Below are 57,671 nucleotides of genomic sequence, written 5' to 3' on the forward strand. Positions count from 1 at the left end.
ACTAGATAAGACTCCATTACATGAACTTCCAGAGGCAACTTATAAAAAGATTGAAGTAATCAATTTTACAGAACATTATGAGTTACTTGCACGCAATTTAAATGCTTTAATAGGTAAATATAGATAAATAACTTTATGTGTTAACTTACTGAAATCACATAGGGTTTTATTCTACAGATAAGAATGCATTTAATTTTTATAAATTTTTAGGTATAGCTATCTTTAGAAATTCTTCCATTGCTCTTGTGAGATATTTACCTTTTTTAGTATAAAAGTATACATTGCGAGAAGTATTATCTTCCTCCAGCTTATAATAGACAACATCAGAATCTGATTTAGTATGTTTTATAAGAGTGTCACTTAAAAAGCTAATCCCCATTCCATAGCAGGTAAGGTTATAGGAAGTAACTAATTGATCTAATTTTAAGATTATATTAGGAGAAAAATTGTGATGCTGACATATTTTTTCAGCACGCTTGCGTGTATCATTTCCTGACCTCAAAAATAAAAAAGGCTCATCCTTAAATAATTCTAATGGAACACTAGGGGTAATTGGGTCAAGGTGTTTCCCTTGTATAATATCCTTAGAGGTTAATTGATATTCCTTAGCTGATTTGTTAACTTCAAATTTTTGAGGAACAGCTAATATTAAGTGTTCGTTGCAATACTTATGTTTAGAATATATGCTTTCATTAAATTCATAATTATCAATGACTAAATCTAAAGTACCAGAGAATAACTGCTGTTCTAAAAGAGCAGTATTAGCTTCTACCATATGTATTGAAATCTGCGGAAAGCTTTCTCTAAAGTCAGTGATAATAGGAGGAAGAATATAAGATGCAAAAAGATTGCTCCCGCCTATAGCAATATTTCCTGTGCATAGCTCATCCATATTATTTAAGAAATTTTCAAAGCCATTTCGTATATCAATTATTTTTTCTATACACTTAACATATTCTTGTCCATAAGGAGTTAGTTGAATTGGTGTTGTGCTGCGGTCAAATAGTGGGAAACCTATGCGCTCTTCAATCTTTTTAATAGTTGCACTAAGTGAGGGCTGAGAAATATATAAGTTTTGGGCAGCTTTTGAAAAGCTTTTTTCTTTGTATACCTCGTAAACATACTCCATACCTTTAAACATAAAAAACCTCCAAGTATAAATAAATGATTATAATATTTATACGATTATATGTATTTGATTATATTGTATTAGAGACCTATAATTAAGTCAACAGATAGCTTTTGGAATAATTTTGTAAGGAAATAACAGCCAAAAAGGCATTGGAGAGTACTAATGGAGGCGAGAATTATGATCAAAGAAATAAGGGTAAGTGATAAAGAGATTCATTTCCGTAAGGAGAATGATTCAATTGGAAGTAAGGAAATTCCTGAAGATGTGTATTATGGAGTACAATCATTGCGTGCAGCTGAAAACTTTAGGATTACAGGATTATCCATGCATCCAGAGATTATTAATAGCTTAGCCCAAGTCAAAAAAGCAGCAGCTATTACTAATTGTGAAGTAGGTATTTTAGATAAGAAAATTGCAGATGCAATTGTAAAAGCCTGCGATGAGATATTAAAGGGAGATTTACATGAATACTTCATTGTAGATCCAATCCAGGGGGGAGCAGGAACCTCACTTAATATGAATGCCAATGAAGTAATAGCTAATCGTGCAATTGAGATACTTGGCGGTAAAAAAGGAGATTACTCTATAGTACATCCAAATGATCATGTAAACTTTGGACAGTCTACTAATGATGTTATTCCAACTGCGGGAAAGATAACTGCCTTGAAGCTGCTAGAGAAGGCTCAAAAGGAATTATATAGGTTATATGATGCATTTTCACAAAAGGCAATAGAATTTGATCATATAATTAAGATGGGAAGAACTCAGATGCAGGATGCAGTTCCAATTCGTCTAGGGCAGGAGTTTAAAGCTTACTCAGTGGCAATAATGAGAGATGTCCATCGTATGGAAAAGGTAATGGATGAAATGCGTGTATTAAACATGGGTGGTACTGCAATAGGTACTGGTATCAACGCAGATATCAAATACTTAAAGCTTATTGTACCTAATTTAGCAGAGATTACAGGAATGAATCTTTTACAAGCTTTTGATTTAATTGATTCAACTCAAAATTTAGATCCATTTGTAGCAGTATCAGGAGCAGTTAAGGCATGTGCAGTGACTTTATCGAAGATTGCTAATGACTTAAGACTAATGTCATCTGGACCTAGAACAGGCTTTGGAGAACTTAATCTTCCAGCTAAACAAAATGGTTCTTCTATTATGCCGGGAAAGGTTAATCCAGTTATTCCAGAAGTAGTGAACCAAGTGGCCTTTAACATCATAGGTAATGATCTTACAATTACTATGGCAGTAGAAGGTGGACAGTTAGAACTTAATGCCTTTGAGCCGATTATATTTTATTGCTTATTCCAATCAATAGACACTTTAACTTATGCAGTGCAGACTTTTATAGATAATTGTGTTAAAGGAATTACAGCTAATGAAGAAAGATGTTACGATTTAGTGGAAAATAGTGTGGGAATTATCACAGCACTTTGTCCTCATGTTGGTTATGGAGTTGCTGCAAAACTGGCTAAAGAAGCCATAAAGACAGGGGCCTCAATTAGAAGCTTAATATTAGAGGCAGGGCTTCTAAAGGAAGATGAATTGAATGAGATTTTAGATCCATTTAATATGACAGAGCCAGGAATATCTGGGAAAAAATCAAAAGTATTAATATAATTCATGACTATTAGAAGCATTAAAGTGTTAATTTATCGAGCGTAGATTTATAATATTGATGAACTAACTTTTTTAGAGACTATATAGAATAAAGAGCACCATTCATGTGTACCAATTTAATTTTATTAACATAAAATGATTATGACTGGGACTATTCACAGAATATAATCATGCGGGGGAACATGTGATATGAAAGAGTTTATTAATGTAAACACCGAGTATTTTAGAGGTTATATGGCAGGATATACAGCAGCCACAGCAAATTTAGAAGATGATAGTAAAAGTGGCGATGGTTTTGGTAGTGATAGTGTTTTTGAAAAAGTATTGGAAGAAATTGCTGGTATTCTGAGAGATAAATATAACTTGAGTTTCTGTAAAGCTGCCAGTGTCATAAACGATATTAAGGCAGCGAAAAAGGGATATTCTGCTAGCTATAATTTTCAATATCTAACTTTTTATGAACATTGCATTGTGGAGTGTAATGGAAAGCAATTTACTGGTGATTGTTCAGAAGTTTCATTAGGTGGAATTACCGGCGTAGCTACACTTTACACAAATGATTTTAATAAGTTGTGTAGTGATACATTATCGTTTTTGATTGTGTCTAATCCATCATCGTATTTAGAGATGTGTTTCTTTGATAATGATATAAATTATTTAGGGGATTTACGATATGGATTACCTAGAACTGCTGGAGTTTCTGGCTGCTCTGGTAGTTGGAATTAAGAGATTAAAGTCAGAACATTATTTAAAAGCATAAAAGAGTACCATTCATAGGGGTAATTATGAATGGTACTCTTTTCTATATTTAAGGGGTAAATATTTATGAAAAAAAGATTTTATCAAATCTATGATTTTATTATAGCTAGCTATTGTGTCATTATGATGACAAAATTAACAATGCATTACTATTATTTTAGAAGAAACATGCATGAAATTTAAAGGGAAATAAAAATGATGATTTTTATACTATTTTTAAGTAATTGTAATACAGTATTTTTATAATGAGTAAATGAAAATATTAAATTGGTTATAAATACATATTTAATAAAATTATACAATGCAAGAAAATGTAATATATATCTATCCAAAAAACAATGTAAATGTTATAATTCTACAATAAAGACATGTTTCCTACAAGTTTTTAAAAAGATTAAGAGGTAAATAATTAATTCAGGGGGAAGGTAAATGAAACTAAGGAGTAAATTAACTATCAGCTTTATTATTTTTGCTATAATACCTTTAGCTATAGCTAGTATTATAGTGGGATTTATTGTGCAAAACTACAACAAAAATGATGCATATGAAAGGTTAGACCAGGAGATTTCATTAGCAGAGAGATCCATAAGCGGCAACATGGATATGTTGAAAAATGTTGCATTAGACAGCCAGAATGATGAACTCTTGCATAATTATTTAAAGGATAGTTCATCAGAGGAATTAAAGAGTAAATTAACAGAACGATATAAAAAATTGTCTGATCAATATAACGTGTTATCAAATGTAATCGTTTCTGATAGGGATAAACAAGCTCTAATAACATTACTGACTAAAAATACTGATACAAGCCAAACTACAGATAATAAGCCAAATGCGATTGATGTGGCAGAGAAAACAAAACAATTATCATATTCAGGTATTAAACAGAGTAAATTTAATGGAATGCCTGTATACAATATGTGTATGCCAATTTTAGATGAAGAAAAACAAATACTAGGTTATGTAATATATCAGATAGATTTACAAAAGTTATCGCAAGAGTATATTGCTGATACTAAAATTGGAAAATCTGGATATGTTTTTGCAATAGATAGTGAAGGTACAACAGTGCTGCATCCAAAGAGTGAAGAAATCTTTAAAAAGGGTATTTTAGATACTAGCATTGGTAAAGAGCTTTTAAGTAAAAAGACGGGAAATGGTGAGTATGAGTATAATGGTGTAAAAAAATTAATCTCATATAAAGAAAATACAGAATGGGGTTTAATATACGCAGCTAATATTCCTGCCTCCGAATTAACAGTAGTCACAAGCACGGTAATAAATTCAATGCTCATTATAGGCGTGATTGCTTTAATTGTTTCAGCAAGTATGGCTGCATTAATATCAAAAAGCTTATCAAATCCTATTAAGGATATTGTGAAGGCTATGAAAGTTATAGCACAAGGAGATTTGACAAATAAAGTTGTTATTAAGAGCAAAGATGAAATAGGGATGATGGGAAGCAGTATAAATGATACAATGGGCCAATTAAGAGATTCGATATCTGGGGTAAAAGATAATAGTTCAACTGTAGGAAATTTATCAAGTGCTCTTGCAAGTAATTCAAAAGAAATGGCAACTTCAGCTAACGAAGTAGCGTCAGCAATTGAAGAAATAGCAAGTGGAGCTGTAAATCAAACACGTGAATTATTAAACATAACTAATCAGCTAGAGTTGCTTAATGCTGAATTAGATGATATCGATGCCAAAATTTCTAATGTAAATACAAGCAGCAAAGATGCAGAAGATAAAGCGGCATCAGGAAAAGACTATATCGAATCTCTAACAATATCTATAGATGAGGTGAAGCAGTCTTTCTCACTGGTAAATAATAAGATTAATGAATTGGGCAATTCTGTAAGCAAGATAGGTAAGATAACTGATTCTATCAGCGAAATCTCTGAGCAGACCAATCTTTTAGCTCTAAATGCTGCAATTGAAGCTGCAAGAGCTGGTGAGCAAGGGAAAGGCTTTGCTGTAGTTGCTGAGGAAGTAAGGAAATTGGCAGAAGAATCCAGCAAGGCTTCAGGTGAGATAATGAACCTTATAACATTAGTAAGCAGCAGTACAAAAGAGGTAATTGATACTTCAAGGCAAATGGATGATCTAATTGGAGGACAGGCAGTTGTTGTAGGAAAGACCATTCAGTCATTTGACAGTATATTAGATTCAGTGCAGAAGATAGCTCCAATGGTAGATGAAACCTATAATGCAGTGGAAAATGCAATAAAAGCCAAAGATGTGGTTGTTAATAAAATTGAAGGAATAGCATCAGTTGCAGAAGAAGTATCTGCATCAACTGAAGAAATATCAGCTTCAGCAGAAGAAATGTTTGCAACGACAGAAGAAGTTTCAGGTATAGCTTCAAGATTAGATGATTCAGTAAATGATTTAATAAGCAAGGTTGAAAGCTTTAAAGTAGAATAATTAAAAGATGATGAAATAAAGAGTGTCATTTATGATGGTAAATGAATGGCGCTCTTTATATAAAAAAATAAGTTAACAGAAAATTTTGAATTTGGTCAAAAATAAGGTATAATTTAGGTATAAATAATTTAAATTATATGGGAGATGAGGAGGAATTTATAATGAAAGAACAAAATTTTTATGTTTGTAAGCGCTGTGGGAATATGGTTGAATCTTTAAAGGAATCTGGTGCAAAGATTATATGTTGTGGTGAACCAATGGTTAAATTAGAACCAGGTACAGTAGAGGCAAGTGTGGAAAAACACGTTCCAGCTGTAACATATGAAAATGATATTGTTAAGGTTGAAGTTGGCTCCGTATTACATCCTATGATAGATACACATTATATCGAATGGATTTTATTAAGAACAGAAAATGGTGAACAAAGAAAAGTATTAAAACCTGGAGATGAGCCAAAAGCAGAATTCTGCTTATGTGGAGACAAGCCTGTTGCAGTTTACGCATACTGTAATTTACATGGATTATGGAAAGCTGAGATTTAGGAAATTTAATTAATAGGAAAGAAAAGTAAGTAAAAAATATACTTACTTTTCTTTCTGTATATCGAAAGGAAGTCGCTAATTATGAATATGAATGCATTTTTCAGTATGTCATATGGAGTTTATGTAATCTCTACGTGGAATGATGGAAGAGCAACTGGCTGCATAGCTAATAGTGTAATGCAGGTTATGGCTGAACCAGCTACAATTGCAATAAGTATAAGTCATGATAATTACACAAATCAGTGCATTGAAAAGAGTGGAAGATTTGCAATTTCTATTTTAGGAGAAAATTCAGATCCATCAATAATTGGAGTTTTTGGATTTAAATCCGGAAAAGATGTTAATAAATTTGATTCTGTAGAATATGATATTAAAGGAAATATGCCGATTGTAGCTGAGAGTTGCTCTTATATTACCTGTGAGGTAATCAATAAAATGGAGACAGATACACACACTGTTTTTCTAGGAAAAGCAATAGAGGCAGATGTTCTATCAAATGATACAGCAATGACATATGATTATTATCATAAAGTTATAAAAGGAAAGAGTCCTAAAAATGCTCCAACTTACATTAAAGAGGAGAATCCAGTGGAAAATAAGGCTGAAAAATATGTGTGCAGTATATGTGGTTATGAATATTCAGGAGACATACCGTTTGAAGAATTACCGGATGATTATATATGCCCAATATGCGGACAGCCTAAGTCAGTATTTAAAAAGCAATAGTATATTAAAAAGAATTAACTAAATATAGAGTGCCACTCATATTAGTATAAATGGTACTCTTTTTATTATACGAGAAAAATCTATTACTCATTTCATTAAGGGCTGATGTATTTAATGTAAGGAATACTGAAGGTAATTCCTGTTTCATCAAACTTATAATCTGTATTCTCGAGAGGCGGATGGCCATAAGCTAAATTCATGCCAACAGCATAAAGCGCTTTAGCCCAATCAGACGGCTCTATTAAAACAGTTCCAGTCATAAAACCTTTTTTTATTAATTCTTTAGATTCTAGTGTTCCTCCAGTCCCCACAACAAGTGTGTATTTATTTTTATCCCCTGTGTTATATCCATATTTTTGCAAGGCTTTAACAGCACCTACAGCCATAGAATCATTATTAGAAAGTATGGCCTCAATTTTATTACCGTATTTAAAGATAAGAGATTCGGTAGCATTTTTAGCACATTCCTCATTCCAGTTACAAGTAATCAGGGCAAGTTTTTGTGTTTTTATCCCTGCATCTTCAATTGCGGAAATAGCATATTTAAGCCGATCATTTGCCATTAGATTATTAGTTTCTCCTTGAAATACAACATACTGGAGTACATTATCATTATTTTTATCTAAAATTTTCTTGTTTTTATTCCATTCATCTATAATAATTTGCCCTTGCAGAGTACCAGTTTGCTTTGGATCTGTTGTTATAAAAATAACCTTTTTATAAGATTTAATATTAGATAAATTCTCTGGTGGCGAAACATAAAATAAAATTATTGGAATATTACGCTGACTAGCTCTATCAACGACATTTTGTATTGTACTTTCCGTTGGATCTACTAAATTTACGAATATGAGATCATAACGGTTTTTCATTGCTTTATCTAAATTTGCATTTTGTACGGCTTTATTATCCTCTCCATCGAAAAACGAAAATACAATCTTATCTGGGTTTTTATTTTGAATATCTTCCAGAGCTTGCTTAATAAGAGCTATGTATGGATTGCTGTAATCATAAAGTAGTACAGCAGCATTAACAATGGATCTTGAATTAACATTTGGATTGGCATAGATATTATTATTTTGAGAGCTGTAAATTATTGTAAAAGAAAAAATAAATGCTAATATTTTTGCAAGCCGCTTCATTGTATGCCTCCAATTACATTAAATGTTTTATAATAGCGTTAGCTTTTTAAGTTGAATTTATTCTATATGTTGATTTTAATAAATAATAACTATTTTCATGGCTATTGAATTATTAAAGAAGCAGGATTATAATGTTTTAAATAGAACGTATGTACTTATATTTTTAAAGAAATTAGGTGTAATAAATGGAATTTATGCAGGGATCTCTTTTTGAAAATATGAATAAATCACCTTTGGCAGACAGAGTTAGGCCAAGAACCTTAGACGAGTATATTGGTCAGGATCATATCCTGGGAAAAGGAAAGGTATTAAGGCAGCTCATAGAAGCTGATAATATCACTTCTATGATTCTTTGGGGACCCCCAGGTGTTGGGAAAACTACCCTTGCTATGATCATAGCTAATAGGACTAATGCAGATTTTATTACCTTTAGTGCTGTAACCTCAGGAATAAAAGAAATTAAAGAAATAATGTCAAAAGCGGAACAGGGCAGAATGCTGGGTACTCGTACTGTAATATTTGTTGATGAAATTCACAGGTTTAATAAAGCTCAGCAGGATGCTTTTTTACCTCATGTGGAAAAAGGGAATATAATTCTCATTGGAGCCACTACAGAAAACCCATCTTTTGAAGTTAACTCAGCTTTACTTTCTAGAAGCAGAGTGTTTGTACTTAATTCTTTGCAAAAAGAAGATATTATAAAATTATTAAAAAATGTATTAAAAGATGAAAGAGGCTATGGGAATAGGAATATTGATATTTCAGAAGAGCTTCTTAGTCTAATAGCTCTATATTCTAATGGTGATGCGAGAACTGCACTTAATGTACTTGAAATGGCAGTAATGAGCGGTGAGTTAAAAGGCAGATCAACAGTAATAAGTAAGGAAATTGTTGAAGGGTGTATTCAAAAGAAAGCCTTATTATATGATAAAAATGGAGAAGAACACTACAATCTTATTTCTGCTCTGCATAAATCTATGCGTAATAGTGACCCAGATGCAGCAGTATATTGGCTGGCGAGGATGCTGGAGGCTGGTGAAGAGCCTTTATATATAGCAAGGAGACTTATAAGGTTTGCCTCAGAGGATATTGGACTTTCTGATCCTAAGGCTCTTGAACTGACAATAGCAGTATATAATGCAGTTCATTATCTTGGCATGCCCGAGTGTAATGTGAATTTAACCCAGGCTGTGGTTTATTTGTCTGTAGCGCCTAAATCCAATGCTCTTTTTAAAGCTTATGAAAAAGCCAAAACAGATGCTCAAAGCACCATTGCAGAAGGAGTACCTCTTCATCTTAGAAATGCACCAACAAAGTTAATGGCAGAGCTTGGTTATGGTAAAGGCTATAGGCATGCTCATGACTTAGAGGATAAAGTAGTTAATATGCAGTGTCTGCCTGAAAATCTTAAAGATAGGCAGTATTATAATCCAACAGATCAAGGGCTTGAAAAGAATATAAAGGAGCGATTAGAGCTTATTAAGAAGTTGAAGAACAAGGGCGAAAGTATTTATTAGAATATATATGCTACAATAATAAAATTACATTTGATAGGTCTATAGGCTAAGTAAATATCAAGATATAAAATGAGTAAAACCAAGTATAGCATATATATACGGAGTCTTTATGAAAAAATAATATGTAAATATATAATAAATTTAAAATCTTTGCAGAATATAAATATAACTATTATAAAATTGACGCGGTGCTATAAATATGGTATATTTTGTTATATAGTATATTTGCTTTTTATATAGGCAAAGGGGAGTAGTTTATTAGATAATGTCAACATATTGGTGTTAAAAGCCTGGCATTATCCACAGAATTGTGAAGCAAGACCTTTGGCGTATTTTTATAGTACGCTTAAGGTCTTTTTTTATTCTATATTTTTAGGAGGATTTTAAATGATTATTGCACTTATTATTATGCTAGCTTCGGCAGTTTTAATTTATTTTAGCTGTGAATTCTTTGTAAATGCTATTGAATGGGTTGGAAAGGTATTTAATGTTTCACAAAATGCTGTAGGAACTGTTCTTGCAGCCCTTGGTACTGCATTGCCAGAAAGTGTTGTTACTTTAATTGCTGTAGTTTTTGGAGCGAATGCCAATCAAAAGGATGTTGGAGTTGGAGCAGCTCTTGGAGGACCTCTTGTTTTAAGTACACTTGCTTATGCCGTTGTAGGAATAAGCATTATCATCTTTAGAAAAAAGCGAGAACTTGGAAGTCATCTTGAAATTAACGGTAAGAAATTAGGACGTGATCAGCTTTGGTTTTTATTCATTTTTACCTTCAAGGTTGCTTTAGGATTTGTTGCATTTACAATTAAACCTTGGCTTGGGATTTTATTTTTTATAGCTTATGGAGTATACTTCTTTACAGAAATGAGTGAAGAAGGTGAAAAAGTAGAAGAGAAGCTAGAACCTTTAAGATTTGCTCCTAAAAAAGTAAGCCCTGCTAAGTCAATTATCTTATTTCAAACTTTATTTTCTTTGGCATTAATATTTGTTGGCTCACAAATATTTGTACATAATTTAAATACTTTTAGTGTTTATCTTGGTATTCCAGCCCACATTGTTGCGCTATTTTTAAGTCCGGTAGCTACAGAGCTTCCAGAGATACTCAATGCTGTCATATGGGTTAGGCAGGGAAAGGAAAAACTCGCTCTTGCAAATATCAGCGGATCCATGATGATTCAAGCTACAGTACCTAGTGCGTTAGGTATTATGTTCACCTCATGGATCTTTGATGAAAGCCTTGCATTTTCAGCAATAATAACCTTTATGGCTATTTTATTTTTATACATGACTCTAAGAAGAGAACATTTATCAGTTAAACGCTTATCTCTTGTTTCTCTGTTTTATGTAGCTTTTGTTATAGGAATGATATTTATAGTATAAATATTTATATAAATTTTACTTTTGTATTGCTAATTAAGTACATACTTATATGTATTAACTTATGATTTGTAATATATATGCTGCAATTAAAAATTTACAACTCTTAATGTAGCTTATATAGTAAATTATCATTAAAATTTATACAGTATATAAGCTAAATTTGTAACTTATGCTTCTAGCTCTTTTTTCATGTAGAGTTCACTTCTTAAGATAATTATGTTAATATTGTTGAAATAGAAACAAAAGTTTAATATAATGTTCTTAGTTTACAAACGAGTGGAGGATAGGTCATGAATAAAGAAGAACAGGTCATGAGTGGTTTCAGAGAATTATTTAACAAAATGTCTTGGCTTAATAAGTTTAAGATGGAAGACAGTTTTCAGGATTATAAGTCTTCTGAAGTACATTATATCGAATGCATTGGAAGAAATGTAGATCCCAATGTGACAAAACTTGCAGAATCACTTTATATGACTAGAGGGGCCATAAGCAAAATGACCAAGAAGCTCATAAAAAAGGGTACCATTGAAAGCTACCAGAAGCCAGATAATAAGAAAGAAATTTATTTTCGTCTTACTGAAGAAGGGCAAAGAGTTTATGAACTCCATGAAAAACTGCACAAAGAATTTCAGGAACGGGATAAAGCCGTATTTGAGCAGGTAACTGATGATGAATTTGACAGTATGCTTAAGTTTTTAGAAAACTATAGCAGGCATTTGGATAAAGAAATGAAGAAGGTGAATATAGATACTAAGTCAGATAAATTTGAATAATTGAACCACAGGCAGCCAAACTATATTAAGAATAGGCTGCATTTTTATTGCTATTATTTTGTTGACAAAGAAACAAAATGATGATATGATGATTTTGTTGACAGGGAAACAAAAATACCTGTTATGAAAGGATGATTTAAAATGAACACAGAAAATTCAAAACAAACTATAGATAAATCAGATGTACAAGGAGGAAAAGGAATGAATATTATAGGAATTAATACTAGTCCGCGAAAAGATGGCAATACTGCTTGGATAGTAAATAAGATACTTGAAGGTGCTAAAGAACAAGGTGCTGAGACTCAAGTCTTCAATGTCAGCGATCTTGATATCAAACCATGCCGTGGATGCTGGGCTTGCCATAATGGTGATAATGGGTGTGTTATCAAAGATGATATGCAGAAACTTAATGCTGCAATCGATCGTGCCAATGTCATTGTTTTCGGTTCACCTATTTACATGATGCAGATGAGTGCTCAAGCTAAGACATTAATCGATAGGCTGTTTGCACGATTTTCTCCACGATACTCTCCATATTTCAAAGAAGAAAGTGCCGCTGAAAAAAGATTAATCCTTACGTTTAATCAAGGTAATCCTGATTCAGAACTGTTCAAGTCATATATTGATTATACGAAGCATATGTTTGAGCTCTTGGAATTTGATGTTAAAGATGTACCTGTTGTTACCGGCTTGAGAAATGGACCAGCTAACGAAAGAGAAGATCTAAAGGCTATGTTAAAGGATGTAGGTTCATCGATTGTTTTGAAATGATTACTGTAATAATAAGGATATTAGGTGTTTTTGCCCATTCCTCCATCTTGGAGGGCTGGTCAAAAATACCCAATTTGTCAGGAGATAAGGATGTTTTTTAAGGAAGCAAAATAATAACTTTTGAGAGGAGGATTTAAATGTTTAAATTTAGATCACATAATATACATAACACAGAACAAACCATAGATAAGAATGCTCTAATATTTGGTCTTATATCTGTATTTCTTTGCGGATTAGGCTTCACTATAATAGCACCTGTTGTACCATTCTTAGTACAGCCTTATGTAAGCAATAATGGAGAGCAAGCCATAATTGTTACGCTGCTCACCTCTGTTTATGCAGTCTGCGTGTTTTTGGCGGCTCCAGGACTTGGCGCTTTAAGCGATAAATATGGCCGCCGTCCAGTACTCTTAGTATGCCTTTTAGGTTCCTCAATCGGATACTTAGTTTTTGGAATAGGAGGTGCTTTATGGATTCTATTTGTTGGACGTATAATAGATGGCATAACAGGCGGAACCATAAGCACTATCTTCGCATATTTTGCAGATATTATTCCTCCTAACCAAAGAACCAAGTATTTTGGCTGGGTGAGTGCGATTGTAGGTGTGGGTACTGTCATTGGACCTACTCTAGGAGGATTGCTTGCTAAGTTTGGTTATTCTGTACCTATGTATTTTGGAGCAATAATAACTTTACTAAATGTTGTTTATGGATTATTTTTTATGCCTGAAAGCCTTGATAAGAATAATAGGCTAAAGGAGATTACCTTTATAAGATTGAATCCATTTATACAGCTCGCAAGCATACTTTCCATGAAAAACTTGAAAAGATTGCTTGTATCAGGATTCCTGCTTTGGATACCAAACGGATCTTTACAGGCGGTTCTTTCACAATTTACAATAGATACTTTCAGTTTTCAGCCTGCACTAATAGGACTTATGTTTTCAATTATAGGCTTCCAAGATATTATTTCACAAAGTCTCATAATGCCAAAGCTCTTGATGAAACTTAGTGATAAACAGATAGCAGTTCTTGGAATGACTTCGGAGATTATAGGTTATGGTTTTATTGCAGCATCCGCTATGCTTTCTTTCTATCCTCTTTTTATTGCTGGAATGTTCATATTTGGTTTTGGTGATTCCATCTTTGGACCTTCGTTCAATGGAATTCTCTCCAAGTCTGTGGATTCTAGTGAACAAGGAAGGATTCAAGGAGGCAGCCAGTCTATTCAGGCTTTAGCAAGAATGATTGGGCCTATCATTGGAGGTCAAATTTATGTGTCACTTGGACATGCTACACCTGCTTTTATGGGGATTATCCTTATAGCAGCAGCAATATCAGTTTTGTATAAAGGTATGTATACAAATATATAAACAGCTATAAGTTACAAGTGACATGTTAAGGATGAAGCTCAAAGAGAAAATTATAGAAACCAGATATAAAAGAAAGTTAAATTACATGCACAATTTAACTAAGTTCGATAATTCAAATATTAAATAAAGAAAAACACACATAGGGGATATGTGTGTTTTTCTTCGGTTCTATATTTATTTATGGGTCTATATTTATGAAAAAAAGATTTACAAAATCTATACTCTTATTATAGTAATACATTGTGTCAAAATTGTGACAAATTTTTATCTTTATTAAAATTTATATACGGAATAATTATCTATTTGACTTGAACTGTTGGGTGCACTAAGTTCAAAGTTGGATATCTATATAATTAAATTTAATAAATTACTCCATAGTTAAAACAGCTCTGAAGTGAACTTTTGCATTTATCATTTTTTCATATGCCAAGTCTATTTGCTCTAATGGGAAAGTTTCAATCATTGGGTGTACATTTGTAAGCAGGCTGAAGTCTATAGTGTTTTTTCTAGCATTGGGGTCATTAGCTACCCAGCCTTGTATGCTTTGTCTGCCAACTAGTAATTGAGTAGCAGGAATTTGAATTGGTTCGTTTATTCCGGCAACAATAACTATTTTTCCGTCAAAACTAAGACCGCTCATTAATTCTGATACAGCTTTGCTACTAGGTGCAGTTACAAGAATGACCTTTGCTCCACCGAGTTTTTTTAATTCAGTACCTGCATCTGCGTTTTCTGTAGCTATAAATACTTGAGCACCTAACTTTTCAGCAAGTTCTCTTTTATCTGCGCCTCTTGAAATAGCAACAGTCTTAAAGCCCATCTTCTTAGAGTATTGAATAGCTAAATGTCCAAGGCCTCCGATACCTTGAATTGCAACTACATCACCAGGTTTTGCACCAGAATTTTTTAAGGCATCAAAGGTAGTAACTCCTGCGCAAAGAAGTGGTGCACCTTCGATTTCGTTTAATTCTTCTGGTATCATTACTAATTCTTGAGCTGTGGTTACCATGTATTCAGCAAAACCGCCATCATAGCTTATACCTGCAGGCCAGCCTACACCAACACGTTCTCCTATTTGATGGCCATTAACTCCAGGGCCTATTTCATCTATAACTCCAATAATTTCATGTCCAGGAATACGAGGGTATTCAAGGCCAGGAAAATGTCCTCCATCTTTAACCATAGCATCTCCATGGCAGACTCCGCAGGCTAAAACTTTTACTCTTACCTGTCCTTCAGCTGGACTTGGAATTTCCTTTTCTACTAATTCAAAATCTTTACCTGGTGCACTAACTTGAACTGCTTTCATTAACTTCATTAATAACACATCCATTCTTATAAAATTTTTATATATGTTTATACCGCAAGCTTATGTTATGCATTAAATGAGCTATTACTTTAATTTCATAATTCATTTAACCATGAAAGCATTATTGCAGTATATTATATAACCTAGGAATTATTTTTTTTGTTTAGCAGCTCCATGAGTTTTTCAGTGAGGTTATCATGTTTTTTGCTAATAAGGATGTCATATTCCTCAGGACCATTGTTTTCAAGGTCTTCATAATACTTAAGTTTTAAATTAACCACTTTCAGGTTCTCCTGTATTTCTTTCTTTTGCTCCTCAAGAATCTTTTTTTGTAATAGAAGCATTTCTTTTCTTGAAGGAAGTGTTGAGTAGCCTTCAACACACATGGTTATATAATCTTTTATATAAGCAATTGACATACCTGTTGATCTCATGCAGCGTATTAAGATTAATTGTTCTAAATTTAAATCACTATATTCGCGATTACCGTTTTTATCACGTGCAATTGGAAAGAGTAATCCTTCTTTTTCATAATAGCGGAGAGTATGCTTGGAAATACTTAATTTTTCTGTGACATCTTTTGTTGAATAACTCATTATTTTCACCTGCCTATTTTAATATAAACTATAGAGTACACTCTATAGGAAGCTCTTTTTTTATTATGATTTTTATTACGATTATACATTTATGATGTTAATTATGTATAAACAACTTCTAAACTTTATATAACAAATATATAAGCTGTTGCAAAGTAAGAATCGTTTATAACTTCTTAAGGGATATTAAGATTTTCCTAAATAGTTTTTTAGGAAATAGTATTGTAAACCTAGTTGGTAATGCAATAATCATTGCAGTGTTTATTGTAATGATGAGTACATATTCAGCGCATTTATGGAATAGGAGAAGAGAGTTTAGCAAAAAAAGATAAGACTTAAAAAGATACTTTAAATATATTGGAAATTATATATAATAATAGATAAAGACAAGCTTTTTTAAAAAATAAATGATTTTATTATTGCATATAAGAAGGTGAAGATATGGATAATAAAGAAATTGATGATCTGTTTTTTAAACTATATGGACAAGAGAACTTAGCTGAGGAATATAAAGAGGCAGCTAGAAAATCAAATGCATATGCTGGGATTAGAATATATATAAAGCTGGAGGAACTTATGAGCAAGGTTCTTGATAAACTTGAAAAACTAATTATAAAATTATATAGGAAATAAAGTAAGAAGTTAGTTTATATGCGGATAAATTTTTAATTTAAAAATAGTACAAGCTGAAGTTATAAATTTAATAATTAATGAGGAATCCTATAAAGGTATCTACTAAATAGTAGGTGCCATTTTTTTAAGATAAGATAAATTTAAGAATTCTTAAGACTTTTCTAAAGGGAATTTTAATACTTAGTATTTATACTAAATTAAGACAATCTGAAAGAAAAAATAAAGAAGTGGTCTTTATGAGAAAAATTAAGGAGGAATTAATTTTGAAGTTAATAAAATTTCTAATAGAATATATTAAATCACCTAGAACTATATATGCCGCCGGCTTATGTATTAAAATGTTTGAATTACTAACTAAAACCGAACTGATAACGAAAGTTTCTTATGATCTAAGAATTTCATTTACTGATAAGATTACTTATTACTAAATAAAAAAATAGAAGGCAGTCTTTTTGATCTGCATCCTGTCTGCTTGACAGGGTGTGGTTCATTTTTATAGACAGCCTTCTATTTTTTAGTTATATAAGGTACATTTGAAGTTATTATCTCCTTGTGTCTAAGCTACATCATATTTAGTAACTTGTCTTTGAGTTATTTGAGCACCGGATTTTTTAACGAAATCACCAGAATTAGTTTTGAAAATATTCTTGGCAATTAAAGTGTCCATAAGTGCATTTATCTCATCCTTGGCAAGATTATCTCTAACGCCAGAGATGCTTAAAGTACTTTTTTCACCATCTGCAGTTAAAAAAGTCATAGCTAAAGCTTGTTCCATTAAATTCACCTCCAATCTTTATTAATTTACAGTATTAGCACACTAAGCAGTGATAAGACTAGAAGACTCATTGATAAAACAATCTCTAGTCTTAGAATCCAAAACACCTTTTATTGCTTCAGCAACATCGTAGATGTCTTTAGGAGCTGCATCTGTCTTCACATTGGAAAAAGTCTTTTTAGCATAGATTGGATCCCCAGCTTTATCTACGCTTTTTTGAACCTCAATGCTTAAAGATGTTGTTTGAATTGATTTTGTTACAGCCATGATTACTACCTCCTTTACTTTGTTTTCATAAAGGATATATGGATGCTTTTTAGATTTTACATAAAAAAATCTCATTTATTTTAAAATTTTTTATAGATAGGATTGGTTCTTAATTAGAAAAAGCAAAATATTTAAGGTTATGAATTTGTATAGGGAATAAAATTTTTTAAAATAACTAACCATAAATAAGAATTAGTTTCTAAAAGAACACAATTTCTATAAAAAGGAGAGCTGATAATGAGAAAACAAGTGAAGAGATTAATAATATTTATATTGCTTATGACCTTTTCAATAGGAAATCCAGCATATGCACAAGTTAAAACTGCACCTTTTGGACCAAAAGTAACAGATTTGAAGGCTAAAGAAGGTATCCTTAATGATTTTCAGCAGATTAAAACCATACGTTCTAATTTAACTGTAATTGACATAAGTCCAGATCTAACAACGGAACAATTACAAGCAACAAATACAAATATTCAGAATTATATTCAACAGATGCAAGGAGTTAGAGAAAATTTGCAAAGGAATACAAACACATATAGAGATTCTTTTGCAGATGTGTTTTTTTCAGAACAGATTATGCTCATTGCGGACAGCTACATTATAAGTCTTAGGAATCAACAACTTGTAATAAGGTCAATAGAAGCTAATGTACAAGAAGCAAAAAAGTTATTTTATTCAAGCTATATGATACCTGTATATTATTATCTTACTTTAGGAGATCAGATGACAGCATATATAGATGTTTATTTTGTTATATAGTTAGAAGATTCTGAGCGTATTTAATAATTAAGAACAAGTTATGCGAAGGAGTCGGAAGGATGAGATTAAAAGGAATAATAATTTTAGCTATGATAATAACTATATCAATATGTTGTAATACACAAATTACAAGTATTGCGTCAAATACTAACAGGAAAATAAAAATAGGAGTGTTATTAAATAATTATTATAATCCATATAATTTGAGTATTAAAAAAAGTTTAGAGGACGTTCAAAAGGAGAATGGAGACAATGTTCAATTTGTTTTTTTTAATGGAGAAGGCAATCCTGCAAAAGAGATTGAGATAATAAATAATATGATTAATGGTAATTATGATCTTTTGGTTCTAGGTATTCTTGAGGAAGAGCAGCCTAAACTGACGGAAGAAATTATTGATAATGCAAGGGAAAAAAACATTCCAATAATATTTTTTAACATAAATCCTGCTATATCAAAGTTTATTAAAAGTTATCCCAAGGCTGTTTCAATAAATACTGATTCAGTTCAGGCAGGTACCTTGCAAGGGGAGATGATTATTGATGCATGGAATACTTATAGGAAAAGCATAGATAAAAATGACAACAATATAATGGAATATGTTCTGCTCAAAGGTCAGCCGACAAGTTTTGTGACTGCTGAAAGAACACAACAGGTGACTGAAGTACTTAATAAGGCTGGAATTAAAACAAAAGAACTAACAGAAGTAAGTGCTAATTGGAATCCAGATATAGCTGAAAATGTAATAAAACAAGTGTTTTTTAAGTATGCCAATAACATTGAAGGTATAATTTCCAATAATGATTCTATGGCAATAGGAGCTATTAGAGCCTTACAAAAGCATGGATACAATTTAGAAGATAAATCAAAGACAATTCTTGTGTTTGGAATTGGAGGAGTGCCGGAAGCCCAAGAGTTAATAAAGAAAGGAGAAATGTATGGTTCTGTTGCACAAGATACTAAGAAGGTTGCAGATGTAATTTATGCTGTGGGAATGAATTTAATATTAGGCATGGAGCCTCTTGAGGGAACAAATTATAAATTTGATAAAACAGGTGTAATAATCTTAGTACCATATGAGGGATATATAACTCAAAATAAAGTCAGCAATATTAAAAGCGCAGAGCCTACTTAAGCTGAAATAATGAAACTATATTATCAATACTTACATGAATACGAACACAAAATATGCAGTGCAAACTCTTTAATATATCTTATATAATTAGGATACATATAAAAGTACATTATAGAAGAGACGTATTATTACATCTATTTGATTATGACTACTATTGCTAAGAGTATGCTATAATAAAAAATGTAGTAATGTTGTTGAGTGGGTGAAGTAATGAAAGTTATGGCAATTGCTCCTTATGAAGGATTAAAGGAGTTAATGATAGATGTTGGCAAAAATGAAGAATTTGAGTTGCAGGTTGAAGTTGGAGATCTGGAAAAGGGAGTTAAATTAGCAAAAGAAGCATTGATAAATAATACAGATGTTATCATAAGCCGTGGTGGTACAGCAGAAATGATTCAAAAGGTGGTTTCAATTCCGGTTATAGAGATTGAAATTTCAGGATATGATATGCTAAGAGTTTTAACACTTTTGAAGGATTATCCGGGAAAGATTGCTATTGTGGGATTCGCATCAATTTCAACAGGTGCTGCAACAGTTTGTGAGATATTGGATGTTAATATCTCTTCTTATACAATAAAGGATGAAGCAGAGGTAGAGCCTATGCTGATAAAACTTAAACAAGAAGGATATCAAGCTATAATTGGAGATTTTATTACAGCAAAAAAGGCAGAAAGCTTGGGACTAAATGGAATCTTGCTCACATCAGGTAAAGAGAGTGTTTCAAAGGCATTCAAAAATGCTCAGAAGGTTTACGAACATTCCATAAGAGTAAATAAGGAATTATCTATAACTAAGAAAATTATTGATAGTGAAAATAACGGGATAATTGTTTATGATAAAGGACTCAAATCAGTTATTTATTCGAATCCTTTCTTTGATGAAAAAATAAGCAAATTTAAAAATTTATTAAACTTGGAAAGTTTAGCTGGTAAGATATTTGAAAATGGTGGATATAAATCAGTTTTACATATAGAAAATGAATATTTGAGAATTACAGGAAGTTTAATTAAAGATGATTCTATACTTGCAGTATGCCGAATTGAAAAATGCGGACTTAATCATTATAAAGATATTCCGGGAATGATAATAATACCAACTGATGAAAATCAATCAGTTAATATAACTAACATGCTGGTGACTAAGAATGAAAAAATGAAAGATGCATTAACAAGGATAGAAAAGTACTTGGACATTGAGGAGCCAATTTGGATTATTGGAGAAAATGGAACAGGAAAAGAAAAATTGGTTAAATATATTCATTTTAACAGTAGCAAGAAAGATAAACCCTTATTAGTGGCTGATTGCAGTATAATTTCAGATGAGAACATTGAAGCCTTATTTAAAGCTGATTTAGAAGGTGAAAAGTCGATATTTGATGATGTAGGGACAGTCTTTTTAAAGAACATACATAAAGTAAAAATAGAGGTTCAAAAACAGTTAGTAAATTGCCTAGTGAAAAATAAATTTGGGTGTCGATTTATTGTTTCATCAGATGAGAATATTGTAAAACTCACAGAAGAAGGAACTTTTCAATATGAATTATATAAGATTCTCTCTAATTTAACTTTGCATCTTCCAGCATTGTCTGATAGAAAAGAAGATATAGAAAATCTAACTCGTATCTATATAAATGAGTTTAATATGCAATTTGGAAAGCAAGTTGTTGGAATTAGAGAAGAGGCAACAGAGATACTTAAGAATTTTAAATGGAAGGGTAATATGGATCAATTTAGGCAGGCAATTAGAGAGCTTGTGCTTATGGCAGATGAGCCGTATATAAAGGATGAAGATGTTGAAAAGGTGCTTTCTAATATGGAAATGTCATCGGAAAAATTAAATATTGATTTAACTGGTTCATTAGATGAAATTGAACAGAGGATTATTAAGCAGGTTTGGATAGAAGAAGGAATGAACAATACTCGTACTGCGGAACGTCTGAAAATAACGAGAACCACTTTATGGCGCAAATTAAAATAAGCGCCTTTTTTTATACCCTTTTTTAATTATGCTATATATATTCCAATTAAGCTTTGGTTAATAATATTAATAATTAAATAGCATAAATTAATTTGTTTTAGATTTTTTTGATTAGTAAGGAAGAATTCAAAGAATAAAACTGTTTAAATATTAAACAAAATAGACGAAAAATAAATTCAAACATATTTTTTATGAAAAAGTGTTTACAAATTAAACGAATAAATATATAATAAACTCATGAAAACAATTGCACGATGCGTTTCATAAAAGGAGGATTAAAATGGAATTTAAAGGTATATTCCCAGCTATGTTAACACCATTAGATAGTGACCAAAAGGTGAATGAAAAAGTATTACGTGAAATGACAAACTATTTTATTGAAGCAGGAGTTCATGGTCTTTTCACACTCGGAACAAATGGAGAGTTTCATTTATTCAGCGAAGAAGAAAAATTAAATATAGCTAAGATAATTATTGATGAAGCGAAGGGAAGAGTTCCAGTTATGATTGGAACAGGGGGAAATGGAACAGCAGAAGTTATTGAGTTATCTAAAAAGATGGAAGCACTTGGAGCAGATGCACTTTCTGTTATAACACCATATTTTGTAACTCCATCGCAAGAAGATCTAGCTGCTCATTATGAAAAAATAGCAGAAGCAGTATCAATACCAGTGCTTTTATATAACATACCAGGAAAAACTGGAATGACAATAGAACCAGAAACAGTTGCAAGATTAGCAAAGGTTAAAAATATCGTAGGTATAAAAGATAGCAGCGGAAAATTTGAAAATATAGAACAATATATTAATGTGACTAAGGATGAAGAATTTTCAGTACTTGCAGGTACAGATTCATTAATCTTAAAAACTTTAATGGCAGGTGGAGTAGGAGCAATTGCAGCAACCGCTAATATGTTACCAAAAACAGTTGTAGCAATTTATAACAACTGGCTAAATGGAAGTATAGAGGAAGCTCAAAAAGCTCAGGAAGCTTTACAACCACTTAGAGATACTTTCTCACTATCATCAATTCCAGCATCATTAAAGAAAGCAGTTGAACTTAGTGGAATTCCAGTAGGAGCTCCGAGACTTCCGATAGCTGAATTATCAGGTGAAGCTCTTGAGAAAGTTAAGGCAATGGTTCAATACTATAAAGACAAAGCAGAAATATAAAGAAAGGGAGGTCGTATAAAATGCTTGATAGGTATAATTTAAAAATGCCACATGCTGTATATAGTGGTGAAAATTCATTGGAAAACATAAAAACAATTCTTTTAGAAAATAGAGTAAATAAATTAGCTGTTTTTACAGACAAAGGAATTGAGAGTGCAGGGTTACTAGATTATCCTATGAATTTTATAAAGGAAACAGGAGTTGAAATAATTATACTTGATGAATTACCAGCTGAACCTACATATGGTGAAGTACAAAAGCTTGTAGATCAATTTAAAGAAAGTAAGGCTGATTTCATTATGGCAGTAGGTGGAGGAAGTGTTATAGACACTGCAAAACTTGCCAGCATACTTGTAACAGATGAGTATGGAGTTTACGAATTGCTTGATCAACCTAAATTAGCTAAAAAGTGTATAAAGACTTTAGTGATACCTACAACAGCGGGAACAGGAGCTGAAGCTACACCTAATGCAATTGTGGCAGTTCCAGAAAGAGAATTAAAGATAGGTATAGTAAATGAAGAAATGATTTCGGATTATGTTATCTTAGATGCAATAATGATTAAAAAATTACCTAGAAAAATCGCAGCTGCTACAGGTGTAGATGCATTAGCTCATGCCATTGAGTGCTTTACTGGTAATAAGGCAAATCCTTTTAGTGATATTTTTGCTCTTGAAGCCTTAGATATAATTCTTAACAATATCATTTCAGCCTGTGATGATGCTGAAGCAATGGAAGCTAAAAATAAAATGCAAATTGCAAGTTTCTACGCAGGAGTTGCAATAACAGCTTCAGGAACAACAGCTGTACATGCACTAAGTTACCCTCTTGGCGGTAAATATCATATTGCTCACGGTGTTTCTAATGCAATTCTTTTAGCACCTGTTATGAGATTTAATGAACCAGTATGTCGTGAAAAATTTGCTATAGCATATGATAGATGTGTTCATGGAGAAAAAGCTTGCACTTCAATAGAAGAAAAAAGTGAATTTATCATTAAACAGCTTGAACATATTGTAAAACATCTGGATATCCCAACAAGTTTATCTACTTTTGGAGTACCAGCATCTGACTTAGATGTGTTAGTTAAAGCAGGAATGGAAGTTACACGACTTTTAGACAATAACATGCGTAAGGTCACACCAGAAGATGCTCGTGCATTGTATAAGAGTATTCTTTGATTCATTATAGAAAGTTATTAGAGGAAAAGTATTATGAAATCAATAAGATTAGCAGTTATTGCAGACGATATAACAGGTGCAAGTGATTGTGGTGGTCAGCTTATACATTATGGTTTAGACGTTTCTGTTATTTTAAACAATAATTCAAGTATAGAAGGAGACGGAGAGGCTATTATTTATAACACAGATAGCCGATCTGTGTCTGGAAAAGAAGCATATGAAAAAGTTAAACATATTTGTGAAAGAATAAAAGATGAAAAATATGATATAGTCTATAAAAAAATTGATTCTACCATGAGGGGAAATATAGGTCAGGAGATTAATGCAGTATATGATGTTTTTAAGCCGGACTTTGTATTTATAGCTCCTGGATACCCTCAAAATGGACGCCAGATAATTGATGGTATACATTTTTTAAATAATATACAATTGCATGAAACAGAGGTGGCAAATGATCCTAAAACACCTGTAAGAGATTCAAATATAACAAGACTTATACAAAAACAGTCTAATAAGGATATTGGTCATATTTCTTGCGGTGATTTGCATGAGGGTTTTGAAAAGGTTGTCACTTTGTTAGAGGAATTTAAGAAAAATAATATTTCTTATGTCACAGTAGACTCGATTCAAGGTTCTGATTTAGAAATCTTATCAGAGCTTATCTGTAAAACTAGATATTCTGTTGTTTGGGTAGGATCTGCAGGGCTTATGAATTACTTACCAAAAGTTTATGGGTTAAAACAAAAAGGCATTGACTTATTAATTAAGCCAACAGAAAAGCCTGTCTTATTAGTAGTAGGAAGTGTAAGTGCAATAGGAAGAGTTCAGTTAGAACAGTTGTTAAAGGTAAAAGAAGTAATAGGGATTGAAATGAATTCCTCTGAGGTATTAATAGATAATGAAGTTAAGGAAAAAGAAATTAATAGGCTCAAAGAGGAAGCAGCAAAAGCTTTCAATGAAAAAAAGAATATTGTACTTTTCTCTTCAAATAATGTTAAAGAAATACAGGCTATAGGATCTGAAATCGGCAAAAGCACCATAGAACTAAGTAATATTATTGCTGATACCTTAGGCGAATTAGCGGTGGAGTTAATTAATAGTCTAGATATAAATCATCTTTTCCTTACAGGAGGAGATACTGCATATCAAGTTTTAGATAAGTTAGATGTAAAGGTGCTTCGTCTAATGGATGAAGTAGAACCTGGCATTCCAATTGGTTATACAAAAAGTAAAAAAGAAATTTATGCTGTTACCAAGGCTGGAAACTTTGGGAGTAAGCTGGCTATGGTAAATGCATTAAATAAACTTAAAGGAGGCACAATATGAAACCTATAATTGCTATTACAATGGGAGATGCAGCAGGAATTGGCCCAGAAATTATAGTAAAGGCATTAGAACACAACTCTGTATATGATATTTGCAGACCACTTGTAATTGGAGATCTAAAAATTTTAGAGAGGGCAGCTGCTGTCACTAAATCAAAGGTAAATTTTAATAAAGTAGAAAATACTAGTGAATGTAAGTTTGATGTTGGAACAATTGATTGTATTGATTTAGATTTGCTGCCAGCTGATCTTCCTTTTGGAGAACTTTCTGCTAAAGCCGGAGATGCAGCATTTAAGTTTATAAAAAAAGCTGTTGATTTAGCAAAAGAAGGACAAATTCAAGTTATTTGTACAGCGCCATTAAATAAGGCAGCACTTCATTTAGGTGGTCATATGTATCCAGGTCATACTGAGATTCTTGCAGATTTAACAGAAACTGAAGATTATTCTATGATGCTTACAACACCTAAATTAAAGGTAATTCACCTTACAACTCATAAAGGATTAATAGATGCAATTAATTCTATAAATCCAGATCGTACTTACAAGGTTATAAATCTTGCAAACGACACATTAAAGAGCGCAGGTAATAAGAATCCAAGAATAGCTGTAGCAGGTATTAATCCTCATTGCGGTGAAAATGGAATGTTTGGATATGGTGAAGAAGAAGAAAAATTAATTCCGGCAATAGAAAAAGCTGCTATTGAAGGTGTTAATGTAACTGGACCTTATCCAGCAGATACAGTGTTCTTCCGTGCAATCCGTGGAGAATTTGATATAGTTGTGGCCTGCTACCATGATCAGGGTCATGTGCCAGTTAAGGTATCTGGTTTTGAAGATGGAGTTAATATAACTGTAGGCTTAAAGGGTGGAATAATTCGTACATCAGTAGATCATGGGACAGCCTTTGATATAGCGGGGAAAAATATTGCTGATGAAACAAGTATGATTGCGGCTATACAATCTGGTGCAGAATTAGCACCTAAACAATAAGATTATTAAAATTTGAGACTTTTTAAGTCACTTATAGAAATATAGGTGACTTACTGAAAAATAACATCATAAAAATTTAAGGGAGATGAATTAAATGAACCAACATTTTTCAACATCAAGTCTTATGCTTATAGGTGGTATGATAATAGTTTATATTATATTTACTTCATGGTTAACAATTAAATTACGTAGCAAAACTAATGAACAATTTATGACGGCTGCTAAGTCTATGCCTGCATTTATCGTGGGAATTTTAATGATGTCAGAGTACATTGGTGCTAAGTCTACAGTGGGAACAGCACAGGAAGCCTTCACATCAGGGATAGCTGCTGCCTGGTCAACAGTAGCTGCTACAATTGGATTTGTACTTTTCGGATTATTCATGGTTAAGAGAATGTATAATTCAGGTCAGGTTACAATTTCAGGAATGATTGAACAAAAGTTTGGAAAATCAACAAAAATCGCAGTTTCTCTCATTATGATTTATGCGCTGCTTCTTGTAAACGTTGGAAACTATATTAGTGGAGCAGCAGCAATATCTAGCGTATTCTCAATTAACTTACCAATAGCATATGTGGTTATTGCAATTGTTAGTACTTTCTATTTCGCCTTTGGAGGAATGAAGAGTATCGCATATGTGACAATTTTACATACAGCATTAAAATATTTTGGAGTTATATTAATTTTAGTATTTGCATTATCTCAAACAGGTGGAATTACCCCAATGATTAAAAATATGCCATCATTTTATTTTACATGGGATGGACATATCGGAGCAAGCACAGTAATTGCCTGGGTAGTTGCAACAGTAGGTGCTATATTCTCAACTCAATACATCATTCAAGCTGTTTCATCAACTAAAAGTGCAGCAGAAGCTAAGAAATCAACTGTATATGCTGGAGTATTATGTTTACCAATTGCTATTTTTCTTGGAATAATAGGAGTTGCAGCTAAGTATCTTTACCCAGATATGAAGAGCGTATATGCATTACCAATTTTCATAAATGGCATGAGTCCATTCCTAGCAGGAGTAGTTACTACATCGTTAGTAGCATCAATATTTGTAAGTGTAAGTACTGTTGCTTTATCAATTGCTTCCTTGGTAGTAAAGGATTTCTATGTACCATATTGTAAACCTACTGCTGAAAAGGAATTCAAGATGACTAGAGTTTTCTCATTAATAATTGGTTTTGCACCATTACTATTTGTATTCATGTTTCCATCAATACTTTCATTGTCATTCTTCACTAAAGCGCTTCGTTTAACAATAGCTATAATTGCAGTTATGGGATTCTTCCTTCCAATGTTTAATAGCAATCGTGGAGCAACCTTAGGACTTGGAATTGCATGTGTTACAACTTCAGTATGGTACGCAATGGGTAATCCATATGGAATTGATAATATATATGTTGCTATAGTTACACCAATTATAGTAATGATTATAGACAGATTATTTGGCGGAAATAAGAAGCGTGTAGAAAACCCGAAGGAAGCAGTTAGTTAAAAAGTGTTTATTTACTCATAAAAATAACTAGTGAAATAATATAAAAGTATATTGTTTCATTAGTTATTATGAGGTTAAACTTATTTGTAAAGTAACATTCTAAATATAAAAAATTAGCAAAATATAATATAATGGAGTGATTAATTTGAGTAATATAGAAAAAAATGATGTTAATATAGAGCAAGGAAAGTTATATCAAGTTGATGGAGATTTAGATAGAGTAGAAGCAGCATTACCATCCTTCTGTATTCAAAATCATGCATCAAATGTAATGCCTTTACCTAATGGGGATCTATTATGTGTATGGTTTTCAGGAACTCAGGAAGGTATAGCAGACATATCAATTTTCATGTCAAGATTAAATAAAGGGGAAACAAAATGGACAGAACCAGTGAAATTATCAGAAGATCCTAATAGATCAGAGCAGAATCCTATTTTATTCCCAGCACCTAACGGGGACTTATGGCTTGTATATACAGCACAAAAATCAGGAAATCAAGACACGGCTATAGTTAGATATAGAGTATCTAAAGACAACGGAAATACATGGGGACCAATAGAGGTTTTATTTAATAAACCAGGTACCTTTGTACGTCAGCCAATAATTGTATTAGATAATTCTGAATGGCTTATTCCAATATTCTATTGCTATACACCAAAAGGACAAAAATGGAATGGTGATTATGATGTAAGTGCTGTTAAAATTTCAAATGATAATGGTAAGACTTGGTCTGAATATGAAGTTCCAAATAGCACAGGCTGTGTTCATATGAATGTAGAAAAATTGCATGATGGTACATTATTAGCTTTATATAGAAGCCGCTGGGCAGATAATATATATATGAGTAGATCAACTGACAATGGAAGAACATGGACAGAACCAGTTCCTACAGAATTACCAAACAATAATTCTTCTATCCAATTTACAGTGCTTGATAATGGTCATTTAGCATTAGTGTTTAATGATATTAACGCTGAAAAGGCTACAGAACGTAGAGCTTCATTATACGATGAGATAGAAGATGAAGAAGATACTACAGAAACTGAAAGCAGTGCAGAAGAAAGTGCTTTTGTTCCAGAAAATAATGGTACTGAAAGAAAAACAGCTTTCTGGGGAACACCAAGAGCTCCACTTGCAATTGCAATATCAGAAGATGGAGGAAAGACCTGGCCATACAAGAGAAATATTGAAGTTGGTGATGGTTACTGCATGAGTAATAATTCTAAAGAAAAAGTAAATCGTGAATTTTCATATCCTTCTGTAAAACAAACTGTAGATGGAAAAATAAATGTTACATTTACTTACTTTAGACAATATATCAAATATGTCTGCATTTCTGAGGAATGGATTAAAGAAGGAAAGTAACTATCTATATGTGATTTAGGAAGAAGGTTATGTTTTAAATTTAAAAGATAAGTATTAAACAATGAGTAAGTTAGAAGGAGGGATTAGATGTTATTAGAAGGAAAGATTGCAATAGTAACAGGTGCAAGCAGGGGAATCGGAAGGGAAATTGCTTTAACTTTAGCTAAGAATGGAGCATCGTTAGTAATTACAGGAAATACAGAAAGCCTGCTTAAGGAAGTAGCCTTGGAGATAGAGAAGCTTAACCAGAAATGTATAATTCATATTGGCGATATATCAGACTCTAATACAGCTAAAGAAACTGCTTTAAAGGCTGTTGATGCTTTTGGAAAGATTGATATTCTTGTAAATAATGCAGGAATAAACACTCGTATACCTACACTAGAACTTAATCCAGAAGATTGGCAGAAAGTCATTAATACAAACTTGAATGGTACTTTTTATTCTTGCAGTGCTGCTTTGCCATATATGATAGAGCAGAAGTCTGGAAAAATTATAAATGTATCGTCAACCACAGCTAAAACTCCACATCGTAATGCATCACCTTCATATGGAGCATCAAAAGCAGGTGTAAATTATCTTACACAGCATTTAGCTTTGGAAATGGCTAAACATAATATTTGCGTTAATGCAGTCTGCCCAGGGCCTATAGAAACTGATATGTCCAAACAATGGACGGAGGAATATCGCAAACAGGTTTTTGCTAAGATTCCATTAGGAAGAATAGGAACAGCTCAAGATGTAGCAGAGGCTGTTTTATTTCTAGCTTCAGATAAGTCTAATTTCATAACGGGTGAATCTATAAATATAAATGGTGGTACTTATATGAATTAAGCTGCTAGTAAAAAAATATATATCTTATATTTCAGAAACGAATAGGTGAGAGGATATTAAATAGATGAATAACTATATAAAAAATATAAGATTATAATCATTTTAGAGTTACATTAAAAGGAGATGATACAAGATGATTATTGCAGATTTAAAAGATTTTAAACATTATTACAAGGAAAGTGACAAGATGGGAAGGGCTTTTAAATTTCTACAAGAAAATGATTTACAAGCTTTGGAAACAGGAAAACACTTAATTGAAGGTGAAGATATATTTGCCTTAGTACAAGTTTATACAACAAAGGAGTCAGGTTTATGTCGCTTTGAGTCTCATAAACGCTATATTGATATTCAATTTATTGTAAGTGGGATTGAAAAAATGAGCTATCTTCCAATACATAAACTTATCTTAGCGGAAGATGATCTAATTAAGAGTGATAAAGCATTATATAAAAACGCTAGTGGAAATGATCTTATTGTTAATGAAGGGCAGTTCGTTGTATTTTATCCAGAAGACGGGCATAAAGCATGTATTGCAATTGATGATCCATGTCAGGTAAAGAAGATTGTACTCAAGGTAGCATTGGATTAGGTAAATACATTTTAATTAAGGATACTTTTAAAATTATAGAAGACAAGCGATTTTACAGCCTCAATGAATAAAAATTTATTGAGGCTATAAAACTATACTTTAATTTATATATATTCTAATTAACAATATACATTTGACAATTAACAATAATGTAAATTTAAAAGGAAAATAAGAATGGAGAGATATCTATGAAAAGTATAAAAGCAAAGTTAATGGTATCTATAAGCATATTAATATGTTTCACGTGTATGGTATTAGGTGCAATTTCTTTTATCATGTCATCAAATGCACTAAAATCCAACTTAGGAAAGACCTTACCTAAAATTGCAGAGCAGACTGCAAGTAATATTCAAGGATTAATTAAAGGCGACTTAAATGTGCTAGAGGCAATTGCAGCAAGAGATGACATAAAAGATCCTAATATTCCATGGGATAAAAAGGTGCCTATTCTTTTGAGTGAAAATAAAAGAATTGATGGAGCTAAATTAATTTTAGTAGATAAAGATGGAAATTCAATTAATTCAGATGGATTACAGAGCAGCTGTTCAGAAAAGGATTATTTCAAAAAAGCAATGTCAGGGCAAAGCAATGTAACAGATCCAATAGTAAGTAAAACTGATGGATCAATCGTTGTTATATATGCAGTTCCTATTAAATATAATAATGAAATTATCGGTGCTTTGCTTGAAAAACAAGATGGAAACAGATTAAGTGATCTAACTAATCAGGTCAAAATTGGAAAAACGGGTACAGCTTTTATGGTAAATGGAGTTGGAACAACTATTGCAAATCAGAATAAAGATTTAGTTTTGCAGATGTCAAATATAATTGAAGAAGCAAAAAAAGATGCTGGGTTACAATCATTTGCCGATGTGGAAAATAAAATGCTAACTAAGGAAACAGGCATAGGTGAATATAAGTATAATGGAGCAGATAAATATGTTGGGTATGCTCCTGTGCAGGGAACTGATTGGTCCGTAGGGATTGCAGTTGAAAAAACTGAAATATTATCAGAATTAGACAGCTTAAAGCTTTCAACAGTACTATCAGCTATACTATTTATATTAATTGGATTTATTACAGTTCTCATTATTTCTAACAATATATCTAAAGGAATAAAATTAACCTCTAAACATTTAGAGTTATTAGCACAAGGTAATCTATGTGAGACGGTTTATGCTAAGTATTTGAGATCAAAGGATGAAGTAGGTGTTATGACTAATTCCATGAAATCAATGCAGGAATCTTTGAGAGAAATGATTAAAAAAATAAAAGAAAATTCTTTAAGCATCAGCGAACAATCGGAAAATTTATCATCTGTTTCAGAAGAAATAGCTAATATAGCACAAAATGTTACAGGAGCAATATCAGGAGTGGCACAAGGTGCAAGTGATCAGTCGGAGGAATTAATACATATATCAGAGACCATTAATGAATTTAGTAATAAGCTATCTAGAATGGTGACAGAAATACAAGTTGTTGATAAAAACTCAAGAGAAATTAGTTCAATGGCAGGTGACAGCAGTAGCGAAATGAATGAATTAAACAGATCAGTTACAAATGCAAGTAATTTGCTTAAAGAATTTTATGGAAAAATTATGGCCCTTGGAAATGATATAAATCAAATAAATGAAATTACTGCCCTAATAAATAGCATTGCAGAAGAAACTAATCTATTAGCCTTAAATGCAGCTATAGAAGCAGCTAGAGCAGGGGAAGCTGGAAGAGGCTTTTCAATAGTTGCAGACGAGATAAGAAAGCTTGCTGAACAATCAAAAGATTCATCAGAAAATATTAATAAATTGATAAATGCAATAGCAAAAAATGCTGAAGTTATAATTAAGGAATCAGCTACAATAGATAATGAAATGATGAATCAAACTAGTATTATAGATAACTCAATGACTTCCTTCAAAAAAATAATACAAGCAGTAGATGAAGTGATTCCAAAAATTGAAACAGTTAGAAATTCTGCTGAGGATATAGAAAAGGATAAAAATGAAATTTTGATTAGAATAGAAGATGTGTCTTCTGTTTCAGTGGAAGTATCGGCGTCATCTGAGGAGATTTCGGCATCATCTGAAGAAATGAATGCAACAACAGAAGAGGTAGCTTCAGCGGCATTAATACTCAATGATATGACTAATCAAATGTTAGAAGAAATAAATAATTTTAAAGTCTAGAGATGAAATTTTAGAAAGATATAATCATATTCTTTAATAAGAGATACATACATATAGAAGCTTGTGAAAATAATAGATTAAAATAAAGATGACTCAACCATGTGATTGAGTCATCTTTATTTCGCAGAGATATGAGAAAACATAAAATTAAAGGTCGAAAGTGATATGAATTTGACTATAATATAGCTAATAATTATAAGGCTAATTTTGTATAAATTCAGAGATGACTTCAGCCATATATTCGTCACTTTCCTTCATGCCGCCTTTAGCCCATTTAATCAGTACGGTATATAACCCACCAGCCATATATTCAATCCAAAAGGATTGCTTTTCTGGAGAATAAGATTCACCGCAGGAAGTCTCCCTAGATAGGGTGTAGAGAGAATCAATGCATTTTTCAAGAAGCATATTTATTAAATTTGATTTAATTAGATTTGAAATCAGTTTCTCATGTTTTCTAAAATAAGAGAAGTATAGGCGAAGACTTTCAATGCTGTTATTATCATCTGAGTTGCTATAGCCTGATATTTCCTTAGAGTATTCCTTAAAAAGCTCTTCAAGATAAGTTCCTATGATATCTTCTTTCTCATCATAATTTCTATAAAAAGCCATTCTTGAAACTCCAGCTTTTTTAGTTATTTCCGTAATAGAAATTTCTTTAAAGTCCTTAGTTTCCATTAAGATCATAAGAGCAGTGAAAATGCTTTCTTTGGTTAGTATATTTTGCACGTTATTAGTTCCTTTTTCCATGACAATATCCTTTCTTTTGTGATACTTAACCAATATGCGGATAAAGTGTTTTATTGCTAACATTATACTATATTTAAATTAAGGTTACAATTGTAACGTTAAAATTCATGAGAAGATTATGATGATTCGAATGAGTATAGTATTTCCTATTAACTTGCCAGATTTTTCTCGCATAAGTTTAAAAAGGCATATGAATAAAAAATCTTCAGATTCACACTCGCCTTCAATTTTATTCTTTTAATTTTACTAGTAAAAACATAAAAAACGATAATATATATCGTTGACAACGATATATAATTGACATATTATGTAAGAGTAGAGATGATTTTTATTTAGGGGGATTGAGATAAACATGAGAATAAAATTGAGCATATATTATTATGAAAGCAGCTAAGAATTGCTAACAAATCAGGTTATAAAAAGTATTTTAGAATAACTTTGAAATAAAGTAGGTGATATTGTGTCGATATATAGAGCAAAACATAAAGGGAATTTTACGCAGATACTAAATGAGATATTAACAGATGAAAATTTAAGTTATGGTGCAAGGGGACTTATGGCCTATGTGCTGGCGCATCATGATAAATGGACATTCACTGGAGAATATTACTTTATAACTAAAAAAGATAAACTCTCTAAAATAAAGGGTTACTTAAAGGAATTAATGGAAGCGGGATATTTAAAAAGATATCAGGAAAAAGGAAATAAAGGTGAATTTGGTAAGATGTCATATATTTTTTATGAGTTGCCTGAAGCAGTTCTGTCTATAGCAGAAAAGCCTAAATTAGTGGAAGATAGATTACAAAAGGACAGGTATATAAAGCAGAGCTTAAAATCGAAAGAATTAGTATCGGAAGAAGTAATAAGGAAGAACAAAGAAACAGAAGAAAGCCTTATACAGTCAGAACTTATACCGAAAGCAGATTTACCGCTAACGGTAAATCACACACTTAATAATACTAATAATAACAATACTGATATAAATAATATTAATATATATAGTCATTGGAATAGCAAAAAAATAATAGTTCATAAAACTTTTAGTATTGATATAGGGAAAGCAATAGCAAAGGCATTAAAAAACTATTCAGAGGACAAAATTATTCAGGCGATAGATGTTTATAGTGAAATACTAAAGAGTGAATTCTATTTTAGTTATAAGTGGAGTTTAGTTGATTTTTTAAGCAGAAAAAATGGAATAAGCACGTTTATGGAAGAGGGAAGCAATAAGGTTAATTATGAAGTATGGAAAAAGGAGAGTGGAGGCAGTGGAAATAGCAAAAGATTTACCCAAAGGGATAGAGGAGTGTTTAATGAGGGTGCAGAGGACATTAGAATCGAGCTCCCAAAACGCGAATTTACCCACTATACAAATGAGGAGCTCACAGAGTTTGGAATCGACTAGATGCATATTATGTGATGATACAGGCTGGATATATCACAAGGAAAGACATTCATATTCTAAGTGCAATTGCAGCAAGGCACAGTTTGCAATAGAGCAGCTGGCAGCAACAGGACTTGGAACACGTGCTATTAAAAAATCTTTTAAGGATTTTGAACCATGGAATTCTAAGGTTAAAAATATGAAGGATATTGCGACTAATTACTTTTTAGCCTTCGATACCATTAAAGATGAGGCGGGTAATTCATTGGCTTTGCTTGGTGACAGTGGAGCTGGAAAGACACATCTTTTAGTTGCACTAATCAATAATTTTGTAAGTAAGAAGAAGAAAAAGGTTGTGTACATGAGCTATATAGATGCAATCACAGAATTGAAGCAAAATGTCTTAAATGGTGATATATATCAGAGTATAATCGGAAAATATAAGAATGCTGAAATATTAGTCATAGATGATTTATTCAAAAATGGGCATACAGAAAGTGATTTAAGGATTACAAGCGAAATCATAAATCATAGATATATAAATAATCTGCCTATAATGCTAAGCAGTGAATATTTACTGAAGGATTTAATTAATATTGATAAAGCAATTGGCGGAAGGATTAAAGAGATGTCGCAGAATTACCTATATGAAATAATAGGAGTTGAAAATAATTATAGAATGAAAAATAGCTGCACTATAGATTTCCAAGTTAAGAAATAGATTTATATATTTGGACAAGTATTTTAATTTGAAGTTCTTAGGAAAATGCATATGTTAAAGTCTATAGTAAGCAAAATTAGAAACTTATGAAATTATTAACTTTCATTTAAATAAGCAATTCTATAAAAAGCCAGTTGCTTCAAATTATTAAAACAACTGGTTTTGTCAATGTAATTTATTAGAGCTGGTTTGTATTTTTATTTCACGCATATCCAATCTAGTAATTAAGTGTATTTACTGCTGAGTAAACTGGAGGGAAATAATAGATACCAATAATTAATATAGAGAACTATTAATTCTTAAAATACAAATTTCACGCCAGTGAGTTTTTCGCTTAGCTGCCAAAGCTTCTTTGCATAATCAGGGTCAATAGCCCAAGGACGTACCCCATTTGCTTTTACGCTATCTGCTGGAACAGCTTCTGCAATATTGCAGTCTTCGCAATATACGCCACCCATTTCATTTAACTCATCGCTTGTAGCACACCATACAGAAGTAGCAGCACCCTGCGCAATTGTTTTAAATTCGTTTGCCTGCTCATTGGATGAAGATTTTTTGTCATTGTCTGCAGCTTTGTTATCAGTTTTAATTTCTTGCTTAGTAATTTTTCCAGTATCATTAAATCTGCCAAGGTCTGTAGTAGGAATTAAGCCAGGGTGAACTGCAAAAGCTCTCACACCATAATCTCTTCCAAGTCTATCAAGCTGAACGGCAAAAAGTACATTAGCTGATTTAGATTGAGCATAGCTTTTCCATTTATCATATTCTATGTGTTCAAAGTTCGGATCTTCGAAATTAACTCCGCCTAGACGTTGAGCTCTTGAAGAAACTGCAACGACTCTTGCATTACCAGATTTTTTAAGTGCTGGCCAAAGTCTTGCTGTTAATTGAAAATGTCCTAAATGATTAGTTGCAAATTGAGCTTCATAGCCTCTTTCATCTCTCATTAGCGGTGAGGCCATAATTCCAGCACTGTTTATTAGGATATCAAGCTGTCTGTTAGATTCAATAAATCTTTCTGCAAAGGCATCAATAGAAGCAGGATTCATAAGATCTAAAGTCTCTAGTTCTATATTTGGAATTCTAGCTACTGCCTTCTCTGCTTTTTCAATAGTTCTAGCTGGTACTATAACTGTAGCTCCAGCTTCTGCTAAAACTTTAGCTGTTTCAAGGCCAATTCCTGAATAACCTCCAGTAACAATTGCAGTTTTTTCATGTAAATTTATATTACCTATAACGTCCTTAGCTGTTGAGAAAAAGTCATATTTTGAGTTTATTGGTGCTTGAATAGTATTTTCCATGTATTTTTCCTCCTTTTAGATGAAACAATTCATAAGAGAAGTTAAAATCTCTTACCATGTCCCCAGTATATTTCTTACACTGCACTGTAAGTCAACATATAATTAAAAAAATATTGATTTATAATTAGTTTAATTCTTATAATTGTTACTATACTAATTGATATAAAATTTATAGATTATTCTTAAGGAGATAATTATGAGCTATTCAATAAAAGAGGTGTCACAAAAATTAAATATATCAGCATATGCATTAAGATATTATGAACGTGAAGGATTATTGCCCTTTGTTAAGCGCGATGATAACGGCAGAAGAATATATACAAATGATGATTTGGGATGGATTCAGCTTGTTAACTGCATGAGAACCATGGGAATGTCTATTGCATACATAAAAAATTACGTTAAACTTTGCGTTAAGGGAGATGAAACCAAGGCAGAAAGAAGAAATATCATTCAGGATCAAAAGGATTTAATACAAAAAGAAATAAAAAAATACACTGAACTTTTAGAACTTGTGAATTTAAAATTAGATTATTATGATGAAAAAATCTCTAGAGATGAATTTAAGGAAATTATGCTTAAGAAAGATAGGCATGATTTAATATAAGATTTTGTAATCTATGAGGATAAGGAGCTGTATGAGCATGGGATTTTATTTTATTATAGGTGCAGTAATAGCCCTGTTTGGAGGTATAAACTATTATATTGGAGCCTGGCTTTGGAATACTATATTTATAGAAATACCTTTTGTAAGTGAAAATGTATATTGGATTATTTTCTCTTTGCTTGTAGTAGGGAGCTTAATAGGAGTAATATGGAACCGCTATTTGCCACGTTATTTGCAGAAGAGCTCTTATCTAGCCTCTTCGTATTGGTTTGGGTCAATGGTTTACCTCACAATATTTATTACTATATTTAGGATAATTGGGCTACTTAATAAGAGTATAGATATGGATTTTATTAGTTCCTTCAATGCGGGTCTGCTGCTGCTTGTTATTGTTTTAGGTCTGCTTGCTTATGGAAGTATAAATGCAAAGAATTTAAAAGTAACTTCATATGATATAGAGATTCCTAAAGAAGTAGGCACTTTGGAAGAACTGCACGTAGCACTTTTATCAGATATTCATCTTAACAGTCTGCAGGATAAGGGCATGAAAAAATTAGTAGATAAAATTAATTCAATAAAGCCTGATATTGTATTAATTGCAGGTGACATTATAGATGCTAACCGTGATAGAGATTTTAAGGAGCTTAAACTTAAGGAATATAATTTTAAAAAGATAAAGAGTACATATGGAATTTATGCTTCTTTAGGAAATCATGACTACGATGATAAAGGTGATTCAGCATACCGCATAGAAAGATTTAAGCAGGCGGGAGTTAATGTGCTTAGGGATAGTACTGTTAAAATAGCTGATAGTTTTTACCTTATAGGAAGAGAAGATAAATTTTATGAAAGAATCAGCAGGCAGAAACGTAAAAAGGTATCCGTGCTAATGGAGGATATAGATAGAAAGCTGCCTATTATTGCTTTGGATCATCAGCCTGTTGATTTAGAAGAAGCAGAAGAAGCTGGAGTAGATTTGCAGCTATCTGGACATACACATAAGGGACAGATGTTTCCCTTCAGCTTGATTACAAATAAAGTTTTTAAAGTTGATTATGGTTATTTAAAAATGAAGGAGCTTCAAGTTATAGTGTCCAGTGGTGCAAGGACATGGGGACCACCTATAAGAATTGGCAGCAGTTCAGAGGTGGTAGATATAATAATACATTTCACAAAGAAATGATATATAAAAAAGAGTTGCTGGAAGTTTTCACCTCCAGCAACATACAAAAAATTTAAGAAAGAAATTTGGGAATTTTACTTGAATTTCCGCTAAGAGCGTGCAGAAATTCAAGCTTTAAGATATTTATTATAGGTTTATTTTATAATTTATAAGCTATTTAATTTAATTATCTAATCCAAGCTCCTGAAGCTCCTAATACATAACCATCAACAGTTGTATTAGCAAGCATAGCACCTGATGAATTTAAGTAGTACCAAGTACCATTATCATTTACCCATCCAGTAGCCATAGCACCTGATGATTTTAAGAAATACCAAGTACCATTATCATTTATCCAGCCAGTCTTCATAGCGCCTGATCCATTTAAGAAGTACCAAGTTCCGTTGTCATTTAACCAACCAGTAGCCATGACACCATCAGCCTTTAAGTAATACCAAACACCACCATCGTTAATCCATTTGTTAACAACTTTAGTACCAGTTGCATCATAGAAGTTCCAAGTTCCATCTGCTAGCTTGTCCCATCCAGTTTTTGCTGGATCTACTGGTGTAGTAGGATCTGTTGAACTAGTTCCACTAACAGTTGAATATATATCTCCATTTTCTTCCCAAGCTACTAAGTTGTTTGCATCATAAATGCTTAAAGAATCTAATGAAGAATCACAAGTATATATTTTAGTCATTTCATTATTCTTAAATTCATAAATTTTTCCGTCAGCAACAACCCATACGTTTCCGTCTACGTCTATGTCATAAGCTTTATCGCTATTTACATCAACATCATCTGAATCATTCTTTTCAGCTAAGTAAACATCAACTTTGCTGCTTGTAGGCTTATTAGATCCTTCAAAGTTAACTTTATCTTTCTTTAAATCGATAGAAGTTACTTTAACATTGCTTCCAGAGTTAACTATAGCTAATAATTGTCCATTAACTACTGAGAAATCATCTGCAGCATTGATTGCATCATATGCATCATCTGCATCCCCAGAATCAAGTATACCCTTAGTTACTTCATAAGAAGTTACAGTCTTTGGAAGGTAAGCATCATCTTTTTGATCTCCTTGTGCTTTAGAGATCTTTTGGATATATGTGTGTGTTGTAAGAACATTTGCACTAGCATCACCAAAAACTGCAGCTGCAGAAGTTGTTGTTCCTACTTGAGTAGTAGCTGCTGCATCATAAACATTAACAGTTACTTTTACATAGAAATTATCTTTATCTTGAGTTAAAACTTGTGGTGCTGCTGCTAATGTAGCTGATAACTTAGTATCGCTGTCTACATCAGTGTAATCATTAGTGAAGTCATCGATTTTAACTACTTTACCTTTTGTAGCAGAATAAGCATAGATGTTTGCAGTAGTAGAAATATCTATATATTTTCCTGCTTGGTTAGTAAATCCGAATAATTGATTATTTAGTGTATAATCTTTTCCATCAGCAGTGCTTATTGGAGTAGCTGTATATGAGTACCAAGTATCACCGAATTTTGCTCCCTTTTCGATTCTAGATAATGAAACAGCACTTGCGTCAATTTGACCATATCTGTCTGTCTTCTTTAAGTTTGTTCTTAATTTTGTTTCAGCAGTATCTAAATCATCATCTGGAGTAGTATCATCAGTTACAGATCCATTTGTTAGATCTACTAAGTATTGATCGCTTCCATCTTCAGCAAAAGCATACTTATTATCATATGCACCTTGAATATCAGCATCTTGAATATCATCTAATTCTTTGTCTTTAGATCCATCATTATAATAGATAGAGTTATTATCATCATCGCTCTTATACCCTTGGTATACATATTTACCATCGCTGAATGCAACAGCACTTTCGATAGTACCATCATTAGTATTTAATTTTTTAGTAGTAGTATCAGCAGCCATAGCTGGTACAAGTGATAACATTGATGAAGCAGCAATTAATAAAGCTGCAACTTTGTTTGCTCTTTTTAACATAATCTTCCTCCTTGGTTTATAAAAAAATAATTATATTTAAATTTAGAATGAAAATAAAGCAACATTTTACTTTCTCGTTATATTATACAAATGCAGTAAATACATTTTGGTACCTTTTTTAAAAAAAAGTCGAAAAACAATATGGAAAGCGGTTATTGATATCGCTTTATATAATATAATACAAAGATAAAGGTTAAACTTAGTACTTTTTTATAATTTATTTAAATATTTTTTCTTGATATTGATAAGAAAACGATAAGATTGGATTTATAACATCAGTAATATTTGTTTCTGTTTTGAAATGAATCTAGATTTTTATAATCGTTAAAGCTACTATCTTTCAACTTTTTTCATTTTTATTATATAACTAAAATTTTTGATAATTATCTCCTAATTGTTATCAAGTTGTAAAAACTATGAAAATAGTTTTATATCTTATTTAGTAGTTCAAAAATAAAATTATTGAAGTGAAAAATCCAATAACATGATTGAAAAAGTTTTTTAGTCAGCAAAAATAACAGGCATATCAGTAATCTTATTCATACTGATATGCCTGCTATAGATAAATAACTTAGAAAGTTGATTTATTGCCTGTAAACTTTAGTTTATTTAAATTGATAAGAAACCTATATAGTTATAAGTTTTATTTATATGTCTTGTTTTAATTTGGAAGTAAATTTAATATACTTATACATCTTCAGGGATAATAGGATTGAGTCCTTCTTCAAGTGGATTTATTGTAACCTCTGCTTCAAAACTTTTAAGAGGTGTCTCAACAACTAATTTATAGCTTCTAGAATAAATAATTGGGTCAAAATTTTCAAAAACAGCATAACCGTTTAAGGAAGTGAGTGGAGAAATACTTGTATTCTGAAGAATATTTTCGGAGGAAATATCTATGCTGATAGATTTAGATTTATCTTCATTAGCTAAGGTGATTTTATCTTCTTCATAATAAGGTTCAAGTTTTGGAATTGAAGCTATGTAAGTTTTGGATCTATCAATTAGTTTTATATTTGTAATATCAATAGGTTTCATTGACATGTTCTCTATTTCTAAATTTATGATTGCAAGTTTGTATTTATTATTACAAAAGCCAAAGCAGTAGCTTTTTAAAATATCGTATGAGATTCTTAATTTAGGAAGGGCTTCTGAACGTTTTATAAATTTCACAATAAGTAAAAAACTATCTACTGTTAAAAATAATAGAAATATGAGAACTAAAATATTTGAATTTGATTTTATAAATGAAATCATTATTATTGCCACCTTTCAAGAAAATTTTATCATATATTATTGAAAAAATAAAAAGGATAAATACTAAATAAATGTGACATCTTACAAAAATAAAAAACCAGATATATTTTGACTAAACACTTGATATAATTTACTTGAAAATATTTTCAAATATTTTAAAATATTAGTATAGGAACATAATCTTGTGAAGGGGAGCGGGAAACATGGAGGTAGTTTTAGAACAATTTATACCATCGGATAGATCTAAAAGAATAAGCAATATGCTTAAAAATTTAGCGATTATTTTTGGTGTGGCTGCAATATTATTTGTTTTAGGATCTATTATAATTGGACTTGCATTAGCAATAGCTGCTGCAGCACTTTTTGTAGGAAGTTACTTTATGTATATTGATTTTGAATATGAGCTATATAATGGTGATATTACTATAACTAAGGTATACAATGCAAGTAGAAGAAGGATTGCTCAAAAGATTAATAAAGGTGAGGTTCAAAGAGTGTATTTAACAGAAAGGAAAAATGCATTTAGAAAAGGAACAGAAGCATACTATAACAGCAACATAAATGGATTTAATATATATACTTTTGAATTAAGCAATAACAAAGTAATTCAATTGGCCCTAAATGAGGAATTAGAAAAGATAGTAAAAATAGCTTATGTCCAGAAAATGAGATTTTAAGATAATTAGTATTATGAAATTAAATATATAAGTTCCAATTAACACTGTACATTTAGCAATTTAAAATGAATGATGAAATTTTTTCAAAATTTTTAAAATTAATATTTTAGTAAAATGTATTATTTCAATCAGAACTTATATATATTGCTTATAATTAATAATTTTTAACTGCAACATATATAAATAAATAAAGTGTATTCTTATAGATAATATATAGGAATACACTTTATATTTTGGCTTTTAAAACTTATGGGTTGGTATGTAAATTTAGTGCTTAAATCTAGATATATGAGACCGATTCCCTATACAAACTCCTAGATTTTTTAGGGTAGTTTAATTTTGCGATTGCTGAGATACTACCAATGAGGAATAATGATCATATAGCAAAAATACAGCATATATACTATTGCGGCATAAATGTACTTTTATAATACAAAATATATTGACAGGTTCAATGTGGAACTGGTATCATATAAATATGAAAACGGTTTGAGTTAAAATAAGGAGGATGTATGATGAAGGAACAAATAGTCGCAAAAGAGATTTTGGAGCATATTGGGGGGAAAGAAAATATTAAATCAATAGAACATTGTGCAACTAGGTTAAGACTTATACTTAAAGACAAAGAAAAGATCGATGAAAAAGCAATTGAAAATATTGATGGTGTAAAAGGACAGTTTTTTGCAGCAGCTCAATATCAAATAATTCTTGGGACAGGATTTGTAAACAAAGTATATGATGTTATAGTTGGACAAAACTCAGATTTACTTACTGGAAATAACAAAGAAGAAGCTTATAGTCAGATGAGCTTAGTTCAAAAGGTATCTAGAACTTTTGGTGATGTATTCGTTCCGATAATTCCAGTGCTAGTAGCAACAGGATTGTTTATGGGATTAAGAGGACTACTACAAAATTTAGGAGTTCAAATGAGCGATAACTTTGTTCTTTTCACTCAGGTATTAACAGATACCGCATTTGCATTCCTGCCAGCCTTAGTTGCTTGGTCAACAATGAAGAAGTTTGGTGGAACTCCAGTTATAGGCATAGTAATCGGTTTGATGCTCGTATCACCAAGTTTGCCAAATGCCTATGCTGTAGCTGGTGGGACAGCTCAGCCAATATATCTTTCTATACTTGGATTAACAGTTCCGGTTGTGGGATATCAAGGATCTGTATTACCAGCATTAGTACTTGGAATTATTGCAGCTAAAACTCAAAAAGCACTTAAAAAGGTAGTACCAGATGTATTAGATTTAATAATTACACCATTTATAACATTGCTATTCTCAATGATATTAGGATTACTGATAGTAGGTCCAATCATGCATAATGCTGAACAACTAATATTTGGAGCAATTAAGGCATTTATGGGTCTTCCATTTGGAGTTGGGGGATTAATAATTGGAGGAGTTCATCAGCTTATAGTTGTTACTGGAGTTCATCATGCGTTAAATGCTTTAGAAGTTGAACTATTAGCTAGTACAGGTAAAGACGCCTTTAATGCAATAATAACTTGTGGTATTGTTGCACAAGGAGCAGCAGCTTTAGCAGTGGCATTTAAGACAAGGGATAAAAAGAAGCGTTCATTATATATATCATCAGCTATTCCAGCATTTTTAGGAATTACTGAACCAGCAATTTTTGGAGTTAATTTAAGATTCATAAAACCATTTGCTTTTGGATGTGTAGGTGGAGCTGCCGGTGGTATGCTTGCAGCAATGCTAAATTTAGCAGGAACAGGAATGGGAATCACAGCAATTCCAGGTATGCTTTTATATGTGAATAACTTACCAAGCTACCTATTAGTTAATGCTGTAGCAATGGCAGTAGCTTTTTGTTTAACTTACTTCTTTTTTAAATCAGAAGAATAAGTCATGTGTCCGTAAAAAGGTACATGCCTCAAAATAGAATGAGGGTGTAAAGAACTTCAAATTAGATAGATTTAGCGAAAAATATGTATAATTGCTAGATCTATCTTGACGTATAAGGATCAGTAAAACCTGCAGCAGAGACAAAACTCATAAGTTCTATACTATACAATAAGTTATTTTTAATAATATGTAATAATGATATATAATAATATTATGAAGGTACAATTAAAATAATAGATGTTGATCTATTATTTTTTACATACCTAAAACTTATTTGGAGGATAGTATGGAGCGAAAAGTTACAATTCAAGATATTGCTAATATGGCCAACGTGTCTAAAAGTAGTGTTTCGAGATATTTAAATAATGGATATGTAAGCGAAGAGAATGGAAAAAAGATAAAAGAAGCAATTGAAAAAACGGGCTTTGAAACTAACTTTTTTGCGAAGAGATTGAAAACTAAGAAAAGCGGATTAATCGGTATTGTAATACCAAGGATTGATTCTGTTACAGTAGGTAAGTTTTTGAACGGAGTTAATAAAAAGTTAAAAGAAAACGACTATCAAGGTATTATTTTAATTAGTGAGTTGGACATTGAAAAGGAATTGTCTAACATTAATAGCTTAAACCAGCAGGGAGTTGACGGTATAATTATTAATTCAATGGCAATAACCAAAAAGCATGTTGAAATAACAAGTAAACTTAGAATACCAACAATTTTTTCAGGGCAAAAAAATGAGTTTATTAATTATATAAAAATAGATGACTATGAAGCTGGAAGAATAATGGGAAGCTATTTTAAAAGTAAAAATCATAAAAATATAGTATTTTTGGGTGTAAACGAATGGGATAAAGCTGTAGGAGTTGATCGTAAAATTGGCTTTATTGATGCTGTAAAAGAGGATAATCCAGGTTGTAAAGTTCAATTTGTAGAAACAGATTTCTCTTTTATAAGTGCATACAATGAAACAGAGGAGATATTAAAATATGAACCTACAGCTATAGTTTGCGCTACAGATAATATCTGCCTTGGAGTACTTAGATATTTACATGAAAATAAGATCAAAGTACCGGATGAAATTTCAGTAGCTGGCTTTGGAGGATATGATATAGGCAGTGTTTCGTATCCAACTCTTACAACTGTAGCTTTTGATTATGAATTAATTGGTATGAAAACAGCTCAGGGAATTTTGGACTTGATTGAAGGAAAAGAGCTGGAAGAAAATAATGATACCTCTTTAAAGTTAATTGAAAGGGAGAGCGTAAGAGATGCCAAATAATTAATGAGGAAAGAGGAAAAGGATGCTAAACCAGCAATTGTACCAAGAAATAGATCAAAAATTGGATAATTACTATAGCAATAAGGAAAAAAATCAATGGAGAAATAATTTTCATATTGAAATGCCATTTGGATTAATTAATGATCCGAATGGGTTAAGCTATTATGATAATAAGTTTCATATTTTTTATCAATGGAATCCATTTGGCTGTGAGCATAAAACAAAGCACTGGGGATTAGTAACAACAACTGATTTTATTAATTTTACAAGACCTAAAATCATGTTAAAACCAAAAGATTGGTTTGATAAGAATGGTTGTTATTCAGGAAGTGCATTGGTAAAGAATGATGAATTAAAGTTATATTATACAGGAAATGTAAGAGGTTTTAAGGGCGAGCGTGAGTCTTATCAATGTGTTGCTATATATCATAAAGATGGAATTGTAGAAAAACAGGGAGTTATTATTAAAAAGCAGCCACCTGGATATACAGCTCATTTTAGAGATCCATATATTTTTATAAAAGATAATTTATATTACATGATTTTAGGGGCTCAAACAGAAAATTTAAATGGAAAAGCTTTAATTTATAAATCAAAGGATGCTTTGAAATGGGACCTGCTTGGTGAACTCAAAACAGCCATGGAAAGCTTTGGATATATGTGGGAATGCCCTAATATGATTGAATTAAATGAAGATAAAGATGTTTTTATTTTTTCGCCTCAAGGGCTGGAAAGTGAAGAATTTAAATATCAAAATATTTATCAATCGGGATATATAGTTGGAACTTTAGATTTAGAAAAGGTTGAATTAAAAAATCATAGTGAATTTAAAGAGCTGGATATGGGTTTTGATTTTTATGCACCGCAAGTATTTAAACACAATGGCAAGAATATAATGCTTGGATGGGCGGGACTTCCAGACAGAGATTATGACTATCCTTCATCGGAATATGGCTGGATGTATTCATTAACTGTACCTAGAGTGTTAGAATATAGAGATAATATTCTTTATCAGAAGCCTTTAGATGAAATAAAGAGTTTAAGGGAGCTTCAAAACATTAATCTTAAGAATTTTACTTGTGATACCTATAAGTTAAATTTAAATAATAGATGCACAGAAATAATATTAAATTTAGAGGTCAGTCAAGTTAAGCATACTAAAATTAAATTTATGTTTGGTGAGGAGCATATATTATTAACGTATGATAAGGAAGCTAAAGAATGTGTTATTGATAGAAATAATATGAACTTGGGTGGTAGAGGAATTAGAAAGTTTAAGCTAAAAGCTGAGAAAGAGTTAAAGTTACATATTTTTATTGATGCTTCCATTATGGAGATATATTTTCAAGATGGATTAGAAGTAACGACTTTAATGTATTTCCCAAGGAAAGAAGGCTTAGAGCTTCAAATAGAGAATGATAATAAAGAAGTTAACCTAAAGCAATTAAGTATGTGGAAATTAAGGAGTGTGTGCTATGAAGGGTAGTATCTTTTGTATTGGAGAACTTTTAATTGATATGGTTTGTGTTGACAATAAAGGATTAAAGTATGGAGAAAAATTTGAAAAGAAAGCAGGGGGAGCACCAGCGAATGTTGCTGCCGGCATTTCAAAATTAGATGGCAATGCTTATTTCTTAGGTCAGGTGGGAAATGATTTCTTCGGAAAATATCTAATTGAGCTATTAAAGGATTTAAAGATAAATACTGAAATGGTAGTAGAAAAAGGAAGCACAACAATTGCTTTAGTTGGAATTGATGAAAATGGTGAACGTAACTTTGATTTTTTAAGAGGCAGTGATGGAGCGTATTCTTTTGAAAATATTGATTTATCAAAGATATCTAATTCAGATATTATTCATTTTGGCTCAGCAACAGGATTTTTAGAAGGAGAACTTAAAAATACGTATTTTAAATTACTGGATTATGCAAAGGCCAATAAGATATATGTGTCTTTTGATCCAAACTATCGTGATGCGCTAATAACTTCTGATAAATTAGAAGAGTTTATTAAAGACTGTATTAAATTTTTAAAAGAAAGTGATTTTGTTAAACTAAGTGATGAGGAATTAATATTAATAACAAAAGAGGAAGATTTAACTGCAGGAGTTAATAAACTCCATGATTTAGGCGTTAAAGTTGTAACAGTTACCCTTGGCTCTGAAGGAACATATCTAAGTGTCAATGGACAAAGAGAGATAATTCCATCTATAAAAATTAAGCAGGTAGATTCAACAGGGGCTGGAGATGCCTTTGTGGGGGCAGTTTTAAAGCAGATAGCAGAGATTGAAGATAAGAGAAACATAAGCTTTGAAGCTTGGAGGAAGATAATTTCTTTTGCTAATAAAGTAGGAGCTGTAACGTGTACAAACTATGGAGCAATTGATTCCATGCCTACACTAGATGAAGTGGTATGAATTTAATAATCAAATATTTTCACTGTGAGATGAAAAGGATGTTTCAAGGTAATAGTATAGAAATTATATTACTATGAAATATCCTTTTATATAAATTTTATTATCATATTGCTAATTTAAATTATAAGTCTTTATCTATCCATATTAAATGTAATAGCAATTTACCATTGAAATTTATATAACATTAATTTTTGAAATTACATATAATATAAATATCTTATTATAATAAATTTTGATAATAAGAATGATTTAAAAGTCTTCCTAATACATATATTATTAAATAAATGTTAAAATAGTGGAATTATATTACTTTTATTTATATTGTGATATAATAGAAATTACAAATAAAATTTGAGTTATTAGGAGAGTGATCATTTTTGGACCCCATTTATACGTGGCAGTTACTTAGCTTAGTTTTACTAATTGCAGTATCAGGTTTTTTCTCGATGTCAGAAACAGCATTAATGTCTTTAAGCAGAATGAGATTAAGGCATATGGTTGAGGAAAAAGTTCCTAAAGCTGAACTGGTTGAAAAACTTATTGAAGATCCAAGTAAACTTTTAGGAGCAATTTTAATAGGAAATAATGTGGCAAATATTGCAGCATCGGCAGTAGCTACCGTGCTTGCGACTGATTTGTTTGGCGACACAGGAGTTGGAATAGCAACTGGAATAATAACGATTCTAGTATTAATTTTTGCTGAAATAACACCAAAGTCTATTGCAAAACAGAGAGCCGAAACAGTTTCTTTATTGGTTGCTACACCCATAAAATTTATAGTAATAATATTTAAGCCTTTGGTTTATATATTTACTTCTATATCTTCACTTTTTACTAGAATTTTTGCAGGAGATTTTAGTGAGGACAAGTCTTCTATAACAGAAGAGGAGTTAAGGACTATAGTTGGAGTTAGTGAAGAAGAGGGTGTTTTAGAAAATGCTGAAAAAGAGATGATATTTAATGTAATTGACTTTGCAGATCTTCTTGTAAAAGATGCAATGGTTCAAAGGGTTGATATTGTTTCAGTGGATGAAGAAGCAAGCTATGATGAAGTCATGCATATATTCAAAAACGAACAATTTTCAAGAATTCCAGTCTATAGAGAGACCATAGATAATATTATAGGTGTATTGAATGTTAAAGATCTTGCTATGGTTGAAAATATAAGAGAAGATTTTAATATTTCAAAATATATAAGGGAACCATTATATACTTTTGAATTTAGAAGAATCGTGGAATTGTTTAAGGAAATGAAAAAAACAAGAAATCATATGGCTGTTGTATTAGATGAATATGGCGGAACTGTAGGATTGATTACAATAGAAGATTTAGTAGAAGAGATAGTTGGAGATATCGAAGACGAATATGATGAAGAAAAGCATCCTATTGATGTCATAAATGATAATGAATATGTTGTTGATGGAAGTCTTAGACTTCATGATATAAGTGATTTAATAGGCTTTAATATAGATTCAGATGAATTCGATTCTATCGGCGGGCTCATGATAGGTGAACTTGGAAGAGTTCCGGAAGAATATGAGGAAGTTACAGTAAATGGTATAAAACTAATTGCTGAAGAAATAGTGAAGAATAGAATCAAAAAAGTTAGAATGATTATTAATATTGAAGAAAAGCAGGCGGCTAATGATATGTGAAAGACAGACAAGCATGAGCGCAAGTTTTTTGGAAATGATTAGATAAATTAAGATAGGAGGGGTATATTTCTAAGAGATTAGAAATACCCCTTCTATTTGTTTAATTATTTTTATAAGGTTGAAAATTATAATTAGACATACATGAGTATAAAGCGTATGATTTTAATTACTATACTATATGCAATAAGATGTAATAGTGATAATAATATTTGTAATGTATAGATTTTATTTTAGGTGATTAAGCAAGCAAGTGATAATTAATAAGTGATAAGTGGTAAGAGGCAAGTTTTAGGAAGAAAAGCTTTCAGCTTTTCTAAGGATATGTTTTTAGAAATCCATTTCGTGGATTTTATTATTATCTTATAACTAATCACTTGTCACTCATAACTAACTAAAGGGTGGTGGATTATGAATGACTTTTTGGAATTAGCTAAGGAAGAAGCAAGGATAGCGATGAGTAATGGGGAGATTCCAGTAGGTGCAGTAATTGTAAAAGATGGAGTAGTCATTGGAAAAGCCCATAATTTAAAGGAAACCTTAAAAGACAGTACAGCTCATGCTGAAATTTTAGCAATTAAAGAAGCTTCAAAGTATATTGGAGACTGGAGGCTGAGTGGGACTGAAATGTATGTTACCTTAGAGCCATGCCCAATGTGTGCCAGCGCAATTGTTCAAAGCAGAATATCTAAAATTTATATAGGAACTTTTAATAAGGATATGGGAGCATGCGGATCTGTAATAAATCTCTTGGACGATATGAGACTAGATAATTTTGTGAATGCTAAATGGCTGTATGATTCTGAATGCTCAAAAATGCTAACAGAATTTTTTGACAACAGGAGAAAAAAAGATTTATAATAATAGGTGGATTAGTTAACAATTAACAAATGATGATTGGCTTGGAACGAAAGCCTATTAGCTATATACAGGATGCTCAAAGAGAAAGTTTTAAAAAAGAAAGTGTAAAATACTACTAGATGAAGTTTATATTTTAGCTGTTTTGGATGCTCACTTTTAAACTCTCACTTTTGGAGCATCATTTTCCTTTTACGGGCTTTTTTGTTGCTATAGATATTCGGCTTTTAACTTAGACTTATATGATAGCTTACTGAAATCACATATATTTATATAATAATTAAAATCAAATAAGGGGATAAGGAGAGATGGCCGAGTGGTTTAAGGCGGTGGTCTCGAAAACCATTGTACCTATTTATGAGGTACCGGGGGTTCAAATCCCCCTCTCTCCGCCAATGTGTACATATTAGAAGTACCTTAAAGCTTAGTTTTGCTGACTTTAAGGTACTTTTTTATGTAAAGACTTTTAAAAATATTATTTTTAATGTAGCTTAGGAAATTTTATGATATATATTTATAGAATCGTAAAAAAATAGAGACAAACTTCGTATTTTGTTGTATAAATTAATTTGTAAGAGGTTTATTAACATAAGTGAAGCGATATATCTTACAGAAGTATTTCAATAAGAAAATTAGCAATAAACCATTTTTTATTGAAATAAGATAAAACTAGAAAATTATAAAACATTTGTGACAAATAACTGTAACAAAGTTGTAATATAATATGTATTTGGAATTATATTTCATACATAAAAGGAGAGAGTAAAATTATGCAAAAGAAAAGGAAAGCATTGACTTTCGCTATTTTAACAATGATATTATCTATATTTATGTTTTTTCATTCTATCTTTTACTATAAGTTTTTTAGTAAAGATCCAACTATAATAAATAATATGGTTTATGCCAGTTCACTTCCAGATAATGGCTTTAAATCAGTATATACTCCAAAGCTTAAATTTGATGATGAGCCTATAACCGAAGTTAATAATGTAACCTTAAATATTTTAAACGAAACTAATATTACAGATGTTCCTATGCTGCTTAAGGCACAAAGATACTACATCCCTCTTAGTTTTATTTGCAGCAAATTAAACTATACGCTTGACACTTCAGATAACAAAATATCATTATACAACAATGATAATAAAATTTCTCTAACTCAAAATTCCTATATTAAAAATTCTAATACAGGCTATCTTCGAGGTAATTTAATAAATAAGGATGATACTAATTATATTTCAATTTCAGATATAGAAAAATTATTTAATTTAATTGCTGTTTTTGATTTTAAAAATAATAGTATCAGTTTACTTGATAATAATGTTAAAGCACCTAATGAAGAGCCAACATCTTATAGTGACAAAGTTGCCTTAATCAGACTAGAAGACTTCGGCTGTGGTGGCAATTATGCAATAGATAAAAACCAAGCAAAAATAAAATTAATGGCTAATCTTTTATATTCTCAAGGAATGAAATTTCATGTTAGCTGGATTCCTAGATTTGTATCGCCAGCTGATAATATTGATAATGATTTGTTAACAAATAACAATATAACAAATGTAGGTTTTGTTGATCTTTTAGATTATTTTATTAATAAAGGTGGCGAAATAGGACTTCATGGCTACACTCATCAGCATGGTAATGAGATAAGTGGAATTGGTGAAGAACTCGCTAAGGATGTAAATGATACAGAGGCGGAAACACGTAGTGTAATTGAAAAAGGGATTGACACCGCAAGTGCCTTAAATATTCCTATTTCTTATTACGAAAGTCCGCATTATTTAGATACTGAGCTTCAGAAGAAAATAATTGCAGATTACTTCCAATTTGTATATGAACCTTTTAATGGTACAGATAATACCAATATATATAATTTAAATGACACTAACTTATTTGTTCCAACACCTTTAGGATATGTACATGATTCAGATCCTTCATCTATAATTAGTGGACTAAAAGATGAAAACCCTGATATACTTCATAGTTTTTATTATCATCCATTTGTTGAACTTAAATATGTAGATTTTAATACTAACAACAATAAACTTAATGTAACCTATGATGAAAGTTCACCGCTGCAAAAAATAACTAAAGCCCTTAAGGATGATGAGTATACTACAATTCATATTGATGAACTCAAATCTAATTAGATTTGAAAATTTTAATGCAGACTAAGTTTTAACATTTACATTAAAGAGAGCCATCAATAATTTGAATAGACTTTGTTGAGGTGAAGTATGAAAATAAAGATAAAAATAGTCAGTGGATTTCTTAGCTCTGGAAAAACGAGTTTTATAAATTCTATGTTACAAGAAGAAAAATTACAGGGTGAAATCATTGTTGTTATCCAGGATGAATTTGGGGATTGTGAAATAAAAGATGATTTGAATAATCAAAATCAAATTATAGTAATTAAAAGTGATAGAGATAAAGGAATTAGTGGAGATTTCATAAAAGAAATTATAAGAAAACATGCTCCAAATAGAATTTTTATTGAAGCAAATGGCATGAAGGATTCAAGTAACATAATTAATATCTTTAATAACAGAGGGCTTAAAAAAATATGCAAGGTTACTGATATAATAAATGTAATTGATGCAACAAGCTTTATCATGTATCTTAAAAATATGGGAAGTATAATCAGCACTAATATTTTTAATAGTGAAACTATAATTTTAAATAATGCAGATCAGCTAGAGAAGAAGGAATTTTCAAATATACAAAATGAGATTGAAAATATTAATGAGACAGCCACTATTATGAAACATGTTGCTGCAACAAACGGTGAAAACTTAGATAAAGAGGAATATGAGGAGATAAAAAGAAATGAACTTTTATTTTCTAATGCCATTATATATGTAGGTCTTGGAATGCTCTTATTTATCTTTCTTACACTAACAGTATTAAATGTTAAAATATCTGGTGTATATTTTGATAAATTCAAAAGGTTTTATGATGTGTTTATAAGTATATTGATTCAGGGACTTCCATTCATTCTTATTGGAAGTTTTGTATCTTCAATAATACAGATTTGTATATCTAGAGAGACGTTTATTAAAATATTTTCGAAGAATATTATGTTATCTTGTATTATTGCAGCTTTTTCAGGCTTACTATTTCCCATATGCGATTGTGGGACAATCCCTATAGTTAGAGGTCTTATGAAAAAGAAGATTCCTATAGCAGCAGGAATTACTTTTATGTTAGCAGCACCAATTGTAAATCCAATAGCAATTATTGCAACTATATATGCATTTCCAGGAATGAAAGCTGTAGTTATTTACCGAATAGCTACAGGAATAGTAATTGCAATTTTAGTAGGATTGATTATGCAGTTTATTACAAAAAAGGATGAAGAGATTTTAAAAAGTGATGTAGATATAGCTAAGTGTGACTGTGGGTTTTGTAATGATGACTATGATTACGCAAAAAACAAATTTCAAAAGGTTAAAGCAGTGTTTATTCATGCAGGAGACGAGTTTTTCAATATGGGTAAATTCATGATTATTGGTACTTTTTTATCTAGTATTTTTCAAAGCTTACAACTTATAAATGGTAATATGTATATTACAAATGATAGCAGAATTTCGCTTATAATAATGATTCTATTATCTTTCCTGCTGTCAGTTTGCTCAACTTCAGATGCCTTTGTTGCTAAAGGCTTCCTAAAAATATTTTCCATAAACTCTATAATGGGATTTTTAGTAGTTGGACCTATGTTAGATATTAAGAATATGATTATGCTCTTTGGAAGTTTTAAAAAGAAATTTGTATTAAAGTTAATATTTATTATTTTTGTAGTGTCGTTTAGTGTTCTGATTAATTGTAAATTAGCTTAGACGTACTCAATAAACTAAATGAAAGAGGCAGCATATGAAAAAATTAAATGCGGACATAATTATTAAAATACTAATATTGGTGTGCTTCTCCATATTTTACTTTAAGATTATTAAAGATGATGAGATACTGAGATATGTACATCCAAGAATTATTCCATTTTCAATTTTTGGAATGATAGCAATGTTTATAGTTGCAATATTTTTAATTACTGATAGACATCATATGAAAAAAAGGAAAATGAGACTTAAGAATTATATAATTTTTGTAATTCCATTGATTATGATATTTTTCATGCAAAATGCTAATGCAGATTCTTCAATAAAAGCTAATGAAATAAATACAAATTCAAATGAAATATTAAATGCCTCTAACTTAGCTTATGATAATATTAATTCTTCTGACTCACAGAAGGAAAATGGTGGACAGGATGGGCTATTTAGAAATGATAATGTTATTGAAGTGAGTGCTGATAATTTTCTAAATTCAATTGATAAGCTTATAGAAGATTCAGATAAATACGAAGGACAGGAAATAGAAATAACGGGTTTTGTCTATAAGGATACAACGTTAAAAGCTAATGAATTTATAATAGGCCGATTTGTAATGGCGTGTTGTGCAGCTGATTTACAAGTTAAAGGAATTAAATGCGATAGCAATAACCTGCAAACCTATGATAATGATACATGGGTAAAAGTAAAGGGTAAAATTAAGACCGAAACTGTTAACTATGAAGCAGAGCCAGTCATAGTAGTAGAAAGTATAGAAAAAGATCCTAATCCTTATACTTCATATTTATATCCATTTTAAAAACAAGATAGGATTATATTTTATGATTCAAAGCTATATTTAATAGGGTGCTGTGTACATGCCCTCACGTATCTAGTGAGAGGAAGTATACGGCACCCTTTATTTATGTCTTTGAAAATATAAAAAATCTTGATTTTAAAACTTAGTTATATCAATGGGTTTATCAGAATGGAGTGAGAAAAAAGTGTTACATTAATTTATTGAATCATAATAATCACCAATGCAGCATAGATATAAAATATTATTATGTAAATATGTTTTGTTAGAATGTCTCACACATAATATATTTTGTTTAAGCAAATCCACATTCATTGTAATAAGGAGGTATATAAAAGCTAAAGTAAATTCAATAATTGCCAATTGCACATTTTTAATTACAGCATAAATATTTAAAGGTATAAATCTATTTAAAGTATGTTTCGAGGTAAATTATGAATATAAAAGTTGAAATAATAATGGGCTTTCTTGAATCTGGAAAAACAAATTTTATAAATTCTATGCTTAAAGGTGATGAACTAAAAAATGAAACTATTGTTATTATTCAAGATGAATTCGGACGATGTGAAATAAATACTGACCTTAATAACTCAAAAAACAAAAATAAGGTTACTGTAATAAAAAATGATGGAAATGATGATATTACTGCAGATTATATAAAAAATATCATAAAGCAGCATTCTCCTGACAGAATATTCATTGAAGTAAATGGTATGAAAAATTCAAATGCTGTTATTGATACATTTAAGGATAAAAGCATAAGTAAGTTATGTAGAATTGATGATATAGTAACAGTTATTGATGTTAAAAAGTTTTCTATATTTCTTAGAAATATGAGAGGTATGTTAGTTCCTCTTATTTTTAATAGTGATACTATAGTTCTAAATAATGTTGATAAGTTAAATAAAAAAGAATTTAAAAATATTCAAAAGGAAATTAGAAACATTAATGAAACAGCTCGTCTTCTGGAGCATTCTTCATTATTAAACATAAAAGAGCTTCTTCAAGAGGAATATATAGAAATTAATCAGCAGCAAGGTTTCTATTTAAAAACATTATTTTATGTAAGTTTATTAATGTTTATATTTATCTTTTTAGTCACTGTATCAATGTCTGATACTAATGCACAGAATATATATTTAGATGAATTTAAAAAATTTTACACTGTATTTATAAGCATATTAATACAAGGTCTTCCTTTTATTTTAGTAGGGAGTTTTGTATCAGCAATCATACAAATTTGTATATCTAGAGAGACTTTTATTAAAATATTCCCTAAAAACATTTTTTTGTCATGTATAGTTGCCGCTTTGGCAGGCTTATTATTTCCAATATGCGATTGTGGGACAATACCGGTTGTTAAAGGTCTTATTAAAAAGAAAATACCATTAGCGGCAGGGGTTACTTTTATGCTGGCAGCACCAATAATAAATCCAATAGCAATTATCTCAACTATGTATGCTTTTGAAGGCACTAAAAGTATAGTGATTTCAAGGATAACTGCTGGAATAATAATTTCTATTTTAGTGGGCTTAATCATGCAGTTTTGGACAAAGAAAGATGAGAATATTTTAAAAAGTGATGATACAATAATTAACTGCAACTGCGGTTTTTGCGATGATGGCTCTGTTTCTTCTGGAAAGAAATTAGATAAGATAAAAGCAGTATTTATTCATGCAGGAGATGAGTTTTTTAACATAGGTAAATTTATGATTATTGGTACATTTTTATCTAGCATCTTTCAAATTACAGTATCCATAAATAATAATATGTTTATTCCTAAGGATAACAGAATTTCACTTTTATTAATGATGCTTTTAGCTTTTTTACTCTCAGTTTGTTCAACTTCTGATGCATTTATTGCTAAAGGCTTTTTAAAGCAGTTTTCAATGAATTCTATAATGGGATTTTTAGTAGTCGGGCCTATGCTGGACGTTAAAAATGCAATAATGCTTTTTGGAAGCTTTAAAAAGAAGTTTGTGCTTAAATTAATATTTGCGATTCTCGTTGTATCATTTAGTATTCTCATTAATTTTAGATTATTGTAGAATATTAAGAATTGAGTATAAGTATATTTTATTATAAGATGCCTTAGGTACAATCAAATAAATAGAAAATATCCATGATAACTTTTGACTCATTATTTATTTTCATGTGCCTTAATATTAATTTGGAGATGAATAAGATGAAAAAATTAAATTTAGATATAATTATTAAGATACTAATATTACTTGGTTTTTCGGTATTTTACTTTAAGATTATTAAGGATAATGAAATAATACTGTATGTACACCCAAGAATGATCCCATTTGCAATCTTTGGAATGATATCAATGTTTATAATCGCATTA

The 57,671-nt window shown here is 31.1% G+C and carries 50 protein-coding genes and 1 tRNA gene (1 of these 51 running past the window's edge); 41 read left to right on the top strand and 10 right to left on the bottom strand.

Annotated elements, in window-relative coordinates:
- Positions 1 to 196: 196 nt before the first annotated feature.
- Positions 197 to 1,141 (bottom strand): LysR family transcriptional regulator, encoded by a 945-nt coding sequence (locus CLOBL_RS09750; protein ID WP_077858848.1) that lies wholly within the window; start codon positions 1,139 to 1,141, stop codon positions 197 to 199.
- Positions 1,142 to 1,309: 168 nt separating this feature from the next.
- Here CLOBL_RS09750 and CLOBL_RS09755 point away from each other — a divergent pair, with 168 nt between their 5' ends.
- The 5 genes from CLOBL_RS09755 to CLOBL_RS09775 all read left to right on the top strand — a co-directional run bounded on the left by CLOBL_RS09755 (position 1,310) and on the right by CLOBL_RS09775 (position 7,212).
- Complete coding sequence (locus CLOBL_RS09755) at positions 1,310 to 2,758, top strand: aspartate ammonia-lyase (protein WP_077858849.1); 1,449 nt, start codon at positions 1,310 to 1,312, stop codon at positions 2,756 to 2,758.
- A 189-nt stretch (positions 2,759 to 2,947) separates the two neighbouring features.
- The gene (locus tag CLOBL_RS09760; protein ID WP_077858850.1) at positions 2,948 to 3,484 is read left to right on the top strand and encodes a VapA/VapB family virulence-associated protein; all 537 of its coding nucleotides are present in this window, start codon (positions 2,948 to 2,950) and stop codon (positions 3,482 to 3,484) included.
- A gap of 462 nt (positions 3,485 to 3,946) precedes the next feature.
- Positions 3,947 to 5,944 carry a methyl-accepting chemotaxis protein gene (locus tag CLOBL_RS09765; protein ID WP_077858851.1) on the top strand — a complete coding sequence of 666 codons (1,998 nt, stop codon included), beginning with the start codon at positions 3,947 to 3,949 and terminating at the stop codon, positions 5,942 to 5,944.
- A gap of 161 nt (positions 5,945 to 6,105) precedes the next feature.
- Positions 6,106 to 6,486, top strand: a complete 381-nt coding sequence (locus CLOBL_RS09770; RefSeq protein ID WP_077858852.1) for a desulfoferrodoxin family protein — start codon at positions 6,106 to 6,108, stop codon at positions 6,484 to 6,486.
- Positions 6,487 to 6,567: 81 nt separating this feature from the next.
- The gene (locus CLOBL_RS09775) at positions 6,568 to 7,212 is read left to right on the top strand and encodes a flavin reductase (RefSeq protein WP_077858853.1); all 645 of its coding nucleotides are present in this window, start codon (positions 6,568 to 6,570) and stop codon (positions 7,210 to 7,212) included.
- Positions 7,213 to 7,307: 95 nt separating this feature from the next.
- Here CLOBL_RS09775 and CLOBL_RS09780 read toward each other — a convergent pair whose 3' ends face one another.
- Entirely contained in the window at positions 7,308 to 8,354 is a 1,047-nt protein-coding gene (locus CLOBL_RS09780) for a galactose ABC transporter substrate-binding protein (protein WP_077858854.1), read from the bottom strand.
- A gap of 185 nt (positions 8,355 to 8,539) precedes the next feature.
- Here CLOBL_RS09780 and CLOBL_RS09785 point away from each other — a divergent pair, with 185 nt between their 5' ends.
- The 5 genes from CLOBL_RS09785 (at position 8,540) to CLOBL_RS09805 (ending at position 14,168) form a co-directional block, all read left to right on the top strand.
- Positions 8,540 to 9,871, top strand: a complete 1,332-nt coding sequence (locus CLOBL_RS09785; RefSeq protein ID WP_077858855.1) for a replication-associated recombination protein A — start codon at positions 8,540 to 8,542, stop codon at positions 9,869 to 9,871.
- 387 nt (positions 9,872 to 10,258) lie between these two features.
- Positions 10,259 to 11,251, top strand: coding sequence for a sodium:calcium antiporter (locus tag CLOBL_RS09790; protein ID WP_077858856.1), 993 nt, complete (start codon positions 10,259 to 10,261; stop codon positions 11,249 to 11,251).
- 290 nt (positions 11,252 to 11,541) lie between these two features.
- Entirely contained in the window at positions 11,542 to 12,024 is a 483-nt protein-coding gene (locus tag CLOBL_RS09795; protein ID WP_077858857.1) for a MarR family transcriptional regulator, read from the top strand.
- A 201-nt stretch (positions 12,025 to 12,225) separates the two neighbouring features.
- Positions 12,226 to 12,795: a flavodoxin family protein gene (locus tag CLOBL_RS09800; RefSeq protein WP_077858911.1), complete on the top strand. Its 570-nt coding sequence runs from the start codon at positions 12,226 to 12,228 to the stop codon at positions 12,793 to 12,795.
- Between the two features lie 137 nt (positions 12,796 to 12,932).
- Positions 12,933 to 14,168, top strand: coding sequence for an MFS transporter (locus CLOBL_RS09805; protein WP_077858858.1), 1,236 nt, complete (start codon positions 12,933 to 12,935; stop codon positions 14,166 to 14,168).
- A gap of 367 nt (positions 14,169 to 14,535) precedes the next feature.
- Here CLOBL_RS09805 and CLOBL_RS09810 read toward each other — a convergent pair whose 3' ends face one another.
- A complete protein-coding gene (locus tag CLOBL_RS09810) occupies positions 14,536 to 15,486 on the bottom strand; it encodes a zinc-binding dehydrogenase (RefSeq protein WP_077858859.1) in 951 nt (316 codons plus the stop codon).
- A gap of 134 nt (positions 15,487 to 15,620) precedes the next feature.
- Complete coding sequence (locus CLOBL_RS09815; protein WP_077858860.1) at positions 15,621 to 16,073, bottom strand: MerR family transcriptional regulator; 453 nt, start codon at positions 16,071 to 16,073, stop codon at positions 15,621 to 15,623.
- Positions 16,074 to 16,514: 441 nt separating this feature from the next.
- Between CLOBL_RS09815 and CLOBL_RS09820 the strand changes: the two genes are divergently transcribed.
- Together CLOBL_RS09820 and CLOBL_RS27935 are read left to right on the top strand one after the other, a co-directional pair.
- The gene (locus CLOBL_RS09820; RefSeq protein ID WP_077858861.1) at positions 16,515 to 16,706 is read left to right on the top strand and encodes a hypothetical protein; all 192 of its coding nucleotides are present in this window, start codon (positions 16,515 to 16,517) and stop codon (positions 16,704 to 16,706) included.
- Positions 16,707 to 16,969: 263 nt separating this feature from the next.
- Entirely contained in the window at positions 16,970 to 17,134 is a 165-nt protein-coding gene (locus tag CLOBL_RS27935; RefSeq protein WP_179117721.1) for a hypothetical protein, read from the top strand.
- Positions 17,135 to 17,262: 128 nt separating this feature from the next.
- Here the strand turns inward: CLOBL_RS27935 and CLOBL_RS09825 are convergent, their stop codons facing one another.
- Positions 17,263 to 17,481 carry a DUF2922 domain-containing protein gene (locus tag CLOBL_RS09825; RefSeq protein ID WP_009167499.1) on the bottom strand — a complete coding sequence of 73 codons (219 nt, stop codon included), beginning with the start codon at positions 17,479 to 17,481 and terminating at the stop codon, positions 17,263 to 17,265.
- 42 nt (positions 17,482 to 17,523) lie between these two features.
- Positions 17,524 to 17,748, bottom strand: coding sequence for a DUF1659 domain-containing protein (locus tag CLOBL_RS09830; protein WP_077858862.1), 225 nt, complete (start codon positions 17,746 to 17,748; stop codon positions 17,524 to 17,526).
- A 237-nt stretch (positions 17,749 to 17,985) separates the two neighbouring features.
- On the opposite strand from CLOBL_RS09830, the gene CLOBL_RS09835 reads away from it, so the two are divergent.
- From CLOBL_RS09835 to CLOBL_RS09890, 12 genes are all read left to right on the top strand, one after another.
- Positions 17,986 to 18,510 carry a hypothetical protein gene (locus CLOBL_RS09835; protein ID WP_077858863.1) on the top strand — a complete coding sequence of 175 codons (525 nt, stop codon included), beginning with the start codon at positions 17,986 to 17,988 and terminating at the stop codon, positions 18,508 to 18,510.
- 59 nt (positions 18,511 to 18,569) lie between these two features.
- Positions 18,570 to 19,643 carry a galactose ABC transporter substrate-binding protein gene (locus CLOBL_RS09840; RefSeq protein WP_077858864.1) on the top strand — a complete coding sequence of 358 codons (1,074 nt, stop codon included), beginning with the start codon at positions 18,570 to 18,572 and terminating at the stop codon, positions 19,641 to 19,643.
- A 210-nt stretch (positions 19,644 to 19,853) separates the two neighbouring features.
- Positions 19,854 to 21,620, top strand: a complete 1,767-nt coding sequence (locus CLOBL_RS09845) for a sigma-54-dependent transcriptional regulator (RefSeq protein ID WP_077858865.1) — start codon at positions 19,854 to 19,856, stop codon at positions 21,618 to 21,620.
- Between the two features lie 280 nt (positions 21,621 to 21,900).
- Positions 21,901 to 22,791, top strand: coding sequence for a 4-hydroxy-tetrahydrodipicolinate synthase (gene dapA, locus CLOBL_RS09850; protein WP_077858866.1), 891 nt, complete (start codon positions 21,901 to 21,903; stop codon positions 22,789 to 22,791).
- Positions 22,792 to 22,811: 20 nt separating this feature from the next.
- On the top strand, positions 22,812 to 23,972 hold the full coding sequence (locus CLOBL_RS09855; RefSeq protein ID WP_077858867.1) for an iron-containing alcohol dehydrogenase: 1,161 nt from the start codon (positions 22,812 to 22,814) through the stop codon (positions 23,970 to 23,972).
- Between the two features lie 33 nt (positions 23,973 to 24,005).
- Entirely contained in the window at positions 24,006 to 25,298 is a 1,293-nt protein-coding gene (locus tag CLOBL_RS09860; protein ID WP_077858868.1) for a four-carbon acid sugar kinase family protein, read from the top strand.
- Positions 25,295 to 26,290 carry a 4-hydroxythreonine-4-phosphate dehydrogenase PdxA gene (pdxA, locus tag CLOBL_RS09865; RefSeq protein ID WP_077858869.1) on the top strand — a complete coding sequence of 332 codons (996 nt, stop codon included), beginning with the start codon at positions 25,295 to 25,297 and terminating at the stop codon, positions 26,288 to 26,290. Before CLOBL_RS09860 ends, pdxA begins: the two co-directional genes overlap by 4 nt.
- A 94-nt stretch (positions 26,291 to 26,384) precedes the next feature.
- Entirely contained in the window at positions 26,385 to 27,794 is a 1,410-nt protein-coding gene (locus tag CLOBL_RS09870; protein ID WP_077858870.1) for a sodium:solute symporter family protein, read from the top strand.
- A gap of 145 nt (positions 27,795 to 27,939) precedes the next feature.
- Positions 27,940 to 29,160, top strand: a complete 1,221-nt coding sequence (locus CLOBL_RS09875) for a sialidase family protein (protein WP_242953809.1) — start codon at positions 27,940 to 27,942, stop codon at positions 29,158 to 29,160.
- An 87-nt stretch (positions 29,161 to 29,247) separates the two neighbouring features.
- Entirely contained in the window at positions 29,248 to 29,994 is a 747-nt protein-coding gene (locus CLOBL_RS09880; protein WP_077858871.1) for an SDR family NAD(P)-dependent oxidoreductase, read from the top strand.
- Between the two features lie 133 nt (positions 29,995 to 30,127).
- Entirely contained in the window at positions 30,128 to 30,583 is a 456-nt protein-coding gene (locus tag CLOBL_RS09885; RefSeq protein ID WP_077858872.1) for a YhcH/YjgK/YiaL family protein, read from the top strand.
- A 188-nt stretch (positions 30,584 to 30,771) separates the two neighbouring features.
- Positions 30,772 to 32,766: a methyl-accepting chemotaxis protein gene (locus CLOBL_RS09890; RefSeq protein ID WP_077858873.1), complete on the top strand. Its 1,995-nt coding sequence runs from the start codon at positions 30,772 to 30,774 to the stop codon at positions 32,764 to 32,766.
- A 201-nt stretch (positions 32,767 to 32,967) separates the two neighbouring features.
- Here CLOBL_RS09890 and CLOBL_RS09895 read toward each other — a convergent pair whose 3' ends face one another.
- The gene (locus CLOBL_RS09895; protein ID WP_077858874.1) at positions 32,968 to 33,516 is read right to left on the bottom strand and encodes a TetR/AcrR family transcriptional regulator; all 549 of its coding nucleotides are present in this window, start codon (positions 33,514 to 33,516) and stop codon (positions 32,968 to 32,970) included.
- 460 nt (positions 33,517 to 33,976) lie between these two features.
- Here CLOBL_RS09895 and CLOBL_RS09900 point away from each other — a divergent pair, with 460 nt between their 5' ends.
- Both CLOBL_RS09900 and CLOBL_RS09905 read left to right on the top strand, forming a co-directional pair.
- Positions 33,977 to 34,921: a hypothetical protein gene (locus CLOBL_RS09900; RefSeq protein ID WP_077858875.1), complete on the top strand. Its 945-nt coding sequence runs from the start codon at positions 33,977 to 33,979 to the stop codon at positions 34,919 to 34,921.
- Positions 34,908 to 35,621 carry an ATP-binding protein gene (locus tag CLOBL_RS09905; protein WP_242953810.1) on the top strand — a complete coding sequence of 238 codons (714 nt, stop codon included), beginning with the start codon at positions 34,908 to 34,910 and terminating at the stop codon, positions 35,619 to 35,621. The genes CLOBL_RS09900 and CLOBL_RS09905 overlap by 14 nt, the downstream gene beginning before the upstream one ends.
- 299 nt (positions 35,622 to 35,920) lie before the next feature.
- On the opposite strand, the gene CLOBL_RS09910 is transcribed toward CLOBL_RS09905, so the two are convergent.
- Positions 35,921 to 36,922, bottom strand: coding sequence for an oxidoreductase (locus tag CLOBL_RS09910; protein WP_077858876.1), 1,002 nt, complete (start codon positions 36,920 to 36,922; stop codon positions 35,921 to 35,923).
- A gap of 196 nt (positions 36,923 to 37,118) precedes the next feature.
- Between CLOBL_RS09910 and CLOBL_RS09915 the strand changes: the two genes are divergently transcribed.
- Both CLOBL_RS09915 and CLOBL_RS09920 read left to right on the top strand, forming a co-directional pair.
- Entirely contained in the window at positions 37,119 to 37,529 is a 411-nt protein-coding gene (locus CLOBL_RS09915) for a MerR family transcriptional regulator (protein WP_077858877.1), read from the top strand.
- A 37-nt stretch (positions 37,530 to 37,566) separates the two neighbouring features.
- The gene (locus CLOBL_RS09920) at positions 37,567 to 38,712 is read left to right on the top strand and encodes a metallophosphoesterase (protein ID WP_077858878.1); all 1,146 of its coding nucleotides are present in this window, start codon (positions 37,567 to 37,569) and stop codon (positions 38,710 to 38,712) included.
- A 166-nt stretch (positions 38,713 to 38,878) separates the two neighbouring features.
- On the opposite strand, the gene CLOBL_RS09925 is transcribed toward CLOBL_RS09920, so the two are convergent.
- Both CLOBL_RS09925 and CLOBL_RS09930 read right to left on the bottom strand, forming a co-directional pair.
- Positions 38,879 to 40,669, bottom strand: coding sequence for an N-acetylmuramoyl-L-alanine amidase family protein (locus tag CLOBL_RS09925; RefSeq protein WP_077858879.1), 1,791 nt, complete (start codon positions 40,667 to 40,669; stop codon positions 38,879 to 38,881).
- A 687-nt stretch (positions 40,670 to 41,356) separates the two neighbouring features.
- Entirely contained in the window at positions 41,357 to 41,926 is a 570-nt protein-coding gene (locus CLOBL_RS09930; protein ID WP_077858880.1) for a hypothetical protein, read from the bottom strand.
- A 203-nt stretch (positions 41,927 to 42,129) separates the two neighbouring features.
- Between CLOBL_RS09930 and CLOBL_RS09935 the strand changes: the two genes are divergently transcribed.
- From CLOBL_RS09935 to CLOBL_RS09995, 13 genes are all read left to right on the top strand, one after another.
- Positions 42,130 to 42,603, top strand: a complete 474-nt coding sequence (locus CLOBL_RS09935; RefSeq protein ID WP_077858881.1) for a hypothetical protein — start codon at positions 42,130 to 42,132, stop codon at positions 42,601 to 42,603.
- Between the two features lie 515 nt (positions 42,604 to 43,118).
- Complete coding sequence (locus CLOBL_RS09940; protein WP_077858882.1) at positions 43,119 to 44,474, top strand: sucrose-specific PTS transporter subunit IIBC; 1,356 nt, start codon at positions 43,119 to 43,121, stop codon at positions 44,472 to 44,474.
- Between the two features lie 286 nt (positions 44,475 to 44,760).
- Positions 44,761 to 45,753: a LacI family DNA-binding transcriptional regulator gene (locus CLOBL_RS09945; RefSeq protein WP_077858883.1), complete on the top strand. Its 993-nt coding sequence runs from the start codon at positions 44,761 to 44,763 to the stop codon at positions 45,751 to 45,753.
- Between the two features lie 22 nt (positions 45,754 to 45,775).
- A complete protein-coding gene (locus CLOBL_RS09950; RefSeq protein WP_077858884.1) occupies positions 45,776 to 47,239 on the top strand; it encodes a sucrose-6-phosphate hydrolase in 1,464 nt (487 codons plus the stop codon).
- Positions 47,229 to 48,167: a carbohydrate kinase gene (locus CLOBL_RS09955; protein WP_077858885.1), complete on the top strand. Its 939-nt coding sequence runs from the start codon at positions 47,229 to 47,231 to the stop codon at positions 48,165 to 48,167. The genes CLOBL_RS09950 and CLOBL_RS09955 overlap by 11 nt, the downstream gene beginning before the upstream one ends.
- A gap of 377 nt (positions 48,168 to 48,544) precedes the next feature.
- Complete coding sequence (locus tag CLOBL_RS09960; RefSeq protein ID WP_077858886.1) at positions 48,545 to 49,822, top strand: hemolysin family protein; 1,278 nt, start codon at positions 48,545 to 48,547, stop codon at positions 49,820 to 49,822.
- A 408-nt stretch (positions 49,823 to 50,230) separates the two neighbouring features.
- On the top strand, positions 50,231 to 50,680 hold the full coding sequence (locus CLOBL_RS09965; protein ID WP_077858887.1) for a nucleoside deaminase: 450 nt from the start codon (positions 50,231 to 50,233) through the stop codon (positions 50,678 to 50,680).
- Between the two features lie 299 nt (positions 50,681 to 50,979).
- Positions 50,980 to 51,072 (top strand) — tRNA-Ser (locus CLOBL_RS09970).
- 375 nt (positions 51,073 to 51,447) lie between these two features.
- Complete coding sequence (locus CLOBL_RS09975) at positions 51,448 to 52,827, top strand: DUF2334 domain-containing protein (RefSeq protein ID WP_077858888.1); 1,380 nt, start codon at positions 51,448 to 51,450, stop codon at positions 52,825 to 52,827.
- 87 nt (positions 52,828 to 52,914) lie between these two features.
- Positions 52,915 to 54,516 (top strand): permease, encoded by a 1,602-nt coding sequence (locus CLOBL_RS09980; protein WP_077858889.1) that lies wholly within the window; start codon positions 52,915 to 52,917, stop codon positions 54,514 to 54,516.
- A gap of 34 nt (positions 54,517 to 54,550) precedes the next feature.
- On the top strand, positions 54,551 to 55,324 hold the full coding sequence (locus CLOBL_RS09985) for a TIGR03943 family protein (RefSeq protein ID WP_077858890.1): 774 nt from the start codon (positions 54,551 to 54,553) through the stop codon (positions 55,322 to 55,324).
- 431 nt (positions 55,325 to 55,755) lie between these two features.
- Positions 55,756 to 57,369 carry a permease gene (locus CLOBL_RS09990; protein ID WP_077858891.1) on the top strand — a complete coding sequence of 538 codons (1,614 nt, stop codon included), beginning with the start codon at positions 55,756 to 55,758 and terminating at the stop codon, positions 57,367 to 57,369.
- 137 nt (positions 57,370 to 57,506) lie between these two features.
- Positions 57,507 to 57,671 carry the beginning of a TIGR03943 family protein gene (locus tag CLOBL_RS09995; protein ID WP_077858892.1) on the top strand. It continues 687 nt past the right edge of the window, so 165 of the gene's 852 nt are visible here — the first part of the coding sequence; the start codon lies at positions 57,507 to 57,509; its stop codon lies beyond the right edge, outside the window.

Source organism: Clostridium sp. BL-8 (assembly GCF_002006495.1).
Classification (GTDB): domain Bacteria; phylum Bacillota; class Clostridia; order Clostridiales; family Clostridiaceae; genus Clostridium.

What these genes read in the sequence shown, in the direction of transcription:
- CLOBL_RS09750 (WP_077858848.1), bottom strand. Translation starts at nt 1,141, where the DNA reads ATGTTTAAAGGTATGGAGTATGTTTACGAGGTATACAAAGAAAAAAGC.
- CLOBL_RS09755 (WP_077858849.1), top strand. Translation starts at nt 1,310, where the DNA reads ATGATCAAAGAAATAAGGGTAAGTGATAAAGAGATTCATTTCCGTAAG.
- CLOBL_RS09760 (WP_077858850.1), top strand. Translation starts at nt 2,948, where the DNA reads ATGAAAGAGTTTATTAATGTAAACACCGAGTATTTTAGAGGTTATATG.
- CLOBL_RS09765 (WP_077858851.1), top strand. Translation starts at nt 3,947, where the DNA reads ATGAAACTAAGGAGTAAATTAACTATCAGCTTTATTATTTTTGCTATA.
- CLOBL_RS09770 (WP_077858852.1), top strand. Translation starts at nt 6,106, where the DNA reads ATGAAAGAACAAAATTTTTATGTTTGTAAGCGCTGTGGGAATATGGTT.
- CLOBL_RS09775 (WP_077858853.1), top strand. Translation starts at nt 6,568, where the DNA reads ATGAATATGAATGCATTTTTCAGTATGTCATATGGAGTTTATGTAATC.
- CLOBL_RS09780 (WP_077858854.1), bottom strand. Translation starts at nt 8,354, where the DNA reads ATGAAGCGGCTTGCAAAAATATTAGCATTTATTTTTTCTTTTACAATA.
- CLOBL_RS09785 (WP_077858855.1), top strand. Translation starts at nt 8,540, where the DNA reads ATGGAATTTATGCAGGGATCTCTTTTTGAAAATATGAATAAATCACCT.
- CLOBL_RS09790 (WP_077858856.1), top strand. Translation starts at nt 10,259, where the DNA reads ATGATTATTGCACTTATTATTATGCTAGCTTCGGCAGTTTTAATTTAT.
- CLOBL_RS09795 (WP_077858857.1), top strand. Translation starts at nt 11,542, where the DNA reads ATGAATAAAGAAGAACAGGTCATGAGTGGTTTCAGAGAATTATTTAAC.
- CLOBL_RS09800 (WP_077858911.1), top strand. Translation starts at nt 12,226, where the DNA reads ATGAATATTATAGGAATTAATACTAGTCCGCGAAAAGATGGCAATACT.
- CLOBL_RS09805 (WP_077858858.1), top strand. Translation starts at nt 12,933, where the DNA reads ATGTTTAAATTTAGATCACATAATATACATAACACAGAACAAACCATA.
- CLOBL_RS09810 (WP_077858859.1), bottom strand. Translation starts at nt 15,486, where the DNA reads ATGAAGTTAATGAAAGCAGTTCAAGTTAGTGCACCAGGTAAAGATTTT.
- CLOBL_RS09815 (WP_077858860.1), bottom strand. Translation starts at nt 16,073, where the DNA reads ATGAGTTATTCAACAAAAGATGTCACAGAAAAATTAAGTATTTCCAAG.
- CLOBL_RS09820 (WP_077858861.1), top strand. Translation starts at nt 16,515, where the DNA reads ATGGATAATAAAGAAATTGATGATCTGTTTTTTAAACTATATGGACAA.
- CLOBL_RS09825 (WP_009167499.1), bottom strand. Translation starts at nt 17,481, where the DNA reads ATGGAACAAGCTTTAGCTATGACTTTTTTAACTGCAGATGGTGAAAAA.
- CLOBL_RS09830 (WP_077858862.1), bottom strand. Translation starts at nt 17,748, where the DNA reads ATGGCTGTAACAAAATCAATTCAAACAACATCTTTAAGCATTGAGGTT.
- CLOBL_RS09835 (WP_077858863.1), top strand. Translation starts at nt 17,986, where the DNA reads ATGAGAAAACAAGTGAAGAGATTAATAATATTTATATTGCTTATGACC.
- CLOBL_RS09840 (WP_077858864.1), top strand. Translation starts at nt 18,570, where the DNA reads ATGAGATTAAAAGGAATAATAATTTTAGCTATGATAATAACTATATCA.
- CLOBL_RS09845 (WP_077858865.1), top strand. Translation starts at nt 19,854, where the DNA reads ATGAAAGTTATGGCAATTGCTCCTTATGAAGGATTAAAGGAGTTAATG.
- dapA (WP_077858866.1), top strand. Translation starts at nt 21,901, where the DNA reads ATGGAATTTAAAGGTATATTCCCAGCTATGTTAACACCATTAGATAGT.
- CLOBL_RS09855 (WP_077858867.1), top strand. Translation starts at nt 22,812, where the DNA reads ATGCTTGATAGGTATAATTTAAAAATGCCACATGCTGTATATAGTGGT.
- CLOBL_RS09860 (WP_077858868.1), top strand. Translation starts at nt 24,006, where the DNA reads ATGAAATCAATAAGATTAGCAGTTATTGCAGACGATATAACAGGTGCA.
- pdxA (WP_077858869.1), top strand. Translation starts at nt 25,295, where the DNA reads ATGAAACCTATAATTGCTATTACAATGGGAGATGCAGCAGGAATTGGC.
- CLOBL_RS09870 (WP_077858870.1), top strand. Translation starts at nt 26,385, where the DNA reads ATGAACCAACATTTTTCAACATCAAGTCTTATGCTTATAGGTGGTATG.
- CLOBL_RS09880 (WP_077858871.1), top strand. Translation starts at nt 29,248, where the DNA reads ATGTTATTAGAAGGAAAGATTGCAATAGTAACAGGTGCAAGCAGGGGA.
- CLOBL_RS09885 (WP_077858872.1), top strand. Translation starts at nt 30,128, where the DNA reads ATGATTATTGCAGATTTAAAAGATTTTAAACATTATTACAAGGAAAGT.
- CLOBL_RS09890 (WP_077858873.1), top strand. Translation starts at nt 30,772, where the DNA reads ATGAAAAGTATAAAAGCAAAGTTAATGGTATCTATAAGCATATTAATA.
- CLOBL_RS09895 (WP_077858874.1), bottom strand. Translation starts at nt 33,516, where the DNA reads ATGGAAAAAGGAACTAATAACGTGCAAAATATACTAACCAAAGAAAGC.
- CLOBL_RS09910 (WP_077858876.1), bottom strand. Translation starts at nt 36,922, where the DNA reads ATGGAAAATACTATTCAAGCACCAATAAACTCAAAATATGACTTTTTC.
- CLOBL_RS09915 (WP_077858877.1), top strand. Translation starts at nt 37,119, where the DNA reads ATGAGCTATTCAATAAAAGAGGTGTCACAAAAATTAAATATATCAGCA.
- CLOBL_RS09920 (WP_077858878.1), top strand. Translation starts at nt 37,567, where the DNA reads ATGGGATTTTATTTTATTATAGGTGCAGTAATAGCCCTGTTTGGAGGT.
- CLOBL_RS09925 (WP_077858879.1), bottom strand. Translation starts at nt 40,669, where the DNA reads ATGTTAAAAAGAGCAAACAAAGTTGCAGCTTTATTAATTGCTGCTTCA.
- CLOBL_RS09930 (WP_077858880.1), bottom strand. Translation starts at nt 41,926, where the DNA reads ATGATTTCATTTATAAAATCAAATTCAAATATTTTAGTTCTCATATTT.
- CLOBL_RS09935 (WP_077858881.1), top strand. Translation starts at nt 42,130, where the DNA reads ATGGAGGTAGTTTTAGAACAATTTATACCATCGGATAGATCTAAAAGA.
- CLOBL_RS09940 (WP_077858882.1), top strand. Translation starts at nt 43,119, where the DNA reads ATGAAGGAACAAATAGTCGCAAAAGAGATTTTGGAGCATATTGGGGGG.
- CLOBL_RS09945 (WP_077858883.1), top strand. Translation starts at nt 44,761, where the DNA reads ATGGAGCGAAAAGTTACAATTCAAGATATTGCTAATATGGCCAACGTG.
- CLOBL_RS09950 (WP_077858884.1), top strand. Translation starts at nt 45,776, where the DNA reads ATGCTAAACCAGCAATTGTACCAAGAAATAGATCAAAAATTGGATAAT.
- CLOBL_RS09955 (WP_077858885.1), top strand. Translation starts at nt 47,229, where the DNA reads ATGAAGGGTAGTATCTTTTGTATTGGAGAACTTTTAATTGATATGGTT.
- CLOBL_RS09965 (WP_077858887.1), top strand. Translation starts at nt 50,231, where the DNA reads ATGAATGACTTTTTGGAATTAGCTAAGGAAGAAGCAAGGATAGCGATG.
- CLOBL_RS09975 (WP_077858888.1), top strand. Translation starts at nt 51,448, where the DNA reads ATGCAAAAGAAAAGGAAAGCATTGACTTTCGCTATTTTAACAATGATA.
- CLOBL_RS09980 (WP_077858889.1), top strand. Translation starts at nt 52,915, where the DNA reads ATGAAAATAAAGATAAAAATAGTCAGTGGATTTCTTAGCTCTGGAAAA.
- CLOBL_RS09985 (WP_077858890.1), top strand. Translation starts at nt 54,551, where the DNA reads ATGAAAAAATTAAATGCGGACATAATTATTAAAATACTAATATTGGTG.
- CLOBL_RS09990 (WP_077858891.1), top strand. Translation starts at nt 55,756, where the DNA reads ATGAATATAAAAGTTGAAATAATAATGGGCTTTCTTGAATCTGGAAAA.